We start from the raw sequence: 52,067 nt of genomic DNA on the forward strand, positions 1-52,067 counted from the left end.
AGGGTTTTTTGTCCCTCTTGATCGCTCTCTTCCAACTCCGGCCCAAGCCGGTCGCCGCTTAGGGGCCGGATTGTTCACGGTCGACCGGGCTCGATTCGCACGGAGGCCTCGATCTCTTCGGCAAGCTGAGTTTTATAGCTGTCGATCTGCTCAGGATCGATTTCCAGTTCCGCCATCCTGACAATCAGCATCAATAGGTCTCTTGCTTTTTGTACCGGCCGCGAACCATCGGCGTCCTTTCCGGCTGAGTTTCAAACTGCCCCACGATCCAGGCCTCGGAATCCTGCGCTGGACAGCACGGTTCCTGGGCAAACTGGGCATGGCTAACCCCATTTGGTCAACAAGTCGCGGCTACGCGGCCTTGAGCCGATAGCGGAAGACGGTGTGGTCGAGCAGCAGCCGGATGCGTGGTTCGGCCTCCGTCGCCACCAGCCAGCTTGCCGCGATCATCGTCGCGCCAACGACCGCCATCGAGACGAGATGCGGCAGTCCCGCGCGGACCAGGACGCCGAGCAGGGCGGCGCCGACGACGTCGTGGATCAGGTAGAGCGGATAGGTCATCAGTCCGATCCGGCGCCAGCCGCTCCAGGACAGGTCGAGCCGCAGCGACCATGCCATCAGCGCGATGCCGACAAGGAAGATCAGGATCGGCGGCGCGAACGGCATCTCTCGCCCGACCTTCAGGATATGAACGTCGACCGAACTGGCTATCTGCAGCACGCCGCCGCCCAGGAACAGGGCGCAGAAGGCAAGGCGGGCGGCTGTCACCGCCTTGAAGCGCATCAGCCACAGCATGACGCCGGTCGCGAAGAAAACGCCATGGTGCACCAGAAGCAGGTCGAGCGTGCGTGTTTCGGCGAGATCGGACAAGCCGAGCGGGTAGTAGAGGCACCAGAACAGCGTGCTGGCCAGGCCGATGGCGATGGCCACCATTTCCATCAGATGGAAGCGGCCGAGCCGCAGCAGGATCCAGACGATTCCGTAGAAGGCGATCTCGATGCCGAGCGTCCAGTAGACGCTGTCCACCCATGGCGCGTAGGGGGCGAACAGGCCGGTGCGGACGAGCCGGATGACAGCATCGGTCGGCCAACTGAGGCCGATGGTCAGAAGCACCACCGCGGTGATTGGCGCGCAGATCCACACCGCCGGCGCCAGCCGCTTCACCCTTGCCTCGAAGAACCGCAGCGGCGTCGATGTCTCGGCGCTGAAGGCGATGACGAAGCCGCTGATGACGAAGAAGATCTGGACGCCGACCCAGCCGGATTCGACCCAGGCGCCTATTGCCGGCTGCGGGGGAACGCCGCCCGTGGCGCGCGCCGAAACGCCGTCCGGATACGCCCACACCCAGAAGCCATAGTGGTAGACCATGACCATGACGGCGGCGAGAAACCGCAGGATGTCGACGCCGCCAAATGTGATCTTCTTTTGAGCCATACCGTCCCGCCGGATGGCCCCCCAGTACGGACCTTAAGGCGCGTTGCTGCGTTGCACAATAAGAGATTGGATGCAGCAAGTAAGACATTTGCTTCAGCGCCGGCGCTGCCATACGCGATTGGCAGCCGCTAAATCCCGATCCCCCGCGCCTTCAGCGCAACTGCGATCTCGTCGAGGATGACCGGGTCGTCGATCGTCGCCGGCATCGCCCATTCTTCCTTGTCGGCGATCTTTTGCATGGTGCCGCGCAGGATCTTGCCGGAGCGTGTCTTGGGCAGGCGCTTGATCGTCACCACCGTCTTGAAGGCGGCGACCGGGCCGATGCGTTCGCGCACCAAGCCGACCACCTCGTTCTCGATCAGGCCGATATCGCGCGTTACCCCCGCATTCAGCACCACGAAGCCGAGCGGGACCTGCCCTTTCATCGCGTCGGCAATGCCGATAACCGCGCATTCGGCGACATCGGGATGGGCCGAAAGCACCTCCTCCATGGCGCCGGTCGACAGCCGGTGGCCGGCGACATTGATGATGTCGTCGGTGCGGGCCATGACGTAGAGATAGCCGTCCTCGTCGACCATGCCGGCATCCGCCGTCTTGTAGAAGCCGGGGAATTCGTCGAGATAGGCTTGGCGGAACCGATCATCGGCGTTCCACAGCGTCGGCAGGCAGCCGGCCGGCAGCGGCAGCTTGACCACCACATTGCCCAGCGTGCCGCGCTTCACCTCATGGCCACCATCGTCGAGCACGCGGATGTCGTAGCCGGGCATCGGCACGCCGGGCGAGCCGTATTTCACCGGCAACAGGCCGAGGCCGGCGGGATTGATCGTCATCGGCGAGCCGGTCTCGGTCTGCCACCAATGGTCGACCACCGGCACGTTCAGCTTCTGCTCCGCCCATTTGATGGTTTCCGGGTCGGCGCGCTCGCCGGCAAGGAACAGCGTGCGGAATTTCGACAGATCGTATTTCGCAATGAATTCGCCCTTCGGGTCCTGCCCCTTGATGGCGCGAAACGCGGTCGGCGCGGTGAAAAGTGCTACGACGTCATGCTCCGCTATCACCCGCCAGTAGGTGCCGGCATCGGGTGTGCCGACAGGCTTGCCTTCGAACAGGATGCTGGTGCAGCCATGCAGCAGCGGCCCGTAGACGATGTAGGAATGGCCGACCACCCAGCCGACATCGGATGCCGCCCAGAACACCTCGCCCGGCTTGACGCCGAATTCGTTTTCCATCGTCCATTTCAGCGCGACCATATGGCCGCCATTGTCGCGTACGATGCCCTTGGGCTGACCGGTCGTGCCCGAAGTATAGATGATGTAGAGCGGATCGGTGGCAAGCACCGGCACGCAATCGACATTGGCGCCGGCCGCCCGTTCGCGGGCGACGGCATCGGCGTAGTCGATGTCGAAATGCTCCTTCAACTCGCAGCGCAACTGGTCGCGCTGCAGGATCAGGCAGGCATCCGGCTTGTGGCGGGAGATCTCGATCGCCTTGTCGAGCAGCGGCTTGTAGGCGATGACGCGGCCCGGCTCGAGGCCACAGGATGCCGAAATGATCAGCTTCGGCCTGGCGTCGTCGATGCGGGTGGCAAGCTCATGCGAGGCAAAACCGCCGAAGACCACCGAATGCACGGCGCCGATGCGGGCGCAGGCCAGCATGGCGATGGCCGCCTCGGCCACCATCGGCATGTAGATGATGACGCGGTCGCCCTTGCCGATGCCGCGGTTCTTCAGCACCGAGGTGAGTGCAACCACCTCGCGCTTGAGTTCGGCATAGGTGAACTTCTTGACGGTACCGGTGATGGCGCTGTCATGGATCAGCGCGATCTGGTCGGCGCGTCCGCCCGCGACGTGGCGGTCGATGGCGTTGTAGCATGTGTTGCAGGTGGCGCCGGTGAACCATCGGCCATAGACGCCGGCCGTGGCATCGAACACCTTGTCATAGGGCGAATACCAGTCGATGGCGCCGGCCGCGTCCGCCCAGAATTGTTCCGGGTCGCGTTTCCAGCCGTCATAAACCTCGTGATAGCGTGAAGCCATCCGGTTCCTCCCAGGAATGATTTTCTGCCCTCCAGATAGCGCGCTCTAACCTTGGCCGCAAATGCACGCCATTGTGCTGCAAATGCACGCCATTGTGCTAATGACATTGAGCTGGGCACTTGGGGGCAAGCTGCTATGAAATTGCGATACGGGATTGGCGCAGCGGTGTTTGCCGGGCGATCCTTGCTTCCGTCCTTCCTGGGTGTCGTGCTCGCGATCTCCACCGGAACCGCTCAGGCAGGCGATGCGGCGGCACGACGTATCCTCGGCTTTTCGCCCGACGGTGCTTATTTCGCCTTCGAGCAATATGGAACGCTCGACGCCGGCGCCTCGGACTCCGGCTGGTCGGAGATCGACATCATCGACACGCGCACCGATGAATTCGTCGGCGGCAAGCCGATCCTCGTCGTCGACGAGTCAGAGGAGGCGATTTTGACCCTGGAGCAGGCGAGGGCGCAGGCCGCCGCACAGGCCGCGCCCGTTCTTGCCAGATATGCCATCGCATCGCAGGGCGAGCAGACAGCTTCCGACAAGTTCACCTTTCCGGGCGAAATGGTTGCCTACAACGACATTCCCCGCCTCGAACAGGTGTCGCAGAAATGGCTTTCGCCGCTCTATGACGAAACGGGCATTTCGATCGTCCAGCTTGACGAGATCCTGGCGGCCAGCGCGAGCGATTGTTCGGCGAGTTTCGCTGCGACGCAGCAAGGCGACCAGGCACTTCAAGGTGAAAGGGCGGGCAAGGCGCTCGGCTTCCGGCTGACGCTGCAAGGGCAGGACGGCAAGCCGTTCAAGATCCTGCACGAGGACAAGTCCGTGCCGGGCTCAAGAAACTGCCCGACCTCCTACAGCCTGTCGGAATCCTATAAATTCACCCCGGCCGGCAAGCCGGCGGTGATCGTCGTGCTGGTGCAGCGTTTCAGCCAGGGTTTCGAAGGGCGCGATCGCCGCTTCCTTGCCGTGACCGGGCAGCCGCGCTGACACGACCACGGCCCAAAGTTGCCCTGTCGATGACTATTGATTGTTCTAGATCGGCAAGGCCACAAGCATGAGGCCAATGCCGCCAGCGATCAAAATAGCTGTCGCCAGCGCTTTTCTGTGACGTTCGAAGCTCGTCGGAGCCCGCTCCCAATTGTAACGCATACGCTATCTCCCCAAGACCCAGGCAGGTTTTACCTTACTCTAGGGAAGAAAAGCAACGGCCGAGCGGTCGGTTCCCTTGCTTGTCGCCTCGCGCTGGCGACTATTTCTGGGGCGATTCCGGCCGGGAACAGGCTGCGGATGCGATTTTGCGACCGGGAGGATTTGTCAAAAGGCAAACAGCGCGTGCCGCCCGCCGGCGGGGAGTTCGAGGTCGACAAGGGGACGCTCGATCAGGACATGGCGGCACTGGCCACGGAGATACGCGCTGATGGCCGACGGTCCGCTCCTGCACGCTTTGTTTCGCTGTCATCTTTGGACAGCGCAAAGGGCCGTCAGGGACTTTGCTAGCAAATTGTCGGCGTCGACAGCCGGCGCTTCCGGATCGGCGTAGCGCAGCAGCAGCTGTTCTTCGGCAGGTGTAAGGGGCGGCAGCATCAACCCGGACAATGTTGCGGATCAAAGGGAGAAGATGGTCGCAGAAAAGCATGGCGGAAGCCAGGGCTACATGCCCCAGCGTAGCGCCGCCGTGTGTACAGGCGCGTCCCAGAATGCGGTCGTCTCGTCGTCGAGTATGGTGAGTGTGATCGAGCAGCCGGCCATGTCGAGCGAGGTGACGTAGGAGCCGACCAGCGAGCGGGTCACCGTCACGCCATGCGTCTCGAAAATCGCCCGCGCGCTGTTGTACATCAGATAGAGTTCCATCAGCGGCGTGCCGCCGAAGCCGTTGACGAACAGCAGCGCCGGGCCTTTCGCCCTGTCGCCGAGATCGCCCAGGATCGCGGCACAAATCTCCTGCGCGATAGCATCGGCGCTTTTCAACGTGTCGCGCCGGCGGCCGGGCTCGCCATGGATGCCGACGCCAAATTCCATCTCACCGTCGCCGATGTCGAAAGTCGGCTTGCCCGCCGCCGGCACCGTGCAACTGGTCAGCGCCACGCCCATCGAGCGGGTGGCGGCGTTGACGCGGTCGCCCAGCGCCTTCAGTGGCGCCAGCGCCAGGCCATGCTCGGCTGCCGCGCCGACGATTTTTTCCACCACCAGCGTGCCGGCGACGCCGCGCCGGCCCGTCGTATGAGAAGAATTCTCGACGGCGACATCGTCATTGGTCACGATCTGCTGGATGCCTTCCGACATCTCGGCCGCCATGTCGAAATTCATCACGTCGCCCTCATAGTTCTTGACGATGAACAGGCAGCCGGCGCCGGTGTCGACGGCTTCCCCCGCTGCCAGCATCTGGTCCGGTGTCGGCGAGGTGAACACCTGGCCGGGGCAGGCGGCGTCCAGCATGCCGTGACCGACAAAGCCGCCATGCAGCGGCTCGTGACCGGAGCCGCCGCCGGAGATCAGCGCCACCTTGCCCGACCGCAAGGTCTTGCGGCGGATGAATTTGTGCTCGTCGCCAAGCACCAGGATGTCGGCATGGGCGGCCACGAACCCGTCAAGGCTTTCGGTCAGCACCGTGTCCACCGAATTCATGAATTTCTTCACGGCCGTCTCCTCCCGAAATAGGCCAGATAGAAACGATCAGCCACCCTTGCCGGTGATGCTGGTGATCTTCTGGATGAAGTCGTTCACCGCCCTGTCGAGCGCTGCATTCTGCTTGTCGTCGCCGAAATCCGGCACGATCAACGAAACATGCCGCGTCTTCCGCATCCCTGCGGCGACGGACATTTTGCCGGGATGCGCCTGATGGTAGGCGGCGAGAAACTGGTCACGCTCGGCCGGACTGAAATGGCAGACGGAGAAAATAGCCGGCAAATGTTTTGACGGAATCGGGATCGAATAGGTGGGGCTGGAAATCTGCGTGACGAAACTGCGATGTTTGCCGAGCGCGTCGGCGAGGCGCTGACGCATACCGGACGGGCGCTGGTCGATGACGTGCGACAGGATCGTCTTGTAGGCGCGGATCGCCTCTTCGGAACCGGGTTCGGGTGTCCTGTCGACCATGCCAGCCGCGCCTAGACCGAAATATCAGCTATGGCCGCCTTGGCCATGGCGAGTTGCGCCGGAGCGACGGAAAGGTCGCGCAGGCCGGCTTCGAGCAGTGACGGGATCGAGGCGGGATCGCCGCCGGCATCGCCGCACAGGCTGACCGGGATTTCTTCACGCAGGCCAAACGCGGAGACGGCAGCGATCAGCCGCAGCACAGCCGGATGACGGACGGAATTGAGATGTGCCACGGCGGCGTTGTCGCGGGCCGCCGCCATGACGTATTGGGTGAGATCGTTGGAGCCGATCGAGAAGAAGGCGGCTTCGGTAAAGGCTTCCGGCACGATCGCGACGGAAGGCACCTCGACCATGATGCCGAGTGGAGGCATCTTGTGTGCGACGCCGCGAGCGGCAAGTGCAGTCTGTTCTTCGGCGAACATCGCCGCTGCCTGCCGGTATTCCTCTACAATGGCGATCATCGGGAACATCACTTTCAGGCTGCCGTGCACGGCGGCGCGCAACAGCGCCCGGATCTGTACACGAAACACCTCCGGTCTTGCCAGCGACAGCCTGATGCCGCGCAGGCCGAGGAAAGGGTTGCTCTCCTCGACGGTGAAGCCCGGAACCGGCTTGTCGCCCCCGGCATCGACAGTACGGATCGTCACCGGCTTTTCGCCGGCCCACTCCAGCACCTTGCGGTAGGCGCGATATTGCGTCTCCTCATCCGGAAGCGTCTTGCCGAACAGGAATTCGGTGCGCATCAGGCCGACACCGTCGCAAGTGACGATATCGATGCTGTCGACTTCGGACGGGTCGGTGATGTTGACCTGCACGCGAACGGGCGTGCCGGCCTTGGTGACTGCCGGCCGCGCCAGGAAAGTCCCGGCTTGGTCCCGGCGTGCTGAGAACGACGACGACGATTGGCGAAAGGCAGCTATTTCAGCCTTGGAGGGCGACAGCACGATGCTGCCATGTTCGGCGTCGAGCAAGGCGATGCCGGCAAGATTGGCCGGTGAGCTGCCAAGACCCACAACCATAGGCACGCCGCGCGAACGCGCCAGCATGGCGACGTGGCTGGCGGTGCTGCCTGCCCTCAGCGCGATGCCGCCGCCGCTGCTCCAGTCGGTTTCGAGAAAACGCGTCGGTGCGATGTCTTCACCATAGAGGATGGCGCCGGCTGGCACCTTGACGTTATCATCCTCGGTCAGCGCCCGCAGCACCTGGTCCCTGATGTCGCGTATGTCGGCGGCACGTGCGCGGAAATAGTCCTGGTCGGAAGCATCGTAGCCGGCGATTTCGGTGTCGAGCGCCTGCCGCCAGGCTTGATCAGCCGGCTGGCCGGCGCAGATAGCGGCAAAGGCCGGGCTGCTCAGCGCATCATCTTCCAGCATGGCGATCTGGAATTCGAGCATGTCGGCCGCAGCGCTCTCAGCTGCCTCGATCAATGCGGTGAGACGAGCCGCCGCAATGGCGATTGCAGTCTCAAGCGCGGCCCTCTCGTCGTCGGCTGTATCTTTGCCGACATACGATACGATAGTCTGGTCGAGATCGAACAGCGGCCCTTCGGCATAGCCGGCCGAGGCCGAAATGCCTTGCAGCCTAAGCGGTTCGGACATGGTCCGTGCCTTCGTCGAAATCGCGGCGCACCAGCTCGACCAGCGCGTCAACGGCATCATCGGCGCCGTCGCCACTGGCCCTGATATGCAGCACCGTACCCTTCGGCGCCTTGGTCGCCATTACCTTAACGATGCTCTTGGCGTCGAACCATGGCCCGTTGGCGGCCAGCGCTATTTCCACCTCTGCGGCAAAAGTCTTGGCCAGCTTGGTGAACTTCACCGAAGGGCGCGCGTGCAGGCCCACCTCGTGGGTGATCACAACGGTCGCTTCGGCGGATGCGGACATGTCTTCAAGCTTCCCGTTCACGACGGCGACAATTCATGCGCCGTCGCCACCACTTCTTTCAGCGAGGCGCCGCCGGAAGATTCGGTCGCCGCCATCACCGCGCCTTCGACGATCGGAGCATTGCACACGATGATCTTTTGCGACCGTGGCTCGCCGATCATCTCCACCGCCATTTCACTGTTGGTCTCAGCGCCGCCGAGATCGACCAGGATGGCGACGCCGGCTTCCGACCAGGCCTTGTCGATAGCTCCCATGATCGCCTCGACATTGGTGCCGAGCCCCCCATGGCCGTTTCCGCCGCACCATGCAAGCGGCACTTCGTCACCCACCATCTGCCGCACCATGTCGGCCGTGCCCTCGGCAATGAGCGGCGAATGCGAGACGATGACGATACCGACATTGCTCATGCGCTTTTTCCGATGGTTTGCGCCACAGTGCGCACCAGCAGCGCGGTTGAGCGCGCGCCGGGATCCATGTGGCCGATCGAGCGGTCGCCGAGGAACGAGGCGCGGCCGCGCAAGGCCTTCATCGGCATGGTCGCATCGGCCGCAGCGTCGGCGATATTGGCGATTTCCGGCGCCGTCTTTCCCCGCAGCAATGCGTCATGCACCGGCTGCAGCACGTCGAGCATTGTCTTCTGCCCGACCTGCGATTTGCCACGCGCGGCCACCGCTTCGATGGCCTTGCCGAAAGCCGCCGTCAGATCGGCGCGATCGGGCTCCGTCGAAATCTCCTTGCCGAGCGCCATGAACAAGGTGCCGAACAGCGGACCGGAGGCGCCACCGATCGTCATCACCAGCTTGGTGCCGATCGCCTTCAGCGCCTCGGGCAGCGATTTGGCGGCAAACGCCTCGGCATCGGCCCGCACAGCCTCGAAGCCTCGCTTCATGTTCAGCCCATGGTCACCGTCGCCGATCGCCTGGTCGAGCGCCGTCAACTCTTCGGCATGCGCGCCAATCGTATCCGCTGCGGCCGCGATCAGCTCGGCAAGGTTCAACGCCGCCATGTCACCTGCGTTCCCGGTTTCCATCTTGCCGGCAGTATCGAAAGAACGCTCATTCGACAACTGAAGCATGTTTCAGGCCGCTTCATGCAGCGCGGCGGCGGCCGCGAAGACTTCAGCCATCGCATAGGCGCCGGGGTCGACCACGCCTTGCAGCTTGCTGCCGACATAGGCAGACCGACCGGCCTTCGCCCTGTCCATGGCGGCCGTAGCCTCGGCACCGAGTCGTGCCGCTGTTACCGCTTCGTCAAGACCACTGGCGGCGAGCGCTTTCAGCGCTGGTTCCAAGGCATCGACCATCGTGCGATCCCCCATCTTGGCGCCGCCATAAAACGTCATCCGTTCGAGGCCGGCAAGCAGCGCCTTGGCTAGGTTCGCGCCGCCGTCCTGAGCCTGCGCCGCCGCGGTGAAGAAGATCGACAGCAGCACGCCGCTGGAGCCGCCCATGGACGCGCTCAGAGTGTCGCCTATTGCGCCAAGGGTCGCCGCAGGTTCGGCAAGCGGCAGCGTATCAAGCCGCTCCAGCACACTGCGCGCACCGGTCGCCACCGTCGAGCCGGTGTCGCCGTCGCCTGCCTTGGCGTCCAGTCCGTTCAAGGTAGCTTCGAGCGCGATCAGCCTTTCGCAGATGGCGACGACAAGGCGCCTGGTGCGTGCATCCTGGCTGGGCTTGCGTGTCGCGCTCTGTCCGGCCGCTCTCGCCATCGGCACGACGGCAGGCTGCACAACAGGCTTCGCCGGCATCCAGGCCTGTGGTCCGACCGGCGCCAGCAAGGCTGTCTCGCGCGCTGCGTCGAGCCGGATTAGCGACAGCGAGAAGCCGTTCATGTTGAGCGCGGTCATAAGCGGGCCGGGGCCGATCGTCAGCTTGATGGTTCTGCGCAGCGGCGAGGCCAGCACCGCGTTGGCGATAACAGACATTTCGAGCGGTGGCACGGAGCCAAGATTGTTGATCAGCAAGGCGTAGGTGGCCTGGGGATCGAGCCGCACCGCAAGACGCTCACCCATGATCGCGACCAGCCTGTCGGCGCTTTGCACGGCAATCCGCTCCACACCCGGCTCGCCATGGATGCCGAGGCCGAGCTCGCCGTCATTTTCACCGAACCTGTCCTCGTGCGGCTGGCCGGGGATCGAACACGACGAAAGCGACATGCCGAGCGAAACGATGTCCTTCGCCGCCGCGCGAGCGACTGCCGCAACGGAGGCCAGGTCATGACCGGCTTCCGACAGATGGCCAGCGATCTTGTGCACGAACAAGGTGCCGGCAACGCCGCGCGGCTGGGTGATGTCAGGCAAAGCGATGTCGTCGGCGACGATCACCATCTCGACGCGAAACCCTTCGGCGCGCGCCTTCTCGGCCGCCAGGCCGAAATTGAGACGGTCGCCGGTATAGTTCTTGACGATCAGCAGGCAGCCTGCCGGACCGGTGACCGCGCGGATGGCCGCCAGCACCGCCTCGACGCTCGGTGAGGCAAAGATCTCACCCGAGACCGCCGCCGTCAGCATGCCCTTGCCGACAAAGCCGGCATGCGAGGGTTCGTGCCCGGCGCCGCCGCCAGAGACGATGCTGACTTTCGTCCTGTCCCAGTCGGCACGCAGGACGACCTTGATCTCGGGATAGCCGTCGAGACGTGCGAGATCGCCTGATCCAATGGTCCGCAACAGGCCGTCCAGCGCCTCGGTGACGATCGTTTCCCTGCGGTTGAAAAAGTGCTTCATCGAATTCGTCCCGTATTAGCAAAGTCAAAAACCGGCGCTGAGCCGCTGGCAGGCAACACCGAAAACCGTTTCACATAAGCCTTTGTCCGTCGGCGCCAAAATACAGCGGCGACCGGTAGCGGATCACCACTTTGTCGCCTTGCGCCAGATCCGTGTCGGGATCGGTCAACGTTACCAGCTTCTTCGGCCCCACCGTCACATGCAGGTGGTTCTGGTCGCCGAGATGCTCGACCCAGTCGACCACGCCGTCGGCATGGCCATTGGTTGCCTTTTCGATCGTCAGATGTTCGGTGCGCGCGCCGATCGTCTTGGTTCCGGTCGGTGCGCCGCTGTCAGGCAGCAGCCCGGTCGGCAGAAGATTGATCGCCGGCTGGCCGAGTCTTGCCGCGACATGCAGGTTAGCCGGCTCAGAGTAGATCGTCCGCGGAGAACCGATCTGCACCAGATCGCCGTCGGCAAGGATGCCGATGCGATCGGCCATGGTCATCGCCTCGATCTGGTCATGCGTGACGTAGAGCATGGTGGCGCCAAGCTCGGTCTGGATGCGCTTGAGCTCAAGCCTGAGGTCCCCGCGCAGCTTGGCGTCGAGCGACGACAGCGGCTCGTCCATCAGATAGATCGAGGGCTTGCGCACCAGTGCGCGGCCGATGGCGACGCGCTGCATTTCGCCGCCCGAAAGCTTGGTCGAACGGTTGGCGAGCTTGTGATGGATGCGCACCATCTTCGCCACCTCCTCGACCCGCCGGCGGATCTGGTCCTCCGGCATCTTTCGCGCCGGCGAGCGCAGCGGGAAGGCGAGGTTGTCGAACACCGACAGATGCGGATAGAGCGAATATTGCTGGAAGACGAAGGCGGTGTCGCGCTCGGCCGGCGACAGTGTCGTGGCGTTGTGTCCGCCGATTTCGATCGTGCCGGAATCCGGCCGTTCCAACCCGGCGATCAGCCGCAGCGTCGTCGTCTTGCCAGCCCCGGTCGGCCCGAGCAGCACGACGAATTCACCATCTGATATATGCAGGTCGAGGCCGTTGACGGCGGCATGATCGCCAAAACTCTTGGTCACGTTCCTGATGTGCACGTCAGCCATGACGGGCCCTCCGCTCAGAGGCCACATCGTGGACCGCGGTTCTCACCGCGCGGCCGGATCCTTTCTCGAACAGCGACAGCCGCGCGCTGCTCAGCGTCAGGCCGACATGATCGCCGGTGGAGAGGCGGATTTCGGCCGGCACGCGTGCCTTGATGATGCCGTCCGCCGTCTCCACCGCGACGATCTGCGTTGTGCCGAGATATTCGGTGCCGTAAATGGCGCCGCGCAACTTGGAGGCATCGTCGAAGCGGATGTGTTCGGGCCTGATACCGAGCGCCATGTCGCTAGGTGCGATATCTTCGCGCACCTCAGGCACCGCGACCTTGGCGCCCTGCACGACGATCTCCTTCGCGCCCTTGGCGAGCCCGCCGCCAAATCCCAAAAAGTTCATCGGCGGCGAGCCGATGAAGTCGGCGACGAACATGGTCGCCGGGCGGTCGTAGATTTCGCGTGGGCTTCCGAACTGTTCGATGACGCCATGGTTCATCACGGCGATCTTGTCGGCCATCGACATCGCCTCCATCTGGTCGTGGGTGACATAGACCGTGGTGGCGTGGATGCGGTTGTGCAGTTCGCGCAGTTCATGGACCATCAAATCGCGGAATTCAGTATCAAGGGTCCCCAGCGGCTCATCCATCAGGAAGCACTTTGGCCGCCGCACGATGGCGCGGCCAAGCGCCACGCGCTGACGGTCGCCGCCGGCAAGGCCGGAGACGGATTTGTTGAGCAGATGGTCGATGCGCAGCAGTTTTGCCGTCTCCTCGACCCGCGTGCGGATTTCGGCCGACGGCATGCCTTGCGCCAGGAGCGGGAAGCCGATGTTCTTGCGCACGTTCATATGCGGATAGAGCGCGAACAGCTGGAAGACGAAGGCGATGTCACGCTCGCGGGCCCGCAGCATGGTGACGTCGTCGCCGCCAAGCAGTATCTGGCCGCCCGTCGGCAGCTCAAGTCCGGCGATCATGCGCAAGGTCGTCGTCTTGCCGCAGCCCGACGGCCCGAGCATGACGAAGAACTCGCCATCCTCGACGACGAAGTTGGAATCCTGCACGGCGACGAAATCGCCGAAGGCCTTTCTCAGGTGCTGGACGCGAATTTCGGCCATGATTATTCCGGAAATTTCGAGACGACGATGAACATTACGGTGCCGGCGAGCATGGTGATGAAGGAGTAGGTGTAGAGCGACAGCGCGAAGGGCTGGAACAGCATCAGGAAGCCGATGGCGATCAACGCCGTCGCGATGTTCTCCATCAGCCCGCGCCTGGCCCAGCGAGGCCATGATGATTTCCTGGAGATGGCGGCGCGCGTCATACGTAGCCTTCCTTTTCCACGTCCAAAGGGAGAGATGGCTGCCAGGTGGTTCCCCCACTCCGTCGCTGCTTCGCAGCGCCACCTCTCCCCCCTCCGGAGGGAGAGGAAGGGAGCCTGGCTGAATTAGGTTCGCGCCCTTCCTCTACCCCGTCGATCGGGGGAGAGGTGTCGAGCGAAGCTAGACCGAGTGGGGGTCGACCTGGCGCGGCGCCAGACGATACATGTGCCCGCTTGCCATGCGCGCTATCGCTAAATGCTAAGCGTTCGCAAATGTGTCGATCCCGTAGCCGTGAACGAGGAGAAGGGAAACGGTGACACCGGCGGTCTCTTATTCCCACATCAATCATTTGCGCACCGCGCCGAAGGTGATGCCGCGCAGCAATTGCTTGCGAAGCAGGATGGTGAAGACCAGGATCGGCACCAGGAAGATCGTTGTCCCGGCCGCCACCGCCGGCCAGTCCTGGCCGCCTTCGCCGATGATGGTCGGGATGAAGGGCGGCGCGGTCTGCGCCGTGCCGGAGGTCAGGAGCGCTGCGAAGGCATATTCGTTCCAGGCGAAGATCAGGCAGAAGATCGCGGTGGCGGCGATGCCGGTCGTCGCCTGCGGCAGCACGGTGCGCCAGAAGGCCTGCAGCCGCGTATAGCCGTCGATCATCGCCGCTTCCTCATATTCGCGCGGGATCTCGTCGATGAAGCCTTTCAGCAGCCACACCGCCAGCGACACGTTGACCGCCGTGTAGAGCAGGATCATGCCGAGTGCCGTGTCGGACAGGCCAAGCTCGCGGTACATCAGGTATATCGGAATGGCGACGGCGATCGGCGGCATGAAGCGCGTCGACAGGATAAAGAACAGAAGATCGTCGGCCAGCGGCACCTTGAAGCGCGAGAAGCCGTAGGCCGACAGCGTGCCGAGAAACACCGCGCAGAAGGTCGAACCGAAGGCGATGATCAGCGAATTGACGAAACGCGGCAGGAAGTTGGACGGACCGGCGATCACCATGTTGCGCTTGCGCGTGGTCTCGTCGCAGAAGCCCGTCGCCGGGCCCAGCGAGTTGATGTATTCCGGCGTCTGCCGGGTCCGCGTCGTGAACAGGTTGCAGTAGCCTTCGAGGCTCGGCTGGAACAGGATCTTGGGCGGATAGGCGATCGAATCCGGTGGCGTCTTGAAACTGGTGGCGAAGATCCACAGCAGCGGCACGATCGAGATCAGCGCATAGGCAATGATGATCGCGCCGGCGATGCGCTTCGAGTTGGCCGAGGGTGCGACGACCGAATGGGCTGTGGTCAGGCTCATCTCTGCTTCACCTTGTTGAGCGCCTTGACGTAGATGTTAGCCAGCCCGAACACTGCGACGAACAGGATGATGGCGAAGGCCGAGGAATAGCCGGTGCGCCAGCTTTCGAAGGCTTGCCGCTTCAGCGTGATCGAGGCGACCTCGGTGGTCGAGCCCGGCCCACCGCCGGTCAACAGGTTGACCATGTCGAACATCTTGAAGTTCTCGATGCCGCGAAACAGCACCGCCAGCATGATGAAGGGCAGCGCCATCGGCAGCGTGATCGACCAGAACTGCCGCCAGTTCGAGGCGCGGTCGACCTCGGCGGCCTCGTAGATGTATTCGGGGATCGAGCGCAACCCGGCGAGGCAGATCAGCATCACGTAGGGCGTCCACATCCAGGTGTCGACGATGATGATCGACCACGGCGCCAGCGACACGTTGGAGAGCATCTGGATATCCGTCGGCGGGATCCACGTGACGAACGAGATGGCATAGGCGAACAGGCCGATCTGCGGCTCGTAGAGGAAGCGCCAGAAATTGCCGACCACCGCCGGCGACAGCATCATCGGCACCAGGATCAGCGTCGTCCAGAAGGCATGGCCGCGGAATTTCCGGTCGATCAGCCAGGCCAGCGTGAAGCCGATCAGCGTCTGCAGCAGGATGGTCCAGAACACGAAATGCGCCGTCGTCTGCATGGCGATCCAGATATCCTTATCGCCGAGGATACGCTGGTAGTTGGCAAAGCCGAGGTTCTTCACCACTTCGTTCGGCCGGTTGGCGCGGTAGTTGGTGAACGACAGATAGATCGCCCAGAACAGCGGGAAGATGTTGATGGCCAGCAGCAACAGGATCGTCGGCGAGATGAACAGCCAGGCGAGGCCCTTGTCGCTGATGCCCCGGACCTTGCGGGCCAACGGCTCCGGGGTCGCCCGGGCAACGTTATCCGCGGTCCGATTGAGCATGGTGAGTCCTGCTTCGGTCACTTGGTCGTCTCTGTCATGGAATTTATCGGAACTGCGTCCCGTGCCAAGGGCGGCACGGGACCAAGAGCATGATGCCGAAAAGTGTGCAGCGGTTTTCGGACGACATCATGCTCTCTCTTTTTATCCCTGGAGGCGGATGATTTCTGGTCGATTCGACCTAAAAATCATCCGCCTCTGGGCCTAGCTCGGGAGGAGCCGGTTACATCTTGCCATCGTCCTCGAAGACCTGCGTCCAGTCCTTGACCAGGCCGTCCAGTGCGTCCTTTGCCGATCCCTGGCCGGCGACGACATAGTCGTGGAAGCGCTTCTGCGAGGCCTGCAGCAGCGGTGCGTAGCTCGGCTCGGCCCAGAAGTCCTTCACGATGGCCATCGAGTCGAGGAAGGTCTGCGCGTAGGGCTGGCTCGCCGGGAAGGCCGGATCCTTGACCACCGCGTTGAGGCAGGAATAACCGCCGAGCGACCACCACTTGGACTGCACGTCCTTGTTGGCGAACCACTTGATGTATTTCAGTGCCGCTTCCTGCTTGTCGGAATAGGACACCACCGAAATGCCCTGGCCGCCGAGCTGGGCGAACTGCTCGCCGTCGGAACCCTTCGGATTGACGAAGTAGCCGATCTTGTCGCCGCCTACATTCTCATCCTTCTGCAGGCCCGGCCATGTGAAGGCGAAGTTCATATGCATCGCCACCTGGCCGGATTTGAAGGCATCGACGCCTTCGCCCATGTAGCTGTTCGAGGCGCCAGGCGGAGTGCAGCAATCATAGAGTGCCTTGTAGAACTCCAGGCCCTTCACCGACTTGTCGGAGTTGACGAAGCCTTCCATTTCGTAAGGCTTCTTCGGGTTCTCGTACTGGAAGCCGTAGCTGTAGAGCACGTCCATGGCGCCCATGGTGATGCCTTCCGAGCCGCGCTCGGTGTAGATCGAAGCGCCATAGACGGTCTTGCCGTCGATCTCGCGCTTCTGGAAGAATTCGGCGACCTGCTTCAACTGGTCGAAGGTGGCCGGCGGGCCGAGATCCCAGCCGTACTTCTCCTTGAATTCCTTCTGCAGTTCCGGCTTGGAGAACCAGTCCTTGCGATAGGTCCAGCCGACGACGTCGCCCATGGCCGGCAGCGCCCAGTAGTTCGGCGTGTTCTTCGGCCATTCCGAATAGCCGACGACAGTTGCCGGCACAAAGTCGTCCATGCTGATCTTCTCCTTGTCGAAGAAGTCGTTCAGCTTGACGTAGTGGCCGTTCTCGGCGGCGCCGCCGATCCACTGGCTGTCGCCGATGATCAGGTCGCACAGCTTGCCATGCGAATTCAGCTCGTTGAGGAACCGGTCGGCATAGTTGGTCCACGGCACGAATTCGAATTTCATGCCGATGCCGGTTTCCTTGGTAAAATCTTTGGACAGTTCGACAAGCGCGTTTGCCGGGTCCCAGGCGGCCCAGCACAGCGTCAGGTCTTCAGCGTGCGCGACGTTCAAGACGGCTGTCGACGCTGTAATCGCCGAGGTCAGTCCCAACGCCAGTTTCAAGCTCGATTTCATGCCTTCCTCCCATTTGCGAAACGCGCCCGGATGACGGTTTCAAGAGCCTTCAACCCCTCTCCTCAGGGGCCTAAACATGGCGGCGCAACAGCACCGCAGATGTTTAGTAATTTGTTTAGTGATGCAATTTTTACTAAACAAGGCAAGCGAATTCGTTGCTGCGTCGCAGCATGCCGGGGGCGGTGTCTGAAAACGTTGGAAAAAGTGCTGCTCGCTCGTCGGGCGTTCGTAGCCGTGCAGCCAACGCCGACGCATTATTCGCAGATCGCCTGGGCGGTGATCCTTGGCGCATTGTTCTTCCAGGAATACCCGACGGGCTGACGCTGGTCGGCCTGGCGGTCGTCGGTGGAGCCGGCCTGCTGACCATGGTGCGCGAGGAAGCGCGGCTGGGTACCGTGCGCTGGAACCCGTTTTCGCGCACCCGGCTTTAAGCCGGCACCGGTTGCACGGCGACCGTCAGCGCTGATATGCGGACGCGATGACGACAAAGCCCTTGCCCGAGCTTCCTGTTTCCGCCGTGCTGCCGGCGCTGGGCGAAGCGCTCCGCGATGGCAACAACGCCGTGCTGGTGGCGCCGCCCGGCGCCGGCAAGACGACACTGGTGCCGCTGGCGCTGCTCGACGCATCCTGGCTGGGCACTGGTAAGATCGTGTTGCTCGAACCGCGCCGGCTCGCCGCGCGCGCCGCCGCCCGCCGCATGGCCGAATTGCTTGATGAGGAGCCCGGCGCCACCGTCGGCTACGCAATGCGCATGGAGAACCGCACTTCGGCAAAGACCAGGATATTGGTCGTCACCGAAGGCGTGCTCGCGCGGATGATCCTCGACGATCCTGAACTGCCCGGCGTATCGACTGTCATTTTCGACGAATTCCACGAGCGTTCGCTCGATGGCGATTTCGGTCTTGCGCTGGCGCTCGACGTGCAGGGCGCGCTGCGCCCGGATCTGCGCGTACTGGTGATGTCGGCGACGCTCGACGGCGCGCGCGTCGCGAAACTGCTGTCGGGCGCGCCGGTGATCGAGAGCGAGGGCCGCGCCTTTCCTGTCGACATCCGCTATGACGAGCGCCCCGCTGGCACCACCATCGAGGACGCCATGGCCAAGGCGATCCGCTCGGTGCTTGCCGACGAAAGCGGCAGCGTGCTTGGCTTCCTGCCCGGCCAGCGCGAGATCGAGCGCACCGCCGAGCGGCTGGCCGGAAAGGTCGGCACGGACACCGACATCGTGCCGCTCTACGGTATGCTCGACGGCAAGGCGCAGGACGCGGCGATCAAACCGGCGCCTTCAGGCCGTCGCAAGGTGGTGCTGGCCACCTCGATCGCCGAAACCTCGATCACCATCGACGGCGTGCGGGTCGTCATCGATTCCGGCCTGTCGCGGCTGCCGCGCTACGAGCCGGCCAGTGGCCTCACCCGGCTGGAGACCGTGCGCGTCAGCAAGGCTTCCGCCGACCAGCGCGCCGGCCGTGCCGGTCGCACGCAAGCTGGCGTCGCCATCCGGCTGTGGCGGGCCGAGCAGACGGCTGCGCTCCCGGCCTTCACGCCACCCGAGATCTTGGAGGCCGACCTGTCCGGCCTGCTGCTCGATTGCGCCGCTTTCGGCGTCGCCGATCCGACAGGGCTAGCCTTTCTCGATCCGCCGCCGACGCCAGCGCTCAATGAGGCAAGGGCGCTGCTGCACGCACTGGATGCCATAGGCGAGGCAGGCCGTCTGACGGAAGCGGGCACGGCGATGCGCAGGCTCGCTCTGCCGGTGCGGCTGGCGCATATGGTCGCCGAGGCAGCCAGCAGCGGCCACGCCTTCGAGGCGGCCATGCTCGCCGTGCTGCTGACTGAACGTGGGCTTGGCGGCGACGGCGCCGATCTGGAGCGGCAGCTGATGCGGTTTCGCTCGGAACGAACGCCGCGTGCCACCGCCGCGCGGCAGCTCGCCCAGCGGTTGGCGAGACAGGCCTCACCCTCCCCCTTGAGGGGAGGGTCGGCGAGCGAGCAGAGCGCAGCGACGCGAGGGAGACGGGGTGGGGTCGCCGATGGCGTGCCCGAAACGACCCCACCCCGATCCGCTACGCGGATCGACCCTCCCCTCAAGGGGGAGGGTGCCGGCGCCCTCTTGATCCATGCCTGGCCGGATCGCGTCGCCAAGGCGCGCGGTGAGCGCGGCCGTTTCGTGCTGGCCAATGGTTCGGGCGCCATGCTCGATGCCGCCGACCCGCTGGCGGGAGAGCCGTTTCTGGTCGTCGCCGACCTGCAGGGCAAGGCACAGAATGCGCGTATCACGGCGGCAGCTTCCATCAGCGAGGACGATGTCCGCGCCGCGCTCGCGGACAAGATCGAAACACGCAGGCAAACGAGCTTCGACCGCGACAAGCGCGCGGTGCGCGTGCGCGAGACCGTTCGCCTTGGCGCCATCACGCTTGCCGAGCGCATGCTGCCGCCGCCAACCGGCACTGATGCCGATCGCGCCATAACGGATGCGGTGCGCGAGCACGGGCTGTCGCTGCTGAGCTGGAGCAAGGAGGCGCAAACGCTGCGCCAGCGACTTGGCTGGCTGCGTCGCGGCCTTGGCGCGCCCTGGCCCGATATGGCGGATGCCGCCCTCATCGAGCGCCTCGACGACTGGCTGCTGCCGTTCCTGTCCGGCGCGGCATCGTTTGCCGCCATCGATGTCGGCACTGTCTCGGCCGGATTGGCCACACTCGTGCCGCACGATCTGCAGCGTAGGATCGACACGCTGGCACCAACCCATTTCGATGCCCCGTCGGGCAGCCATGTGCCGATCCGCTATGACGGCGAATGGCCGGTGCTGGCGGTTCGCGTGCAGGAGCTGTTCGGCCTCGACCGCCATCCCGCCATTGCCAATGGCACCGTGCCGCTGACACTCGAACTCCTGTCGCCGGCACACCGGCCGATCCAGACGACGCGCGACCTGCCCGGCTTCTGGCGCGGCTCCTGGGCCGATGTGCGCGCCGACATGCGCGGCCGTTATCCCAAGCATGTCTGGCCGGAAAATCCGCTGATCGCCGCTGCCACCGCCCGGGCAAAACCCAGAGGCACCTAGCGCTTGCCGTTCAGCGGCTGTAATCCATGGCCATGATTAACATTTTGCGTTCGCCCGATTTCCAGCAGAGCCAGAGACTGCGCCTCAACACGCTGATCCGGCTGCGCTGGCTTGCCATCGTCGGTCAGAGCGTTGCGGTTCTCGTCGTTGCCTATGGGCTGAAGTTTCCGTTGCCGGTCAGCCTCTGCTTCGCCCTGATCGCCTGTTCGGCCTGGATGAATCTGTTTCTCGCCTTCCGTTTTCCGGCGGCGCACCGGCTCACCCCGCTTGCGGCCTTCGGCATCCTCATCTTCGACAGCCTGCAGCTTGCCGGCCTGCTCTACATGACCGGCGGCCTCACCAACCCGTTTTCGCTGCTGATGACCGTGCCGGTCGTCATTTCGGCGACCTCGCTGCCCCTGCGCCTGACCGCCATCCTCGGTGGGCTGGTGATGTCGGCGGCGACCTTGCTGGTCTTTGTCCATCTGCCGCTGCCCTGGCATGAGGACGCACCGCTGGAGATGCCCTTCATCTATGTCGCCGGCATGTGGATGGCGGTGCTGTCCTCGATCGCCTTCACCGCCATATACGCTTTCCGGGTGGCGGCCGAAGCGCGGCTTCTGGCCAATGCGCTCGCCGCCACCGAGCTGGTGCTGCAGCGCGAGCAGCATCTTTCGGCGCTCGACGGGCTGGCCGCCGCTGCCGCGCACGAGCTTGGCACACCGCTCGCCACCATCGCGCTTGTCGCCAAGGAGATGGAAAAGGCACTCGGCAAGGATGCGAAATACGGGGAAGACGTGAAGCTGCTTCGCTCGCAGAGCGAGCGCTGCCGCGAAATCCTCAAGCGCCTGACCAGTCTGTCGTCCGAGGGCGAGGCGCATCTTTCGCGGCTGCCTTTGACCTCGCTGGTCGAGGAGGTCACCGCCCCGCACCGCGATTTCGGCATCTCGATCAAGCTTCGGCCTGGCGAGCGCATCGGGCCCGAGCCGGTCGGGCGCCGCAATCCGGGCGTCATTTACGGCCTCGGCAATCTGGTCGAGAATGCCGTCGATTTCGCCCGCAAGAGCGTCACCGTAGGCTGGAGCTGGAACGAAGCCACCGTCACCTTCTCGATCATCGATGACGGACCGGGCTTTCCGGCCGAGATCATCGACCGTATCGGCGAGCCCTATATGTCGACGCGCCAGGGCAATGAAGCCGGCGGCGGCCTGGGGCTCGGCCTGTTCATTGCCAAGACGCTGCTCGAACGCTCGGGCGCGACGCTCGATTTCCGCAATTCGAGCGGCCTGGGCGAGGGCGCCGTGGTACAGATATCGTGGCCGCGTGGTGTGTTCCTCAATCCGGAAATCACTTCGGCCAGCATGTTCGACACCGCCTGAGAGCCTTGAAGGAGCTCTAAAAATTGGACAATGAGGCTCAGGAACTATATCTGCGTAAAATTAAGGCAGCAGGAATTTTGAGACTATGACAGGCGACGAAAATATTGGCGCAATGGTTGAAGGCGAGGACACCTCGCTGCTCATCGTCGATGACGACAAGCCGTTCCTCACGCGGCTGGCCCGCGCCATGGAAACCAGGGGCTTCGTGGTCGAGACGGCCGAGAGTGTCGAGGAGGCAGTTGCCAAAGCGCGCGCCAATCCGCCCGCCTACGCCGTGGTCGACATGCGGCTTGGCGACGGCAACGGCCTCGACGTGGTCGCGGCCATCCGCGAAAAGCGTCAGGATTCCCGCACCATCATCCTGACGGGGTACGGCAACATCGCCACCGCGGTGACCGCGGTGAAGCTCGGCGCCGTCGATTATCTCTCCAAGCCCGCCGACGCCGACGATATTTTCGCGGCGCTCACCCGCACCGCCGGCGAACGCGCGGCACCCCCCGAAAACCCGATGTCGGCCGACCGCGTGCGCTGGGAGCATATCCAGCGCGTCTATGAAATGTGCGAGCGCAATGTCTCCGAGACCGCGCGCCGGCTCAACATGCATCGCCGCACCTTGCAGCGGATACTGGCCAAGCGCGCACCGCGCTGAGAGACTGCTTGGAAACTCTACTCTGGCGGCCATCTGATGGCGTTTTCTGCGCTTCCGTTGCTCACGGACCAAATGTCCGCTGCGCTACGGTTCTCGAAACCACCACCATATGACTCGCCAGAGCGAATTTCGAAACAGTCTCTAGGGGCGCGGAACACAGTCCGATGCTTGCTCCACTGCCGGAGTTTGAGCATCATCGTGAGTGACGTGGCTTAACGGAGGCGACATGCAGGATCTGAAGCAGCGGCCGGTTTCCGTCTTCCGCGAATTTCTCGATAGTGAAGCGGCCGGCGGTATCATGCTGATGGTGGCGGCGGCACTGGCCCTGATCGTCGCCAATTCGCCGCTCTCCGAAACCTACTTTTCCGCGCTCCACGCCTATCTAGGCCCGCTCAGCGTCTCGCATTGGGTCAATGACGGGCTGATGGCGGTGTTCTTCCTGCTCGTCGGGCTGGAGATCAAGCGCGAGATGCTGGACGGCCAGCTTTCCACCTGGCCCCGGCGCGTGCTGCCCGGCGTCGCCGCCGCCGGCGGCATGGTGGTTCCGGCGCTCGTCTATGTCGCCATCAACCGCAACAATACGGCGGCACTGTCCGGCTGGGCGATCCCGACCGCCACCGACATCGCTTTCGCGCTCGGCGTGCTGTCGCTGCTCGGCAGCCGCGTGCCGGCCTCGCTGAAGGTGTTCCTCACCGCACTTGCCATCATCGACGATCTCGGCGCCGTCATCATCATCGCCATCTTCTACACCAGCGGCCTGTCGCTGGCATATCTGGGGTCGGCCTTCGCTGTCATCGCCGCGCTTGTCGTGCTCAACCGCATGCGGGTGATGACGCTTGTGCCCTACCTGGTGCTCGGCGCCATCCTGTGGGTGCTGGTGCTGAAATCGGGTGTCCATGCCACGCTTGCCGGCGTCGCGCTGGCGCTGACCATTCCGCTCGAACGCTCCGCCGGGATCGGCCACGACCTCGACCATTCGCCGCTGCACCGGCTCGAGCACGGCCTGCACAGAATAGTGCCCTTTGTCGTCATTCCGATCTTCGGCTTTGCCAATGCCGGCGTTTCGCTCGCCGGCCTGAGTTTTGGCGCGCTGATCGAGCCGTTGACGCTGGGTGTCGCCGCCGGTCTGGTGGTCGGCAAGCTGGTGGGCGTGTTCGGCTCCTCGGCACTGGCCATCCGGTTCGGCCTCGCCGACCTGCCGGCCAATGCCGGCTGGACGCACATGATCGGCATCTCGCTGCTGTGCGGCATCGGCTTCACCATGAGCCTGTTCATCGGCCTGCTCGCCTTCGCCAGTGACGTGGCGTTGCAGGATGCGGTCAAGGTCGGCATCCTCGCCGGCTCCTTTGTCGCCGCCATCCTGGGTGCCGCCATGCTTTTGCTGGCGCCGGCAGTTGGTGGGGTGGACGGGGGCGAAGAGTAAGGCAAAACCTACTCGCTCTCACCCTCGAGCGTCGGCACCGACACACCGGCGAGTTCGGCCGCCAGCAGCCGTGAAGCGCCGGCCCGCGCGATCCGCAGCATCAGCGCCTTGCGCGTTGCCGCCGCCATGCGGTGCTCGGGTGCATCGCGCAGGATCTCGGCGCCATAGCCATCGGAGAGGATGAAGCCGCACTCGTCCGGAAAGATCTCCGAGGGCACACCGGGATGGGTGGCGAAGAAGAAGCGGTCGGAATGCAACCGGTAGTCGGGCCATTTGCGGTCGACCCTGAAATCCTCGATCGAGGACTTGATCTCGATGATCCAGATGTCGCCTTGCCGGGTCAGCGCGACGAGGTCGGCACGGCGGCCGGTGGCCAGCGACAGCTCGGGCAGCACATGCGCGCCCATCTCCATGAGCAGCCGCTGCACGCCGCGCCGCACCAGCATGGCACGTTCGGACTGGCGGCCGTCGATGAGTGGGTTGATTTGAATGGGGGAGATGATCGGCATGGCGGCACCATGCCAGATTTTGTTCACGGTTTGAACCCCGCTCGGGGAGGCGATTATGTACTTTGCAAACAGGCACCATTGAGAGTAGCCTCCCTTCCGGGTTTTCAGGGGAAAGGGCAAATAAATGTCAGAGCATTTGCAGGGTAGAATCATCGCGCTTGAGCTTCTTATGCGAGCGCATGTGGTAAGGCTGGCGCTCAATGAGAGAGACCCACTTGGCCATATTCAGTTCATGAAAGACGCGATGTTGAAGGATTTCCACACATACGCGCCCAAAGACCCATACAGCCAGAGTGTAATGAACGAAGCCAAGAACGCGCTAGTCCATCACTTCGATCAGGCTGCTGTGCGATTGAAGAAGGACGGCTGATAATCACCGTCTCGCCATGAGCTTTTCTAAAGGCTTCTAGCATCGGTATTTCTCCGTCCTTGGGAGGGGCAAATGTTGACGCTCTTGGGATTTCCAATCGCGTTCATTTTGGGGTTATCGGGGTTTGCGTGGTGGACCGTCATTTTTCCGACTGTCCTTGCAATCATCGGCGCGGCAAGAAGTGACCCGGCTCGCGCCCAGCGAACACAGTTCGGCAACCCGTTGATTTTTGCGTGGGCAGTTTTGCCGTTTCTCGGCCTTTGGTGGATAGGGTCGCTGTTTTAGATCAGCGACCTTTCTTGGCCTTAACGGCAGGTTTCTTCGTTGGCTTCGGCGCTGGCGGCATATGCGCCAGCTTGCCCATTACGGCGTCTGCTTTTGAGCGATCCCCATCCGCACCATGTTCGCGCGCAACGCGGATGAACTCTGCGGATTGATCAGACTGCTTCGTCTTGGGCTTCATCGAACTTCATACCTATTTGGTCAGCGGCGGCTTCCCGCTTCAACCTACGCGTTTCCCGTTTTGGGGCCGTCTCGGCGATTTGAAGCTGCATCTTAACGAGCTTCGCGTCCTCTGTCGAAATCTCGCGTAGCTCGCCCTTGCCTTCATCCGGCCATGTGGTCGGGACCACAAAGAAGCCCGGACTTGCTGTCCGAACATGTGCCAGGATCGTCGGCCACCAATGCAGCAACAAAGCTGCCTTGCGGCAGAACTGCCAGTTGTCCCACTTCGGCGCGAAGAAGACGACAACCATGCCTGCATCCACTAGGGCCAATCGCTCATGCGGGACTGTGGACATTTTCACGTCCCCGGACACGATAATTCGCCCGCCAGACGATGCGTACCGCCTAACCCAAGGCACGTCGCTCTTGCGTCGATAGTCCGGGTCTTCAGGCTTTGGCGTATAGTCTTTCGCGCTCTTGATCTCTACGCCCTGCACTAGGTGCTTTAGGCTGCGCTCTTTATGGAAAAGCGTGAAGACCCGCACCATGGCGGCTGGCATATTTTCATCAAAGGCGACCTTCAAGCCGCCTGCCGCAAGTCAGTTTCGAAGCTCACAGCCTCGCTGACTTGCTTTTCAGATATCTCGAATTGGTCCGCCACCACGCTAACGCTTCCCTCGACCTTCACGGCGTGGGCTAACCTCTCTGTCGGTATATGGCTTTCCTGTAAGATTGGCCGGCCAAAAGAGAAGCGCGGATGCACAATGACATTCGGGGCAGTTCCCTTTCGAGGATACCAAGCCACCATGTTTCCTTCCGGGTCGAACACTACGTCTTCTTTCAAAGACGGCATGAGCAAACTGGGTATCTCGAAGTTCTTGGTTTTCAGATCCTCATAAACCAGTTCGATGCCATGCTTTCTGGTGATCGCCGCAACAATCCTCCTGCCATCCGTTTGAAACACGATGCGCGTGGCGAAAGGGTGCGGATGAGCGAGGGTAGCTTTCGCCTCTTGCAGGATGGAACGAATTTCATTCAGGCGAACTCCACTGTTGGCAAACCTCGCCACGAAACGAAGCTCCATCAAGTTTGTGAAGTTGACCGCGACCTTTCCATTCACCAGCCCAAGCTGGTTGTCGATTACCGGCTGCTGGCGTCCCTTCTTGCCGTTCACCCAAATCCGCACGTCTGCCTGCGGTGCCTCGACTAGCTCTGCAGTTTCAGGAACGGTGAATATTCCGCCGCCTAGCAGGTCAGGCTTATGAGGGTCCAGCTTCACGAGACGCCTACCGACGAGTCCCGGTATTTAAGACGCTTTCCAACGATGCCTGCCATAGCGTTCACCGTCCGATTATTGTCATCAATGCCAAGCGCGATGCGGTTGTTGTAGCGAAAATCGAACTCTGCCAGATAGCGGTGAAGATGCTGCTCACCACAATGCTGGTAGATACCCTTCATGCCGCGCTTGAAGATGCTGTAGTAGCCTTCCACGGTGTTGGTGTGGACGGTCTTTTCGCCTTCGTAGCGGACATACTCGTCCTTGGAATGCGTGACGACATCGTGAGAAGCGAAATCCTGTGCGGCGCGGCGATAGATGCCGCTTTCGTCGGTCATTAGCGCGCTCTCGCGAGCGATGTTGGCGCGAACGATTGGCATCACGTTGCCCATGCGGGCGGTGTCGACGTGGAAGGAACGCGCGCGGCCGCCACGCTCGACAAGCGTAACGACGGAATTCTTATGAGCGCCACCGCCACGCTTCACCGGAGCGCCTTTCAGGCGACCGATGTACGTTTCGTCAACTTCGACATGCTTGCCTTCGCCGCCCATTGGGGAAAGAACCCCATCGCGCATAGCCTCGCGTAAGCGATGGAACATGAACCACGCGGTCTTGTACTGGACCTGCAAAGTCCGATGCAGTTGGTGAGCGCTGATGCCCTTCTTGCTGGACGCCAGAAGGTGCGCCGCCTGCCACCACTTGTGCAGCGGAACGTGGCTGCTTTCGAACACGGTGCCGACCTTCACGGTGAACTGCTTCTTGCATTCCAAGCAGCGGCGAAGGCCAGTGCGAGCGGTTGCGCCAGTCACGCGGGTAATGCGCGTCTGTTCGCAATTGCCGCACTTCGGGCACACCGGACCTTCCGGCCAAACAATCGCTTCCAGCCGCTCGAAAGCAGCTTCTTCGTTGTGGAAGTGGGGTTCGGAAAGGACGCTCATGACACTGATTTCCTAGAGTGAAATCAGTGTATCACAGCCGCCGTGTTTGTAAAGTACATAATCGCCCTCGGGGAAATATCCGATTGACAAATGAAGCGTAGTAGGAATATAATCCTTGACGATTGATTGCCAAGAGAGGATGCAACGTCATGGCCCTACGGGAAGTGCTGATGATGAGCCTGCATTGGATCGCATCACTGATTGATGCTCTCTTCCCATTTGCATGGGACGGTCGAAAAGCCCCCGAAGTCCTGGGACGAGCCGGGTTCAGTCCACTTATGCCACCAGCGTGGCTGCGACCGGCTATATCATCCGGGATCGTGGGGCCGGTCGTCGCCATGGCGTGCATGCGCCAATTCTTGCAGGTTGGCTCGCATGTCCCGCAATAGCCGCTTCATGAAGACGCGGCACCAGCATGGCGCCATCCGACTGGCGGACGTCGCTTCTTGTGCTCTCGCTTGCCCGACACGTAGGAAAGAGATCAATCTAAAGAGAGAATGGGTTGTACAAAAGGAATAAGATTGTGCTGCAGATCATGCCCAATAGCATAGCAGTCTCAGCACCCCACCATGGGCGTGATGGTTTAGGAATTTTATAGGGCGTCGCGTCGAATTCGGCCATCTTTTGCCGAAATCTATACCAACTGCGGAGCGCCTCGAAAACCACAACGCCAGTTACCCAAAGCAACAAGATAACTATGACGTTAGAAAGAGCTGTGTATTGACCCCTCGATGTGGAATTTTGTGGAATTTGTGTATTAAGCCAAATAGAACCGCCAACAATCAAGGTAAAACTTTGGATATACAGCTTCAAAGCGTCCCGAGTATATTCTAGCTTTTTGTCTACTACGTTAGATATATATTCGTATTGAGTGTCTTCATCGACTGCCATTCTAATGGCTCCCTTAGGTTTGTTATATTGTAAAATTTAGATATTGTTACCGTCGGCGCAGCTCATCGATGATTCGATTATAACTCCGTTTGAGGTGTGTAGAAAGGTCTCGCTTCGATTTTATCAACACGAACATCTAGTAGTGTTAGCGTGATTTATGCTAACGAATTGTCGAGCGTGAAGAAATGAGTTCTACGACGGTCTACTCGACAATCAAGGATTGTTGGCGCCTGCCTCGAAACCGTCTTTCCCGACCAAACCGTCCCGGCTATGTCATCCAAAATCGGGCAGTTTGGCCTCGCATCGCCCGGGGCAGGATGCCGTTCACGGTTTGAACCTGTTTTATGCGGGCGATTATCCGGTTGGCAGACCCCGGCCCAAATCAATGGGCGCTCGTTTTGGACAGCAGGTTTAAAATCAATACACCAGCCATGATCAGGCCCATGCCGACGAAGCCTGCCAGGTCGGGCTTTTGCCCATAGACAATCCAAGCGACCAGCGCGACCAGAACGATGCCGCCGCCCGCCCATACCGCGTAGGCGACGCCGACCGGTATCCGATCCAGTACCTGGGATAGGAAGAAGAATGCCGCCGCGTAACCGAGCAGCACCAGTATCGACGGGCCAAGCCTGGTGAAGCCCTCGGAGGCTTTCATCGCGCTCGTTGCGATGACCTCACCGACAATAGCCAAGGCAAGAATGGCATAGGCAGGCATAGGTGGAACCTCCATTGATGGGAGGCATCTAATGATCAGAACTCTACAACGGCGTCACGTTCACTTTCCCGTGATGAATGCTACCCCGCAGCGGGTGGTGAGCAGCCTCATCGACCGGAGGCCACTCTTTAAATTAGCTAGCGCGCATATAAGGAAAAAGTGGTATTTTAGGAGGCAGCCGGAGCTCCCCCATTACACCCCGCTCCGGTCAGGCCCGGTAGCGGTCCACCCAAAGGAAAGGCTGCCGGGCCGCCGCCTTCTATCTACCGCGGGGCAAAGTGGGGCCAGAGCCTGAGGTTCACACAAAATCTGACAGTCCGGAGATGTCCATGGGACGTGCCTCAGTTGGCCGACATGTAAGCCGCGCCGACCCAGCCCACCAAAGGTAGCTCCGGTCATCACTATGACAACTCACCCTCGCGCCTCAAATGGATATTTCGTCGCCAAAATGGCCGACGCGGATGCCGGTGAGACAACATTGCCTAAGTCGCGTCGGCCATCTGCGGCAGATTTGGATTGCCGCTCGTCAAGTCTAGCGCGGCTCAAAAGGTGGGCAATGCGCCTCGCGGCTTGGTTAAGAACGTACAATCGAGTCTCCGTGTGCCTTTTTGCAACCAACCCATGGCCCGCTCGTTGACCATTGCCGGGTTGATCCCCTGGCACTCCAGAGACTGCCCGCCGCCCTACAGCGGCGGGCCTTTTTTGCCTGATTGGAAGTCTAGCCTACAGCAACAGCGAAGGCCTCGGCGGATGCCGAGAGCCTTCGCGTTTGCCGGATTTCGTCAGAAGCGGATCCAGAAGGATCGGCGGAAACATCTGCGGCGCCAATAACCGTGACGCCAATAGCGACGGCAAACCCGTCTCCAATGGCGACGGCGGCCGCGACGGTGCCACCTGCGATGCCGCACGAACTCGATGCCGTCCTGGGCGTCAGAACTGTCCTGATCGAGGATATCGTCGGACGGTCTGTCGAGTTCATCGAGAATGCCGGGTCCCGTATTCGGGATGCCGGCCAACGCAGTGGCAGGACGCGCAAGTGCGACCACGGTCGCGGCCCCTGCCATTCCAAGCATTCCAGTCAGAAACAATCGCCGATCCATGCCAACCTCCGTCCTTGATCATTGCGACAAGGATGAAATAGTGCGGTCGATTGACGCGCCCAGATATGGAAGGAAATTGTGCCGATCGAACTGTCGCTGGGTTACGCAGCCCCCGCCATGTCATCAAGGATCGGGCAATCCGGCCTTTCGTCGCCATGGCAGGCGTGAATCAGCTTTTGCAGGGTCGAGCGCATCGACTGCAGTTCGCGCACCTTCTCCTCGATCGCCGTGACATGGGCGGCGGCGATCTCGCGCACGTCGTGGCTGGCGCGGCTGCGGTCCTGGTAAAGCGCCATCAACTGGCGGCAATCGTCGATGGAAAAGCCGAGATTGCGCGCACGGCGCAAAAAGGTCAGCCGGTGGATGTCGTCTCCGGAATAGTCGCGGTAGCCGTTGGCGGCGCGCGCCGGGGCGATCAGGCCGATCTCTTCATAGTAGCGGATGGTCTTGGCCGGCAGGCCGGAGCGGTGGGCGGCGTCACCGACATTCATGACGATTCTCCTCGATTCCTGACGAAGCCGTTGGCTCGGTCATTGAATTTCCTCCACAATCCTGTGAGGGCTGTTGCCGAAATGCCATAGTGATGTGCTTACCAGCACGTCAACTCCGGCATATAGGCATCGCGCGCTTGGCAAGCAAAGCAAATGCCAGCATGAATGATGGTGAGAAAGCGGCCGACTCGTGCCGCCGAAGTTGGGGCGGGGCACCGGATCACCTGATGCGCATGAAGTCGTTTGCAATCGTCGCCGCACTGGCGCTTTCCACTGCTATCGCCGGTTGCAGCACCATCGGCTCGCAGCTGTTCTCCAACAGCTATGGCGCGGTCACCGACGCCGGTTACCAGCTGCCGCGCATCCCGATCGAGAAAGTGCCGATGAAGTACCATCGGCAGGAAGTGAACTACGATAGCCCGGAAAAGCCGGGCACCATCATCGTCGATACGCAGAACAAGTTCCTCTACTTCATCGAAGGTGACGGAAGGGCCATTCGCTACGGCATCGGCGTCGGCCGTGAAGGCTTCGAATGGCACGGCACCGCCCATATCGCGCTCAAGCGCGAATGGCCGACCTGGACGCCGCCGCGGCAGATGATCCAGCGCCAGCCCGAATTGGAAAAGTTTGCCGGCGGCATGGAGCCGGGCCTGAAGAACCCGCTCGGTGCGCGCGCCATGTACCTGTTCAACAAGGGCGGTGATTCGGGCTATCGCCTGCATGGCAGCCCAGAATGGAATTCGATCGGCAAAGCAATGTCGTCGGGCTGCATCCGCCTGATGAACCAGGACATTATCGACCTCTATGACCGCGCCTCAGTCGGCGCCAAGGTCATTGTTCTTTAGATCATGACCCCGAGAAACCGGTATCGGTTCTCGGAAAAATCATGATCAGGTAGAGGCAGCTTTCGTACGCGGACCGTCTAGGCAACAACGGACGTCCCAAACAGAAAACCGGGCAATTTGGCCCGGTTTTTTGTTTTTTGCTTGCTGTAGTTTCGACGCAATAGGCGTCAGGAGACCTGCTCGACCTGCTGCACCTCCGGCACGAAGTGGCGCAGAAGGTTCTGGATGCCGTGCTTCAGCGTCGCCGTCGATGACGGGCAGCCGGCGCAGGCGCCTTTCATGTGCAGGAACACCGTGCCGTTCTCGAAGCCGCGGAAGGTGATGTCGCCGCCATCCTGGGCGACCGCCGGGCGCACCCGCGTATCGAGCAATTCCTTGATGGTGATGACCAGTTCCTCGTCGGCCTTGTCGTAGAACTCACCGGTCAGGCTGGTCTCGGCGGCAGGGCCGGCCTTGGCCATGACAGGCGCGCCGGACATGAAATGCTCCATGATGGCGCCGAGGATCGCCGGCTTCAGATGCTGCCAGTCGGGACCATCCTTGGTCACGGTGATGAAGTCATAGCCGAAGAAAACACCGGTGACGCCGGGAATCTCGAACAGCCGGCCCGCCAGCGGTGAGGCAATTGCAGCACTGTCGGCATCGCGGAAATCGGCGGTGCCTTCCAGAAGCACTTCCTTGCCGGGCAGGAATTTCAGCGTCGCCGGGTTTGGCGTCGATTCGGTCTGGATGAACATGGCCATCTCCGTGCCCGTTTCGGGCAGCTAGTTTGGAATAATTCTAAATAGGCTTAATCGGCTGGACATTCAAGCGAAACACATCGCCGGAATGGCTGGCTGGCGGAATGTTTTTGCGCGCCCTGGGACGCGCTCGAAGGTCTGTTGAGATGCAGGTCAGGCTGGCCTCACCTGAATATCAGCACCACCTCAGGCGAGGCTGTCGATCTCCTCATCCGACAGATTCTGTGGCACGACGGTCACCGGGATCGGGAAGGCGGCACCTTTGCCGGCGACAGCGCCGACCAGCGGCCCCGGGCCTTCCTTGCCAGCACCGGCGGCCAGCACCAGGATGGCGATGTCCTGGTCTTCCTCGATCAATTTGTGGATCTCTTCCGTCGGCTTGCCTTCGCGCACCACCATCTCCGGCTCGATGCCAAGCTTCTGGCGGACCTTGCTGGCATAGCTGTCGAGTGCCGCGCGCGCCGTGGCGGTCGCCTCCTCGCGCATGATCTTCTCGACGCCCAGCCAGTGCTGGAAATCGTCCGGCTCGATGACATAGAGCAGCACCAGCGTGCCGCTAGTGCTCTGCGCCCGCTTCGAGGCGTAGGCGACGGCGCGCTCACACTCGGGCGTGTCGTCGATGATCGCCAGGAACTTGCGGCGATGGCCGGCTTCGCGGCTGAGGCGTTTGGAGACCATATTCTACCTGTTCGATGGTTTCGGTCGCAATCTGCCACTGCCGTCGCCCGGCGGCAAGCCGCCGGCCTTGGACCAGTATGGTGCAGTGCGCTAACGGTGGGGTCAGCCCTGCAGAAGCCCGATGATGTCGCGGACCGTCTTCATCGTCGCTTCGGCCAGCACGCCGGCGCGCTCGCCGCCATCCTTGAGCACCGCGTCGACATAGGTGCGATCATCGGAAATGCGGCGCATCTCGCTGGCGATCGGCGCCAGTTTTTCCACAGCAAGATCGGCTAGCGCCGGCTTGAACACCGAAAACTGCTGGCCGGCGAATTCCTTCAGCACATCCGCCTTCGACATCTCGGCGAGGCCAGCATAAATGCCGACCAGGTTTTCCGCCTCGGGTCGCGCGGCCAGGCCGTCCAGCTCGCTCGGCAACGCTTCCGGGTCGGTCTTGGCCTTGCGGATCTTCTTCGAAATGGCGTCGGCGTCGTCGGTCAGGTTGATGCGCGACAGGTCCGACGGGTCCGACTTCGACATTTTCTTGGAACCGTCGCGCAGCGACATGATGCGCGCCGCCGGCCCGCCGATGACCGGCTCGGTCAGCGGGAAATAGCCGTTCACGGTCTCTTCGCCGACCTGCATCTCGACGCCGACGCCTAGACCGGCGATGCGGTCGGAGAAGTCGTTGTTGAACTTCTGCGCGATGTCGCGGGTCAGTTCCAGATGCTGCTTCTGGTCCTCGCCCACCGGCACATGGGTGGCGCGATAGAGCAGAATGTCGGCAGCCATCAGGGAGGGATAGGCAAGCAGGCCGAGCGACGCGTTCTCGCGGTCCTTGCCGGCCTTATCCTTGAACTGCGTCATGCGGTTCATCCAGCCGATGCGCGCCACGCAATTGAAGATCCATGCGAGCTCCGCATGCTGCATGACCCGCGACTGGTTGAAGACGATGTGCTTCTTCGGGTCGATGCCCGAGGCCAGGAACGCCGCGGTGATCGACCGCGTCTGGTCGGCGAGGTCTTCATAAACGAGTTGTGCTGTCAGCGAATGCAGGTCGACGACGCAATAGATGCAATCGGATGTTTCCTGCAGGGCGACGAATTTTTTGATGGCGCCGAGATAGTTGCCGAGATGCAGATTGCCGGTCGGCTGGACGCCGGAAAAGACAAGTGGCTTGAAGGCGGTCATGATTGTCCTCATGGCTTGTGGAGGGCCGTTTCGCGCGCGGCGAAAGTCTTGCGACGGCGCGCTTATGGACGAAGGCGTGGAGCGGATCAAGAGGCGGTTTGGGATGTCAAAGTGGCTATGATCATGTTGACATAGTTATGTAGGCTACTACATATTCTCTGCTACATTTCTGGTAAGGCAGGGCTGCGAGATGACGATCAACATCAACAACAAGGAGGCGGACAGCCTGACGCGCGCCTTCGCCAAGGTCGAGGGTGTCGGCATCACCGAGGCGATCGTGATCGCCATGCGTGAAGCGCTTGAGCGCCGACGCAACCGCGAGACGCCGCTGGAGACGGCGGCTCGGTTACGGACCGAGTTCGGGATTGAGCTAAGCGAGCAGGCCCGCAGGCCATTGCCGCGCTCGGTTTACGACGAACTGTCCGGCGAAGACTGATGTTTGTCGACGCGGCCGCTATCGTCGCGATGCTGAGCCATGAGGCCGAAGCCCAGCGCTGCGCGCAGGCGGTCATGGAAGCGTCGGCTCCATTCACGTCGGCGATCGCCGTTTGGGAAGCAGCAATGGCGCTTTCGCGATCGGAAAAGCTGGCCATACCGGTCGACCTAAGCCTGAAGATAGTCAGCCGTTTTCTCGAAGAGCGGGCAATTGCCTTGCGGGAGCTTCCGCCAGCCTCCGATGCAGCATCTCTGTCAGTCGAGGCCGCGTCGCGGTTTCGCAATAACGCCATTCGCCTGAACCTAGCCGACTGTTTTCACTACGCTTGCGCGCGCTACTATGGCGTTCCGATGCTTTCGACGGCGGACGAATTCCGGCTCACGGATCTGGAGACTGTTCCTTGACAGGCGGCGTGCCCTTCCGCCCGACATTGCGCCGGATCATACCGAAATCGGCCCCACCGGTTGCAAATGCGGTGACGAAGTAGAGCAGCGCCCCACCGGCAACCAGCGCCAGAAGCGTCGTCGCCTTGACGACCAGCGGCGACCCCGGGCCGAGCCTTACGGCGAACCAGTGCTCGGCAAAATAGAGCGCCGCCCCCATCACCACCGCCGACAGCACCAGCCTTGGAATGCGCTTAATCAGCGGTACGTCGCGGCCCCAATGGCCGCGCCGGATCAAGACGCCGAGCAGCATCACCGCGTTGACCCAGCCGGCGACGGCCGAGGCTACCGCAATGCCGGGAGCGCCCATCCGTGGAAACAGCGTCAGCGCCGTCGTCACGTTCACCGCCACCGAGATGGCGGCAAAGATCATCGGCGTGCGCGTGTCCTCGCGGGCGAAATATCCTGGAGTAAATGCCTTGATCAGCACGAAGGCCGGCAGGCCGAGGCCGAAGATGGCCAGGATCGCCGCCACCGTCGGCGTCGAGCCGTTGGCGGCAAACGCGCCACGCTCGTAGACCAGCCGCACGATCGGTTCCGACATCACCCAGAGTGCGGCTGCTGCCGGCAAGGTCAGGAACAGCGTGAATTCGACCGAGCGGTTCTGCAGATTGGCCGCCTCGATCGGATTGCCCGACTTCAGCGCCCGCGACAGTTCAGGCAATAGCACGATCGCGACCGCCACCCCGACCACGCCGAGCGGCAGCTGGTAGATGCGGTCGGCATAGGCAAGCGAAGAGACAGCGCTGTTCTGTGCCGAGGCGATCGCCGTGCCGATCAGCTGGTTGATCTGGGTGATGCCGCCGGTGATCGCCGCCGGCAGCGCCAGGATCAGCAGCCGCTTGACAGCGGGCGTCATTTTCGGACGGCGGAAGCCGATAGAGATGCCGGCATGGCGCACCGCCACCCAGACGATCGCCAGTTGCACCAATCCGGCGGCAAGCACGCCCCAGGACAGCCCATAGCCGACGGTGAGTGCGTCCGAGCCCTTGTACCAGGCATAGGCGAGCACGCCGATCAGGATGACGTTGAGGAACACCGGCGCAACGGCGGCGGCGAAGTAGCGGCGCAGCGAATTCAGCATGCCCGCCATCATGGCGCCCAGCGACATGCAGATCAGGTAGGGGAACATGATCGTCGCCAGCGTCACCGTGGTGTCGAATTTCCCCGGTGTGCTGGCAAAACCCGGCGCCACCAGATAGCGCACGATCAGCGGCATCGACAGTTCCATGACGATCGTCAGCGCCAGCAGCGCCGTGAACAGCGCGCCGAACACTTCCTCGGAAAAGCGCTTGGCGCCATCGGTGCCGTGGGTCTCGATCTCCTTGGCGAACAGCGGCACGAAGGCGGCGTTGAAGGCGCCCTCTGCAAACAGCCGGCGAAACGTGTTGGGAAACTGGAAGGCGGCGTTGAAGGCGTCGGCGACCGGTCCGGTGCCGAGTGCTGCGGCCATCAGCATCTCACGGCCGAAGCCGAGCGCGCGGCTCATCAGCGTGCCGGAAGCGACCGTTGCGAATTTCTTGACGAGGCTCATGCGTTTGGAGACTGCCTACAGGATAAGGACAAAGTGATGGTGGCGGTCACTCGGCGGCCGCCACCCTGGCTTTGCCGCCGCGTTCGGGCACGATGCCTTCGAGCGTTGCCATCAGCCGGTTGCGAATGGTGGCGATGCGGGCCGGGCTGTCGATCTTCTGGCCGGTGAGATCGGTGACATAGAAGGTGTCGATGACCTTTTCGCCGAAGGTGGTGATGTGGGCCGATGCGATGTCGAGCGACAGGTCGGAAAGCGTTCCGGTGATCTCCGACAGCAAACCCGGCCGGTCCAGGCCTTCGACCTCGACGACCGAAAAACGGTTCGACAGTGTGTTGCGGATTTCGGCGCGCGGCGGGATCTTGAACACCTTGGCGCCGCGCCGTGGCTTGGTGCGCTTCTCGATCATCTCCGGCAGCCAGCTCTTACCGGACAGCACGTCCTCGATCAACCGGCCGACACGCTCGGCCCGCCGGCGCTCGTCCTCGTCGCGGTCGAATTCTCGCGAGATCAGGATGGTGTCCAGGGCGCGGCCGTCCGACGTCGTGAAGATCTGCGCGTCGACGATGTTGCCGCCGGCTCCGGCGCAGGCCCCGGCGATGACCGAGAGCAGGCGGGGATGGTCCTGCGCCAGCACGGTGATTTCGGTCACTGCCTCGAACTGGTGGGTCTTGACCATGGTGGCAAGCTTCTTGCCCGCCACATCAGCCTCGCGGATGAATTCGGCATGGCGCAGCTGGTCGGCGAGATCGACGGTCAAAAGGTAGTTCTCGTAATGTTGGCCGACATAGCGCTTACGGACCTTGTCCGGCCAACTGGCAAGTGCTTCGGCGAGAAGCTCGCGCGCCGCCGCCGTGCGCTGGGCGCGCGACACTTCCGAAAACCCGCCCGTCAGCAGCAATTCGGTCTCGTAGTAGAGCGTGCGCAGCAACTGGCCCTTCCAGCCGTTCCAGACACCGGGTCCGACGCCCCTGATGTCGCAGACGGTGAGGATCAAAAGCAGCTTCAGCCGCTCGACCGACTGTACGATCGCGGCGAAATCCTCGATGGTCTTGCGGTCGTTGAGGTCGCGGGTCTGCGCCGTCATCGACATCACCAGGTGGTTCTCGACCAGCCAGGCAACGGTTTCGGTATCGGCCGGGGACAGCCCCATATGCGGGCAGATGCGCCGGGCGATCCTGGCGCCCGCTTCCGAATGGTCTTCGGGCCTGCCCTTGGCGATGTCGTGAAGAAGCACGGCGACATAGAGCGCCTCGCGGCTCTTCTTCAGTCCCGGCATCAGCGTATGCGAGAGGGGATGGACCTTTTCGCCGTCGCCGCGTTCGATCTCGGCCAGCACGCCGATGCAGCGGATCAGGTGCTCGTCCACCGTATAATGGTGGTACATCGAGAACTGCATCATGGCGACGATCTTGCCGAAATCCGGGATCAGTCTGCCGAGCAGCCCGGCCTCGTTCATGCGCCGCAGATTGAGTTCGGCATTGCGGTCCGAGGTCAGGATGTCGAGGAACAGCCGGTTGGCCTCCTCGTCACGCCGCAGCGATTTGTTGACCAGGCCGAGCGAGCGGGTCAGCAGCTTCAGCGCATCGGGGTGGAACTCCAGGCCGTGCTTGTCGGCGAACCAGAACAATCTCAAAAGATTGACCGGATCGCGTTCGAACACCTGGTCGTCGGCGATGTTGATGCGGTGGTTGTCGACGATGAAGTCCGACGTGCCGGCCAGCTTGCGCTTGCGGCGCGAGAAGGTGAGGAAGATACGGTTGAAGCCCGGCACGTGCTTGGCCTGCTCTTCTTCGAGCGCGGCGCAGAAGATGCGGGTCAGGTCGCCGACATCCTTGGCGACGAGGAAATAGTGCTTCATGAAGCGCTCGACCGCCGACAGGCCGGGGTGAGTGGTATAGCCGAGCCGTTCGGCGATCTCGCGCTGGATGTCGAAATGCAGCCGTTCCTCGGCCTTGCCGGTGAGAAAATGCATGTGGCAGCGTATCGCCCACAGAAAATCCTCGGCCTTCTGGAACTCCCGGTATTCGCCCTCGGTGAAGACGCCCTTGTCGACCAGTTCCTCGCCGGTGCGCACCCGGTAGAAATATTTACCGATCCAGAACAGCGTCTGCAGGTCGCGCAGGCCGCCCTTGCCGTCCTTGACGTTGGGCTCCACGAGATAGCGGCTTTCACCGGCCTTCGCATGGCGATCGTCGCGTTCGGCAAGCTTGGCCTGGACATATTCGGGGCCCGTCGTGCGCACCACCTCATGGTCGAAGCGCAGCATCAGCTCGTCATAGAGTTTTTCCTCGCCCCACAGGAAACGCGCTTCGAGGATCGAAGTGCGGATGGTGACGTCGGTGCGCGACAGGCGCAGGCATTCGTCGATGTTGCGGGTGGCGTGGCCAACCTTCAGCCCGAGATCCCACAGCATGTAGAGCATGTACTCGACGGTCTGTTCGCCCCACGGCGTCTGCTTGTAGGGCAGCAGGAACAACAGATCGATGTCGGACCCAGGCGCCAGCGTGCCGCGGCCATAGCCGCCGACGGCGACGACGGCCATGCGCTCCGCCGAAGACGGGTTCTTGACCCGGTAGACATGGGTGACGGCGAAATCGTAAAGCGCCCGGATAATCTCGTCCATGAGATGCGACAGCCGCGCCGCGCAGGCGCTGCCGCCGCCGTCGTCCCTGAGCATCCGTTCGGCAATGGCGCGCCCCTCTGCCAGCCGCCCCTTGAGCAGCTGGAGCACACCGCTTCGCGCTGCCTGTCCGGAACCGTCGCCTGCCGTGGCCGCGGTCAGCGCGGTCATCTCGCCGCGCATGGCTTCGCCATCGATCAGTTCGTCGAGCTTCAGGGAGATTCTTGCCATATGTCCAGGTCGGCCTTGCCTTTTCGGCGGCGTCTATAGCGCGTTTTCGCGGCGCTGGGTATGGGGCGAGAGGACGAGCTCTCCGCGGTGGTCGAATGGGATGATTTTTTCTTCTTTCGAACAGGATCGATGCATTTGGATTGGAAGAAGCTGCGGCTTCCTAGCACGCGCGACGCCGTGAGATGAAGAAATTTAACCCCTTGACCTTCCAGTTACTGGAAGCCCTATCTCCGCGTCATACGCCGACCCATTGAGGCATTTTTCGCATGACGCTTTCCGATCACGATCATCACATACATGGCAGCTGCTGCTCGACAAACGGCGCAGCGCCTGCCGCGAAGGCCGTCGTCCGCGACCCGGTCTGCGGCATGACCGTCGACCTGGCCGCCGGCAAACCGACCGCCGAGCATGATGGCCATCTCTACCATTTCTGCAGTCAAGGCTGCCGCACGAAATTCGTCGCCGAGCCGGAAAAATTCCTGACGGCCACCGATCCGGTGTGCGGCATGAGCGTCGTCCGCGCGACAGCCAGGCACTTCGCCCGCCACGAAGGTCAGGGCTTCTATTTCTGCTCGGCCGCTTGCCAGGCGAAGTTCGAGGCTGAGCCGCAAAAATATCTCGGCGACAGGCCGGCGCCCCAGGAGATGCCCAAGGGCACGCAATACACCTGCCCGATGCATCCTGAAATCGTCCGCGACAAGCCCGGTTCCTGCCCCATCTGTGGCATGGCCCTGGAGCCGATGGGCGTGCCGACAGGCGATGAAGGGCCAAATCCCGAGCTTGTCGATTTCACCAGGCGGTTCTGGGTCAGTGCCGCGCTGTCGGTTCCCTTGCTGATCGTCGCCATGGCCCCGATGCTCGGACTGACGTTTTCGTCCCTTATCGACGAGCGGACGATGGTCTGGCTGGAGCTGGCATTGGCCAGTCCTGTCGTGCTGTGGGCGGCGCTGCCTTTCTTCCATCGCGGCTGGGAGTCGCTCGTCAACCGCAGCCCCAACATGTGGACGCTGATCTCGCTCGGCGTCGGTGCCGCCTATATCTACAGCGTCGTCGCCACGCTGTTTCCGGACATTTTTCCGCATCAGTTCCGCGGCCATGGCGGTGCCGTGCCGGTCTATTTCGAAGCTGCCGCCGTCATCGTCGCACTGGTTTTCCTTGGCCAGGTGCTGGAGCTGCGCGCCCGTGAAAAGACCGGATCGGCAATCCGCGCCTTGCTCGATCTCGCGCCGAAGACTGCGCGGCTGATCGCCGCCGACGGTTCCGAAAGCGATGTGTCGCTCGACGCGGTCAAGGCCGGCGATCGCCTGCGCATCCGCCCCGGCGACGCGGTGCCGGTCGACGGCATCGTGTTGGAAGGCCGTTCCTCGATAGACGAATCGATGATTACCGGTGAGCCGCTGCCGGTCGAAAAGACTGAAGGCGATGCCCTGACCGGCGGCACGCTCAATAAGAACGGTTCGCTGATCATGCGCGCCGAGCGGATCGGCTCCGAGACGACCCTGGCGCGCATCGTCGAGCTCGTCGCCAAGGCGCAACGCTCGCGCGCCCCGATTCAAGGGTTGGCCGATCGCGTTTCTTTCTACTTTGTCCCGGCGGTCGTCCTTGTCGCGATTGCTGCTTTCATCGCCTGGGCTGTGTTTGGACCCGAGCCCAGCCTGATCTTTGCCATCGTCTCGGCGGTGTCGGTGCTGATCATCGCTTGTCCCTGTGCGCTCGGCCTCGCCACGCCGATGTCGATCATGACCGCCACCGGGCGCGGGGCGCACGCCGGCGTGCTGATCAAGGAAGCCGCAGCACTCGAACGCTTCGCCTCCGTCGACACGCTGATCGTCGACAAGACGGGTACGTTGACCGAAGGCCGGCCGAAACTGACCGATGTCGTTGCAGCCAAAGGCTTTTCCGAGGACGAATTGCTGGCACTTGCCGCAGGCCTGGAGAAGGGCTCGGAGCATCCACTGGCCGAAGCCATCGTCGAAGGCGCCGCCATGCGCGGCGTGACCGTCGCCGATGCCAGCGGCTTCGAGGCGGTCACGGGCAAGGGCGTTTCCGGCACCGTGTCGGGAAAAAAGGTCGCGCTCGGCAATGCCGCCATGATGGCCGATCTCGGTATCGACATCGCATCCATCTCGGCCCAGGCCGAGACGCTGCAGACAGAAGGCAAGACGGCGATGTTCGTTGCCGTCGGCAAGAAACTGGCCGGCATCGTCGTTGTCGCCGACCCGGTCAAGGCGACCACCGCCGAGGCGATCAGGGCGCTGCATGACAGTGGTTTGAGGATCATCATGGCGACCGGCGACAATGAACGCACGGCCAACGCGATCGCCAGAAGACTCGGCATCGATGAGGTTCGCGCCGGCCTGTTGCCGGAACAGAAGGCAGCCCTCGTCGAGGAACTGCGCAGAAAAGGCGCGGGCGTTGCCATGGCCGGCGACGGCGTCAACGACGCGCCCGCGCTTGCCGCCGCCGATGTCGGCATCGCCATGGGCACAGGCGCCGATGTCGCGGTCGAAAGCGCCGGCATCACACTGGTCAAGGGCGACCTCAACAGCATCGTCCGCGCCCGCACACTGGCCCAGGCAACGATCCGCAACATCCGCCAGAACCTGTTCTTCGCCTTCCTCTACAACGTGCTTGGCGTGCCGGTCGCCGCCGGCGTGCTCTATCCGCTCACCGGCACGCTTTTGTCGCCGATGCTGGCGGCGGCGGCGATGAGCCTGTCCTCGGTGTCGGTGATATCAAACGCTCTGCGGCTGAGAACATTGAAACTCTGATCAAAGCCCCCAAATACGAAACCCACCCAACAGGAGACCATGAATGACCTTGGCTAAAAAACTCGTGCTTTTGCTGATGGCGGCCGGAATGCTGCTTGCCGTCTTCCTCGAAAGCGTCCCGGCGCAGAGCGAAGAGATGAAACACGACATGGGCGCCATGGCGACGGACGCGACCAGTCCTTCGACCGAAGGCTACAAAGCGGCGATGGACAAGATGCATGCCGACATGATGGCGTCAGAGTACACCGGCAATGCCGACGTCGATTTCGTCAAGGGCATGATCCCGCACCATCAGGGTGCCATCGACATGGCAAAGGTCGAGCTTGCCAATGGCAAGGACCCGGAAATCCGCAAGCTCGCCGAAGGCGTCATCGCCGCGCAGGAAGCCGAGATCAAGCAGTTGCAGGATTGGCTCGCCGCCCATCCGGTGAAGTAAGCTTCAGGCAATCGCCAAGGCGGCGAGAAGTCCTCTGGATTTCTCGCCCAGCCTGTGATGCGATCGGGCCCCCAATTGGAGGCCCGCCATGCCATCGACCATCAGAACCACCACGCTGCCCTCGGGTGAAGCCGTTCAGGTGCTTGGTCAGGGGACATGGAAGATGGGCGAGGCTATCGGCCGCCGTACCGATGAGGTGAATGCTCTCAAGCTCGGCCTCGACCTCGGCATCACGCTGATCGACACCGCTGAAATGTATGCCAGCGGCGGCGCCGAGGAGGTGGTGGCCGAGGCTATTGCCGGGCGCCGCGACGAGACCTTCCTGGTCTCGAAAGTTCTACCATCAAACGCTTCGCGCGCGGGCGTGCAGCGCGCCTGCGAGAACAGCCTGAAACGCCTGCGCACCGACCGCATCGATCTCTATTTGCTGCATTGGCCCGGCAGCGTGCCGCTGACGGAAACGGTCGCGGCCTTCGAGACCCTGAAAAAGGCCGGCAAGATCCGCCACTGGGGCGTCAGCAATTTCGACGCCGACGAGATGGAAGAGCTGGTCGGCTTGCCCGACGGCGGTAACGTCCAGACCAACCAGGTGCTCTACAATCTGGTCCGGCGTGGCCTCGAATTCGATCTGGCGCCCTGGAGCCGACAGCGCGGCATTCCCTTGATGGCCTATTCGCCGGTCGAGCAGGGCGCGTTGGCGCGCAACGCCAGGCTCGACGCCGTTGCCGCCCGCCACAATGCGACCCCGGCGCAAATCGCTTTGGCCTGGGTGATGCATCAGGAGGGCGTCATCGCCATTCCCAAGGCAAGCAGCCAGGAACATGTCCGCCAGAATGTCGCGGCGCTGGACATAATGCTTACAGCGAAAGACCTCGCCGATCTCGACCGCGCCTTCCCGCCGCCGACACGCAAGCGCGGCCTGGAGATGATCTAGGCATAACCGTCGCGCAGAGACGTGACCTTGATGTCTCCGATCTTGTGGACCGTGTGACGCGGCGCGGCTGAGATTCGTTCCAACGCTTGCTCTCTTCTTTCCACCGCAAATTCCGGATTGAGTTTTTCACTTCAGGCGGCTGACTTATCGAATCTCGGTTTTCAGCTTTTCAAAGGCGTCCCGGACATATCCTGCCAGCGGATGCCTGGCGTTTTGCTGCTGCCATGTTTCGACAGCCAGGCGCAGCGCGACGATTGCCACCAAGGAGACCAGTCGCAGACTGTCGCGCGCCTGGTCTGGCCGCAACTCGCGTAAACCGTCGAAAATGGCTTGCTCGAACTGCAGGTAGCCGGTGTGCCTGCGCGAGCGCAGCGTCTTGCTTTCCCGCATGACCTTTGCTGTCGCCATCATTTCCGATCCCAGCAAGCTGCCGACAAGATTGAGCAATGCGCCGCGGGCGATGTCGATCGCCGCTCCGGTGGGCGGCTCGGCGAGGATCGACGCTTTGACCATGCTTGCGTAGTTGCCCAGATTCGCAAACAGAACCTCGTCCTTGCTCTCGAAATAGTGGAAGAACGTCCGGCGCGAGATGCCTGCGGCCGCGGCTATCTCGTCAAGCGTGGTCGCGTCATAGCCATTGGCCAGGAAAGCCTTCAGGCCGGCTTCGGCGATGCGGTTGGCCGTTTCTCGCCGCTTCCGCTCGCGCAGGCCCTCTGGTTTTGGCGCATCGGTCATGGAGCGTTCCTGTCATGAACGTTCCTCAAATGCGACAAGAAATTTGGTGCACGTTCAAGCCTCGTCGTCACGCCTTGCCATAATAGCGCCATCAATTTATTGCACTGAGTGCAAATATTGACGCTCCCCAACACGCCCGCAAGGCGAACCCAGACAGAGGCATCCATGGCAGCTTGCTTGCGTTTCCGTCGCGAGGCTCACATCAGTCATGGCCCGGTCGATCCGAGAGCGTGCCGCGCGGACCACCGCATAACACGGCCGTTTGTGCTGGTCTTGAGCATGCTCGCGGTCGGCTGCGCGTCCGCGCCCCTGGATCAGGTAGGCTCACTGCAATCCTATGACGAGTTGAAACCGTCGGACGGTTTGTTAGCCCGCTCACTAATGCGGGTGAGCAGGGACGACGTGCTTGCAGCAAAAACCGTTCGAATCATTCCAACGGGCTTTTCGCAGCCCGCCGCCGGAAAATCGACACTGACACCGGCCCAGCGCGGCCTGATCGCGAATGCCGTCGACAGGACCGTCTGCTCCGGCCTGAGCCGGCGCTTTCAACTGGTCGCCCTGACCGAGCCGGCCGACCTGACGGTCCACGCGATGGTAACGCGTGTGGCGCCGACGAATGCGTTGGCGGCAGGCGTTTCGAAAGTCGCGTCCACGGCGGTTTCCGTCGCGCTGCCCGGCATGCACATTCCGGTTCCGCGCCTGCCGATCGGATTGGGCAGCCTGTCGCTTGAAGCCGAAGCGATTGGTGACAACGGCAAGCAGGCGGCAGCCATGATCTGGGGACGTGGCGCGAACGCCCTGCTGGATTCCGGCCGGGTCGCCCGAGAGGGCGATGCCTACAACCTGGCGGCGAAGTTCGGGGACGATTTTAGCAAGCTCCTGGTCACCGGCAAGACGCCGTTCGGCAAACTGCCGTCACTCCCCACCAGGGCGGAGCTGCGCGCCATGTTCGGCGGCGAACCCAAATACCCGGCCTGTAAGGCATTCGGCAAATCGCTCGGCCTGGTCGGCTTCCTCGGCGATCGGATGGGATTGCCGCCGGCCTGGATCGACAAGGGAGCCGCGGTGCGCAACGACTGAGGCGGTCACGCAAGTGCAGAAAAAGTCCCCAATGCCGCTTTCCGCGAAGGCTTTTCAACAGGGCAGAAGGATGCGCTTCCTTTGGCTGGTTGCCCCGGTCGTCCTGGCGCCGGCCCTGTTTGCGGAGAGTGGGTGGCCGCAAGGCAGCACCTGTCGCGAAATGCTGGAATTTCTGGGCACCGTACTGATCCTCATCTGTATCGGCGGTCGCTGCTGGGCATCGCTGTATGTTGGCGGACGCAAGAACCGGGAACTCGTTACGACCGGGCCCTATGCCTATACGCGCAACCCCCTCTATTTCTTCTCGGCCCTTGGACTGGCTGGCGTCGGGCTGACATTCGGGTCGTTGATCGTTTCGGCGTTTCTCTTTGCCTTCACCTATCTGGTCTTTTCCTATGTCGCGACGCGCGAAGCGATCGCGCTGGACACGATCTTTGGCGAGGCCTATCGGTGCTATTGTCGAAGCGTGCCGGCCTTCTTTCCTCGTCTGCGGCGCGATTACGACGACGTCTTGGACCCGTCGCCCGTCACGTTCGACTCGGTGGCGCTGAGGCGGACCGCCATCGACAGCTCTTACTTCCTTGTGGCGATACTGGCGGTCGAATTGCTCGGCTGGCTCCAGTCGGCAGGAGTGGTGACGCCGATGTTCCGATTGTTCTGATTACCGGCCCGCCAGCCCCTTCAGCCGGTAAAGTGCTTCCAGCGCCTCCCTTGGCGTCATCTCGTCAGGATTGATCTCGCCCAGCGCCGCGCCCAGCGCGTCGTTCTTCGCCGGCTTGGGCGCTTCCCGCTTCACCGCCACCGAAAACAGCGGCAGGTCGTCCACCAGCCGGTTGGTCTTGCCTGAGACCTCGCCTTCTTCGAGCTGGTGCAGCACTTCCTTGGCCCTGTCGACCACCGCCTCCGGCAGGCCGGCCAGCCGCGCTACCTGCACGCCGTAGGAGCGGTCGGCCGCACCCTTGCCGACCTCGTGCAGGAAGACGACGTCGTTTTCCCATTCCTTGACCCGCATGGTGACGTTGTGCAATCGCGCCAGCTTGCCGGCGAGCGACGTCATCTCGTGGAAATGGGTGGCGAAGATTGCCCGGCAGCGGTTTTTCTCGTGCAGGTATTCGACCGCCGCCCAAGCGATCGACAGGCCGTCGAAGGTGGCGGTGCCGCGGCCGATCTCGTCGAGGATCACCAGTGCGCGCTCGCCGGCCTGGTTCAGGATCGCCGCCGTCTCGACCATCTCGACCATGAAGGTCGAGCGGCCGCGCGCCAAATCGTCCGAGGCGCCGACACGCGAGAACAGCCGGTCGACGACGCCGATATGGGCCGATGCCGCTGGCACGAACGAGCCGGTCTGGGCCAGGATGGCGATCAGTGCGTTCTGCCGCAGGAACGTCGACTTGCCGCCCATGTTCGGGCCGGTCAGAAGCCAGATCGCGCCGTTCCTGGCGCTGCCTTCTGGCGACAGGTCGCAATCATTGGCGACGAACGGGCCGTCGCCGGAGCGGCGCAAAGCCTGCTCGACCACCGGATGCCGCCCGCCAGCAATCTCGAAGGCAAGGCTGGAATCCACCACCGGCCGGCACCAGGCTTCGCTTTCCGACAAAAGCGCGAGCGCCGCCGACACGTCGAGCACGGCCAGCGCATCGGCCCCAGTGCGGATCTTTTCTGCCTCGCCGACCGCTTCCGCCGTCAGCGTTTCGAAGGCGGCCAACTCGATGCTGAGCGCCCGGTCAGCGGCATTGGCGATCTTGGTCTCGAGTTCGGCAAGTTCGGTCGTGGTGAAACGCATGGCGTTGGCCATGGTCTGGCGGTGGATGAAACGCGCCTTGGCGCCGTCGCTGCCGGTCATGATCGCATGGTGGTTGACGGTCACCTCGATGTAGTAGCCGAGCACATTGTTGTGCCGGATCTTCAGCGAGCGGATGCCGGTCTCGTCGATCAGCGAGCGCTCCAGCCCGGCGATCACCTTTCGCGACTCATCGCGCAGCGCCCGCATCTCGTCGAGTTCGGCGTGATAGCCGCCGCGAACGAAGCCGCCGTCGCGCTTGAGCAGCGGCAGTTCCTCGCCAAGCGCCTGCGTCAAATGCTGGGCCAGCGCCTGAGGCAGCGCATGGATGGCGGCGAGTGCGGCCGCGAGTTCCAGGGGCAGGGCGGTCGCGGCAAAGATTTCGGCGATCGCGCCTGCCGCCTCGAAACCGGCGCGCAGCGCGCCGAGATCGCGCGGGCCGCCGCGGTTGAGCGCCAGCCTGGACAGCGCGCGCGGCATGTCGGCGACGCTCTTCAGGCTCGACCGTACCGCCTGGCACAGCCGCGTCTCGGACCGGAAGAACGATACCGAATCCAGTCTGGCGCCGATCGCGGCCGGGTCGGTCAGAGGCGCCATCAGCCTGTCGGCAAGCAGCCTTGCACCGCCGCCCGTCACCGTGCGATCGATCGCCTTGAACAGCGACCCCTCGCGGCTGCCCGACAGCGTGCGCAGCAGTTCGAGGTTGCCGCGCGTCGCCGGATCGATGAACAGGGTCGAACCCTGCTCCTCGCGCTCGGGCCGCGACAGCGGTGGCCGCTCGGCCTTCTGCGTCTTCTCGACATAGGCGATGGCGCCTGAGATCGCCGACAGCTCGGCGCGCGAAAAGGCACCGAAGCTGTCCGGCGTCGCCACGTCGAAGAAGCGAGCGATGCGCCCGGTGGCCGAGGCCGAATCGAACAGCGACGGCGGCTGAGGGCTGGCGACCCGGCCGAGCACGTCGAACACCGGCTTCAGCTCCGGATCATGGAACACCGGCTCGGCGACGATCAGCTCGCGCGGATCGACACGGAAGATGTCGGCCAGCAGCCGGTCGGCGGTTGTGTCGGTGACGCGGAAGGCGCCAGTCGAGATGTCGATCCAGGCCAGCGCAAAGGCATGATCGCTACCGCCACCCTTCACCCGCCCCAGCGCCATCAGAAAACTCGATTCCGAGGGCGCCAGCAATTTGTCCTCGGTGATGGTGCCCGGCGTCACCAGCCGCACCACGTCGCGGCGCACCACCGATTTGCCGCCGCGTTTCTTCGCCTCGGCCGGATCCTCGATCTGCTCGCAGACGGCAACGCGAAAACCCTGGCCGATCAGCTTCTGCAGATAGTCGTCGGCCGCATGCACCGGCACGCCGCACATCGGAATGTCGAGCCCTTGGTACTTGCCGCGCTTGGTCAGCACGATGCCCAGCGCCCGGCTCGCCTTCTCGGCATCGTCGAAGAACAGCTCGTAGAAATCGCCCATGCGATAGAACAGCAGCGAGTCCGGGTTCGCCGCCTTGATCTCGATGAACTGCTCTATCATCGGCGTGGCGCCGGCGTGGGCGGTGGGCACCGGTGTCATCGCAGCGGGGGCGTCCGGCTCGTTCGGGCTGTGCATGTTCATGCGCTGCACGCTAGCAGATGTGATCGCGCGGTTTAATGCCGGGGCTTCGAAAAGCAGGGGACGACCGGGCTACCGGGTGTTCGCAATTTCCTGGACGATCCGCGATTCCCAAGCGCTGGCGGTTTACACGCGGCGGCGCGTGGTCTTAATTCGAATCGAAACAAAGCACCCGCCTCAACGAGGTGCTGCACCGGCGAGGAAATCAAGAACATCATGGCCAGGAAAACCGAGAACAACGGTCCGTCCGTCAGCGCGCAGGAAGCGCTCGAATTCCACGCCATGGGCCGCCCCGGCAAGCTGGAAGTCGTCGCCACCAAGCCGATGGCAACGCAACGCGATCTGAGTCTCGCCTATTCGCCTGGTGTCGCGGTTCCGGTTCTGGCCATCGCCGAGGACCCCAGCCGCGCCTTCGACTACACGACACGCGGCAACATGGTCGCCGTCATCTCCAACGGCACCGCGATCCTTGGCCTCGGCAATCTCGGCGCGTTGGCTTCCAAGCCGGTGATGGAAGGCAAGGCAGTGCTGTTCAAGCGCTTCGCCGATGTCGATTCCATCGATCTCGAGGTCGATACCGAGGACGCCGAGGAGTTCATCAACTGCGTGCGGTTCCTCGGCCCGTCCTTCGGCGGCATCAATCTCGAGGACATCAAGGCGCCTGAGTGTTTCATCATCGAGCAGCGGCTGCGCGAATTGATGGACATCCCGGTCTTCCATGACGACCAGCACGGCACCGCCATCATCTCGTCCGCCGGCCTGATCAACGCGCTGGAGGTCACCGGCCGCGACATGAAGACGACGAAGATGGTCTGCAACGGCGCCGGTGCCGCCGGCATCGCTTGCATCGAATTGATGAAGGCGATGGGCTTCACGCCCGAAAACATCATTCTGTGCGACACCAAGGGCGTGGTCTTTCAAGGCCGTACCGAAGGCATGAACCAGTGGAAATCGGCGCATGCGGTCAAGACCGAGGCGCGTAGCCTCGCCGAGGCGCTCGACGGCGCCGATGTCTTCCTTGGTCTTTCCGCCAAGGGTGCGCTGACCACCGCAATGTTGAAGTCTATGGCCAAGAACCCGATCATTTTCGCCATGGCCAATCCCGACCCGGAGATCACGCCGGAGGAAGTGGCCGAGATCCGCACCGACGCCATCATGGCAACCGGGCGTTCTGACTATCCTAACCAGGTCAACAACGTGCTCGGCTTCCCCTACATCTTCCGCGGTGCGCTGGATGTCAGGGCCACCACCATCAATGACGACATGAAGATCGCCGCCGCCCAGGCGCTGGCAGCACTTGCGCGCCAGGACGTGCCCGACGACGTCGCCGCCGCCTATCAGGGCAATCGGCCGAAATTCGGGCCCAACTACATCATTCCGGTGCCATTCGACCCTCGCCTGATCTCGGCCATCCCGATCGCGGTGGCCAAGGCGGCGATGGATAGCGGCGTCGCCCGCAAGCCCATCCTTGACCTTGACCGCTACGCGCAGGAACTGTCCGCCCGCCGCGACCCGATCGCCTCGACCCTGCAGCGCATCTACGACCGCGTACGCCGCCAGCCCAAGCGCATCGTCTTTGCCGAGGGCGAGGAGGAGCAGGTCATGCGCGCCGCGGTCTCCTATGTGAACCAGCGGCTCGGCACCGCCATCCTGCTCGGCCGCGACGACGTCATCAAGGAAAACGCCAGGCACGCCGGCATCGACCTCAACAAGCAAGGCATCGAGATCATCAACGCCCGGCTGTCGCGCCGCAACGGCATCTACACCGATTATCTCTACGAGCGCATGCAGCGCAAAGGCTTCCTGTTCCGCGACTGCCAGCGGCTGATCAACAACGACCGCAACCACTTCGCCGCCTGCATGGTGGCGCTAGGCGACGCCGACGGCATCGTCACCGGCGTCACCCGCAACTATTCCACCGCGCTTGACGACATTCGCCGCGTCATCGACGCCAAGCCCGGCCACCGCGTCATCGGCGTCTCGATCGTGCTCGCGCGGGGTAAAACGGTCCTCGTCGCCGACACCGCCGTGCACGACATGCCGAACGCCGAGCAGATCGCCGACATCGCCGAGGAGGCCGCAGGCTTTGCGCGCCGCATGGGCTACGAGCCGAGGCTCGCCATGCTCGCCTACTCGACCTTCGGCCATCCGCAGGGCGAGCGCTCTGAACGCGTCCAGGAAGCGGTGCGCATCCTCGACAAGCGCCGCGTCGATTTCGAATATGACGGCGAAATGGCCGCCGACGTCGCCCTCAACGCCCGCGCCATGGCGCAATATCCGTTCATCCGGCTCACCGGTCCGGCCAATGTGCTGATCATGCCGGCGTTCCACTCGGCCTCGATCTCGACCAAGATGCTGCAGGAACTCGGTGGCTCAACGGTGATCGGCCCGCTGCTCGTCGGGCTGAACAAGCCGGTGCAGATCGTGTCGCTGAACGCCAAGGACAGCGACATCGTCAACATGGCGGCGATCGCGGCTTATACGGCGGGGGCTTGAGGAGGCGGTCAAAAATCTAGTATTCGGCTATCGTTAACCAGAGGGGATCTTTGCTAGATTTCAATTCGTCTAAGATAGCTTGCATTCTAGGGGCATGGGATCGTACCGGTGCATATACGTTTCCCTCGTCTCCTTTGAAACTAGTCAAAAGACCCTCTGTGATCATGGTGCTTAAGATTTTCCTAGAAAGATTTTTTGTTCCGATCATTCCCAAGCCCCGAAGCAGGGCCTCTTCTTTACGGCCGCTCCCCTTTTGGAAAAAGGTCTTACGAATTATTGTGATTAGAATTTCATGCGATGGTTGAAGGCCAATCTTCCGTATACGAGAGATGCTCTCAACAGAATCAAACTGCTCTGCGTCTAAGGACGAAATCCATTTAGGTAGTCCTGCAGCGGATGCAATGCCGCTCACCTTTGGAGTCGCGCAGTTCGATAAGACTACGTTAGTCGCTTTCTTTGCTGGAAGCGCAAGCTCACCTATGTATGAGTTTGTAATGGCTAAGTTTCTGAGTTCGCGTTCGAAAAGAGGAAAGTAGAGGAAGTCGCCGTGGTCAATTTTGAGGCCGCCAAAATCCATTGCTGATCCATCTGTTTCGCGGCTAAGTGAAGATACTAAATCGCTCGCTAGAACCATATTCCCCAGCTGTGCAAATCGCTCTGCCAAAGAAAGCCTCATCTTGGCGGTGGAGGTGTTATCCAAAGCCAGAACGCGCTGGCCTAGATCGTCTAAAGCATTGTGCCATTTTGCTGCGGAGACCATGCCTATGTCCGTCTCCGTGCCGATGCAGATCCGGGCAACGTCCTTGGCTCTAAGTCCGTCCAAAATATAAACGTCGACAAACTGTCGATCATTTGTCTCAGCACTGACGCGCCCTAGGTGTGAGCTTTCAGAGGGTTGTCCATTCGGACCGGACCGAGGAGACTGGAGTTACCAAGCTGCAGCACTCACCGGAGGGT

At 62.4% G+C, this 52,067-nt stretch carries 47 protein-coding genes and 1 pseudogene; 17 read left to right on the forward strand and 31 right to left on the reverse strand.

Annotation, left to right across the window (positions count from 1 at the left end):
- Window positions 1-83: 83 nt before the first annotated feature.
- The 3 genes and pseudogenes from NKI73_RS27425 to NKI73_RS27435 all read right to left on the reverse strand — a co-directional run.
- Window positions 84-191, reverse strand: a pseudogene (locus NKI73_RS27425) (antibiotic biosynthesis monooxygenase); the annotation flags it as partial.
- A gap of 160 nt (window positions 192-351) precedes the next feature.
- Window positions 352-1,434: an acyltransferase family protein gene (locus NKI73_RS27430; RefSeq protein WP_352634320.1), complete on the reverse strand. Its 1,083-nt coding sequence runs from the start codon at window positions 1,432-1,434 to the stop codon at window positions 352-354.
- Between the two features lie 128 nt (window positions 1,435-1,562).
- The gene (locus NKI73_RS27435) at window positions 1,563-3,470 is read right to left on the reverse strand and encodes a propionyl-CoA synthetase (RefSeq protein ID WP_352634322.1); all 1,908 of its coding nucleotides are present in this window, start codon (window positions 3,468-3,470) and stop codon (window positions 1,563-1,565) included.
- A gap of 135 nt (window positions 3,471-3,605) precedes the next feature.
- On the opposite strand from NKI73_RS27435, the gene NKI73_RS27440 reads away from it, so the two are divergent.
- Window positions 3,606-4,451, forward strand: a complete 846-nt coding sequence (locus tag NKI73_RS27440) for a DUF2259 domain-containing protein (protein WP_352634323.1) — start codon at window positions 3,606-3,608, stop codon at window positions 4,449-4,451.
- 663 nt (window positions 4,452-5,114) lie between these two features.
- On the opposite strand, the gene dhaK is transcribed toward NKI73_RS27440, so the two are convergent.
- The 13 genes from dhaK to NKI73_RS27505 all read right to left on the reverse strand — a co-directional run bounded on the left by dhaK (window position 5,115) and on the right by NKI73_RS27505 (window position 17,351).
- A complete protein-coding gene (gene dhaK, locus NKI73_RS27445; RefSeq protein ID WP_352634325.1) occupies window positions 5,115-6,101 on the reverse strand; it encodes a dihydroxyacetone kinase subunit DhaK in 987 nt (328 codons plus the stop codon).
- 36 nt (window positions 6,102-6,137) lie between these two features.
- Window positions 6,138-6,560 carry a hypothetical protein gene (locus tag NKI73_RS27450; RefSeq protein WP_352634327.1) on the reverse strand — a complete coding sequence of 141 codons (423 nt, stop codon included), beginning with the start codon at window positions 6,558-6,560 and terminating at the stop codon, window positions 6,138-6,140.
- 11 nt (window positions 6,561-6,571) lie between these two features.
- Window positions 6,572-8,158, reverse strand: coding sequence for a phosphoenolpyruvate--protein phosphotransferase (gene ptsP / locus NKI73_RS27455; protein ID WP_352634329.1), 1,587 nt, complete (start codon window positions 8,156-8,158; stop codon window positions 6,572-6,574).
- Window positions 8,142-8,444 (reverse strand): HPr family phosphocarrier protein, encoded by a 303-nt coding sequence (locus NKI73_RS27460; RefSeq protein WP_352634330.1) that lies wholly within the window; start codon window positions 8,442-8,444, stop codon window positions 8,142-8,144. The genes ptsP and NKI73_RS27460 overlap by 17 nt, the downstream gene beginning before the upstream one ends.
- 17 nt (window positions 8,445-8,461) lie before the next feature.
- Window positions 8,462-8,851, reverse strand: coding sequence for a dihydroxyacetone kinase phosphoryl donor subunit DhaM (gene dhaM, locus NKI73_RS27465; RefSeq protein ID WP_352634332.1), 390 nt, complete (start codon window positions 8,849-8,851; stop codon window positions 8,462-8,464).
- Window positions 8,848-9,450, reverse strand: coding sequence for a dihydroxyacetone kinase subunit DhaL (dhaL, locus tag NKI73_RS27470; RefSeq protein WP_352634394.1), 603 nt, complete (start codon window positions 9,448-9,450; stop codon window positions 8,848-8,850). Before dhaL ends, dhaM begins: the two co-directional genes overlap by 4 nt.
- Window positions 9,451-9,522: 72 nt before the next feature.
- Window positions 9,523-11,166: a dihydroxyacetone kinase subunit DhaK gene (locus NKI73_RS27475; protein ID WP_352634334.1), complete on the reverse strand. Its 1,644-nt coding sequence runs from the start codon at window positions 11,164-11,166 to the stop codon at window positions 9,523-9,525.
- Window positions 11,167-11,236: 70 nt separating this feature from the next.
- The gene (locus tag NKI73_RS27480; RefSeq protein ID WP_352634336.1) at window positions 11,237-12,250 is read right to left on the reverse strand and encodes an ABC transporter ATP-binding protein; all 1,014 of its coding nucleotides are present in this window, start codon (window positions 12,248-12,250) and stop codon (window positions 11,237-11,239) included.
- Entirely contained in the window at window positions 12,243-13,355 is a 1,113-nt protein-coding gene (locus NKI73_RS27485; RefSeq protein ID WP_352634338.1) for an ABC transporter ATP-binding protein, read from the reverse strand. Before NKI73_RS27485 ends, NKI73_RS27480 begins: the two co-directional genes overlap by 8 nt.
- A 2-nt stretch (window positions 13,356-13,357) precedes the next feature.
- The gene (locus NKI73_RS27490; RefSeq protein WP_352634340.1) at window positions 13,358-13,561 is read right to left on the reverse strand and encodes a hypothetical protein; all 204 of its coding nucleotides are present in this window, start codon (window positions 13,559-13,561) and stop codon (window positions 13,358-13,360) included.
- 343 nt (window positions 13,562-13,904) lie between these two features.
- A complete protein-coding gene (locus tag NKI73_RS27495; RefSeq protein ID WP_352634341.1) occupies window positions 13,905-14,855 on the reverse strand; it encodes a carbohydrate ABC transporter permease in 951 nt (316 codons plus the stop codon).
- The gene (locus tag NKI73_RS27500) at window positions 14,852-15,799 is read right to left on the reverse strand and encodes a carbohydrate ABC transporter permease (RefSeq protein ID WP_502905673.1); all 948 of its coding nucleotides are present in this window, start codon (window positions 15,797-15,799) and stop codon (window positions 14,852-14,854) included. The genes NKI73_RS27495 and NKI73_RS27500 overlap by 4 nt, the downstream gene beginning before the upstream one ends.
- A 220-nt stretch (window positions 15,800-16,019) precedes the next feature.
- Complete coding sequence (locus tag NKI73_RS27505; RefSeq protein ID WP_352634343.1) at window positions 16,020-17,351, reverse strand: ABC transporter substrate-binding protein; 1,332 nt, start codon at window positions 17,349-17,351, stop codon at window positions 16,020-16,022.
- A gap of 155 nt (window positions 17,352-17,506) precedes the next feature.
- Here NKI73_RS27505 and NKI73_RS27510 point away from each other — a divergent pair, with 155 nt between their 5' ends.
- The 5 genes from NKI73_RS27510 to nhaA all read left to right on the forward strand — a co-directional run bounded on the left by NKI73_RS27510 (window position 17,507) and on the right by nhaA (window position 23,836).
- Window positions 17,507-17,782 carry a hypothetical protein gene (locus NKI73_RS27510; RefSeq protein WP_352634344.1) on the forward strand — a complete coding sequence of 92 codons (276 nt, stop codon included), beginning with the start codon at window positions 17,507-17,509 and terminating at the stop codon, window positions 17,780-17,782.
- Window positions 17,783-17,829: 47 nt separating this feature from the next.
- Window positions 17,830-20,406 carry an ATP-dependent helicase HrpB gene (gene hrpB, locus NKI73_RS27515; RefSeq protein ID WP_352634346.1) on the forward strand — a complete coding sequence of 859 codons (2,577 nt, stop codon included), beginning with the start codon at window positions 17,830-17,832 and terminating at the stop codon, window positions 20,404-20,406.
- Between the two features lie 26 nt (window positions 20,407-20,432).
- Window positions 20,433-21,764: an ActS/PrrB/RegB family redox-sensitive histidine kinase gene (locus NKI73_RS27520; RefSeq protein ID WP_352634347.1), complete on the forward strand. Its 1,332-nt coding sequence runs from the start codon at window positions 20,433-20,435 to the stop codon at window positions 21,762-21,764.
- A gap of 85 nt (window positions 21,765-21,849) precedes the next feature.
- Window positions 21,850-22,413, forward strand: a complete 564-nt coding sequence (locus NKI73_RS27525) for an ActR/PrrA/RegA family redox response regulator transcription factor (RefSeq protein WP_183445738.1) — start codon at window positions 21,850-21,852, stop codon at window positions 22,411-22,413.
- Window positions 22,414-22,639: 226 nt separating this feature from the next.
- Complete coding sequence (gene nhaA / locus NKI73_RS27530; RefSeq protein WP_352634348.1) at window positions 22,640-23,836, forward strand: Na+/H+ antiporter NhaA; 1,197 nt, start codon at window positions 22,640-22,642, stop codon at window positions 23,834-23,836.
- Window positions 23,837-23,844: 8 nt separating this feature from the next.
- Here nhaA and NKI73_RS27535 read toward each other — a convergent pair whose 3' ends face one another.
- Window positions 23,845-24,345, reverse strand: a complete 501-nt coding sequence (locus NKI73_RS27535) for an MmcB family DNA repair protein (RefSeq protein WP_352634396.1) — start codon at window positions 24,343-24,345, stop codon at window positions 23,845-23,847.
- 124 nt (window positions 24,346-24,469) lie between these two features.
- Between NKI73_RS27535 and NKI73_RS27540 the strand changes: the two genes are divergently transcribed.
- Window positions 24,470-24,715: a hypothetical protein gene (locus NKI73_RS27540; protein WP_352634350.1), complete on the forward strand. Its 246-nt coding sequence runs from the start codon at window positions 24,470-24,472 to the stop codon at window positions 24,713-24,715.
- 72 nt (window positions 24,716-24,787) lie between these two features.
- On the forward strand, window positions 24,788-25,000 hold the full coding sequence (locus tag NKI73_RS27545; protein WP_352634351.1) for a hypothetical protein: 213 nt from the start codon (window positions 24,788-24,790) through the stop codon (window positions 24,998-25,000).
- Window positions 25,001-25,152: 152 nt separating this feature from the next.
- Here the strand turns inward: NKI73_RS27545 and NKI73_RS27550 are convergent, their stop codons facing one another.
- The 6 genes from NKI73_RS27550 to cueR form a co-directional block, all read right to left on the reverse strand.
- On the reverse strand, window positions 25,153-25,743 hold the full coding sequence (locus NKI73_RS27550; protein WP_352634354.1) for a PIN-like domain-containing protein: 591 nt from the start codon (window positions 25,741-25,743) through the stop codon (window positions 25,153-25,155).
- On the reverse strand, window positions 25,740-26,438 hold the full coding sequence (locus tag NKI73_RS27555; protein ID WP_352634356.1) for a hypothetical protein: 699 nt from the start codon (window positions 26,436-26,438) through the stop codon (window positions 25,740-25,742). The genes NKI73_RS27550 and NKI73_RS27555 overlap by 4 nt, the downstream gene beginning before the upstream one ends.
- Window positions 26,435-27,373 carry an IS1595 family transposase gene (locus NKI73_RS27560; protein WP_352634357.1) on the reverse strand — a complete coding sequence of 313 codons (939 nt, stop codon included), beginning with the start codon at window positions 27,371-27,373 and terminating at the stop codon, window positions 26,435-26,437. The genes NKI73_RS27555 and NKI73_RS27560 overlap by 4 nt, the downstream gene beginning before the upstream one ends.
- 486 nt (window positions 27,374-27,859) lie before the next feature.
- Window positions 27,860-28,264: a hypothetical protein gene (locus NKI73_RS27565; protein ID WP_352634359.1), complete on the reverse strand. Its 405-nt coding sequence runs from the start codon at window positions 28,262-28,264 to the stop codon at window positions 27,860-27,862.
- Between the two features lie 382 nt (window positions 28,265-28,646).
- A complete protein-coding gene (locus tag NKI73_RS27570; RefSeq protein WP_352634361.1) occupies window positions 28,647-28,979 on the reverse strand; it encodes an SMR family transporter in 333 nt (110 codons plus the stop codon).
- Between the two features lie 1,201 nt (window positions 28,980-30,180).
- The gene (gene cueR, locus NKI73_RS27575; RefSeq protein WP_352634362.1) at window positions 30,181-30,570 is read right to left on the reverse strand and encodes a Cu(I)-responsive transcriptional regulator; all 390 of its coding nucleotides are present in this window, start codon (window positions 30,568-30,570) and stop codon (window positions 30,181-30,183) included.
- Between the two features lie 227 nt (window positions 30,571-30,797).
- Here cueR and NKI73_RS27580 point away from each other — a divergent pair, with 227 nt between their 5' ends.
- Complete coding sequence (locus NKI73_RS27580; RefSeq protein WP_352634364.1) at window positions 30,798-31,415, forward strand: L,D-transpeptidase; 618 nt, start codon at window positions 30,798-30,800, stop codon at window positions 31,413-31,415.
- Window positions 31,416-31,582: 167 nt separating this feature from the next.
- Here NKI73_RS27580 and NKI73_RS27585 read toward each other — a convergent pair whose 3' ends face one another.
- From NKI73_RS27585 to trpS, 3 genes are all read right to left on the reverse strand, one after another.
- On the reverse strand, window positions 31,583-32,152 hold the full coding sequence (locus NKI73_RS27585) for a NifU family protein (RefSeq protein ID WP_352634366.1): 570 nt from the start codon (window positions 32,150-32,152) through the stop codon (window positions 31,583-31,585).
- A 189-nt stretch (window positions 32,153-32,341) separates the two neighbouring features.
- Entirely contained in the window at window positions 32,342-32,833 is a 492-nt protein-coding gene (locus NKI73_RS27590) for a universal stress protein (protein ID WP_352634367.1), read from the reverse strand.
- Between the two features lie 102 nt (window positions 32,834-32,935).
- A complete protein-coding gene (gene trpS / locus NKI73_RS27595) occupies window positions 32,936-34,003 on the reverse strand; it encodes a tryptophan--tRNA ligase (RefSeq protein ID WP_352634369.1) in 1,068 nt (355 codons plus the stop codon).
- 190 nt (window positions 34,004-34,193) lie between these two features.
- Between trpS and NKI73_RS27600 the strand changes: the two genes are divergently transcribed.
- On the forward strand, window positions 34,194-34,439 hold the full coding sequence (locus NKI73_RS27600; protein WP_352634371.1) for a type II toxin-antitoxin system VapB family antitoxin: 246 nt from the start codon (window positions 34,194-34,196) through the stop codon (window positions 34,437-34,439).
- Window positions 34,439-34,843 carry a type II toxin-antitoxin system VapC family toxin gene (locus NKI73_RS27605; RefSeq protein WP_352634373.1) on the forward strand — a complete coding sequence of 135 codons (405 nt, stop codon included), beginning with the start codon at window positions 34,439-34,441 and terminating at the stop codon, window positions 34,841-34,843. Before NKI73_RS27600 ends, NKI73_RS27605 begins: the two co-directional genes overlap by 1 nt.
- Here NKI73_RS27605 and murJ read toward each other — a convergent pair.
- Together murJ and NKI73_RS27615 are read right to left on the reverse strand one after the other, a co-directional pair.
- Window positions 34,818-36,416 (reverse strand): murein biosynthesis integral membrane protein MurJ, encoded by a 1,599-nt coding sequence (gene murJ / locus NKI73_RS27610; RefSeq protein ID WP_352634375.1) that lies wholly within the window; start codon window positions 36,414-36,416, stop codon window positions 34,818-34,820. The genes NKI73_RS27605 and murJ overlap by 26 nt on opposite strands.
- Window positions 36,417-36,462: 46 nt before the next feature.
- The gene (locus NKI73_RS27615) at window positions 36,463-39,267 is read right to left on the reverse strand and encodes a [protein-PII] uridylyltransferase (protein WP_352634377.1); all 2,805 of its coding nucleotides are present in this window, start codon (window positions 39,265-39,267) and stop codon (window positions 36,463-36,465) included.
- A 266-nt stretch (window positions 39,268-39,533) separates the two neighbouring features.
- On the opposite strand from NKI73_RS27615, the gene NKI73_RS27620 reads away from it, so the two are divergent.
- The 3 genes from NKI73_RS27620 (at window position 39,534) to NKI73_RS27630 (ending at window position 43,408) form a co-directional block, all read left to right on the forward strand.
- A complete protein-coding gene (locus NKI73_RS27620; RefSeq protein WP_352634379.1) occupies window positions 39,534-42,038 on the forward strand; it encodes a heavy metal translocating P-type ATPase in 2,505 nt (834 codons plus the stop codon).
- 43 nt (window positions 42,039-42,081) lie between these two features.
- The gene (gene copM / locus NKI73_RS27625) at window positions 42,082-42,474 is read left to right on the forward strand and encodes a CopM family metallochaperone (protein WP_352634381.1); all 393 of its coding nucleotides are present in this window, start codon (window positions 42,082-42,084) and stop codon (window positions 42,472-42,474) included.
- Between the two features lie 88 nt (window positions 42,475-42,562).
- A complete protein-coding gene (locus NKI73_RS27630; RefSeq protein WP_352634383.1) occupies window positions 42,563-43,408 on the forward strand; it encodes an aldo/keto reductase in 846 nt (281 codons plus the stop codon).
- A 144-nt stretch (window positions 43,409-43,552) separates the two neighbouring features.
- On the opposite strand, the gene NKI73_RS27635 is transcribed toward NKI73_RS27630, so the two are convergent.
- Complete coding sequence (locus tag NKI73_RS27635) at window positions 43,553-44,143, reverse strand: TetR/AcrR family transcriptional regulator (RefSeq protein ID WP_352634385.1); 591 nt, start codon at window positions 44,141-44,143, stop codon at window positions 43,553-43,555.
- Window positions 44,144-44,422: 279 nt separating this feature from the next.
- On the opposite strand from NKI73_RS27635, the gene NKI73_RS27640 reads away from it, so the two are divergent.
- Together NKI73_RS27640 and NKI73_RS27645 are read left to right on the forward strand one after the other, a co-directional pair.
- Window positions 44,423-45,223, forward strand: coding sequence for a DUF3313 domain-containing protein (locus tag NKI73_RS27640; protein ID WP_352634397.1), 801 nt, complete (start codon window positions 44,423-44,425; stop codon window positions 45,221-45,223).
- Between the two features lie 70 nt (window positions 45,224-45,293).
- Window positions 45,294-45,884 (forward strand): methyltransferase family protein, encoded by a 591-nt coding sequence (locus tag NKI73_RS27645; protein WP_352634387.1) that lies wholly within the window; start codon window positions 45,294-45,296, stop codon window positions 45,882-45,884.
- On the opposite strand, the gene mutS is transcribed toward NKI73_RS27645, so the two are convergent.
- The gene (mutS, locus tag NKI73_RS27650; RefSeq protein ID WP_352634388.1) at window positions 45,885-48,617 is read right to left on the reverse strand and encodes a DNA mismatch repair protein MutS; all 2,733 of its coding nucleotides are present in this window, start codon (window positions 48,615-48,617) and stop codon (window positions 45,885-45,887) included.
- A gap of 213 nt (window positions 48,618-48,830) precedes the next feature.
- Here mutS and NKI73_RS27655 point away from each other — a divergent pair, with 213 nt between their 5' ends.
- The gene (locus NKI73_RS27655; protein ID WP_352634390.1) at window positions 48,831-51,110 is read left to right on the forward strand and encodes an NADP-dependent malic enzyme; all 2,280 of its coding nucleotides are present in this window, start codon (window positions 48,831-48,833) and stop codon (window positions 51,108-51,110) included.
- 16 nt (window positions 51,111-51,126) lie between these two features.
- Here NKI73_RS27655 and NKI73_RS27660 read toward each other — a convergent pair whose 3' ends face one another.
- A complete protein-coding gene (locus NKI73_RS27660) occupies window positions 51,127-51,870 on the reverse strand; it encodes a hypothetical protein (protein ID WP_352634392.1) in 744 nt (247 codons plus the stop codon).
- Window positions 51,871-52,067 lie beyond the last annotated feature (197 nt).

The sequence above is a fragment of the Mesorhizobium sp. M0496 genome (assembly GCF_040321205.1).
Classification (GTDB): domain Bacteria; phylum Pseudomonadota; class Alphaproteobacteria; order Rhizobiales; family Rhizobiaceae; genus Mesorhizobium.

Bases quoted from the DNA above. Each gene is read 5' to 3' on its own strand.
- NKI73_RS27430 (WP_352634320.1), bottom strand. From the start codon at position 1,434: ATGGCTCAAAAGAAGATCACATTTGGCGGCGTCGACATCCTGCGGTTT.
- NKI73_RS27435 (WP_352634322.1), bottom strand. From the start codon at position 3,470: ATGGCTTCACGCTATCACGAGGTTTATGACGGCTGGAAACGCGACCCG.
- NKI73_RS27440 (WP_352634323.1), top strand. From the start codon at position 3,606: ATGAAATTGCGATACGGGATTGGCGCAGCGGTGTTTGCCGGGCGATCC.
- NKI73_RS27450 (WP_352634327.1), bottom strand. From the start codon at position 6,560: ATGGTCGACAGGACACCCGAACCCGGTTCCGAAGAGGCGATCCGCGCC.
- ptsP (WP_352634329.1), bottom strand. From the start codon at position 8,158: ATGTCCGAACCGCTTAGGCTGCAAGGCATTTCGGCCTCGGCCGGCTAT.
- NKI73_RS27460 (WP_352634330.1), bottom strand. From the start codon at position 8,444: ATGTCCGCATCCGCCGAAGCGACCGTTGTGATCACCCACGAGGTGGGC.
- dhaM (WP_352634332.1), bottom strand. From the start codon at position 8,851: ATGAGCAATGTCGGTATCGTCATCGTCTCGCATTCGCCGCTCATTGCC.
- dhaL (WP_352634394.1), bottom strand. From the start codon at position 9,450: ATGGCGGCGTTGAACCTTGCCGAGCTGATCGCGGCCGCAGCGGATACG.
- NKI73_RS27475 (WP_352634334.1), bottom strand. From the start codon at position 11,166: ATGAAGCACTTTTTCAACCGCAGGGAAACGATCGTCACCGAGGCGCTG.
- NKI73_RS27480 (WP_352634336.1), bottom strand. From the start codon at position 12,250: ATGGCTGACGTGCACATCAGGAACGTGACCAAGAGTTTTGGCGATCAT.
- NKI73_RS27485 (WP_352634338.1), bottom strand. From the start codon at position 13,355: ATGGCCGAAATTCGCGTCCAGCACCTGAGAAAGGCCTTCGGCGATTTC.
- NKI73_RS27490 (WP_352634340.1), bottom strand. From the start codon at position 13,561: ATGACGCGCGCCGCCATCTCCAGGAAATCATCATGGCCTCGCTGGGCC.
- NKI73_RS27495 (WP_352634341.1), bottom strand. From the start codon at position 14,855: ATGAGCCTGACCACAGCCCATTCGGTCGTCGCACCCTCGGCCAACTCG.
- NKI73_RS27500 (WP_502905673.1), bottom strand. From the start codon at position 15,799: ATGCTCAATCGGACCGCGGATAACGTTGCCCGGGCGACCCCGGAGCCG.
- NKI73_RS27505 (WP_352634343.1), bottom strand. From the start codon at position 17,351: ATGAAATCGAGCTTGAAACTGGCGTTGGGACTGACCTCGGCGATTACA.
- hrpB (WP_352634346.1), top strand. From the start codon at position 17,830: ATGACGACAAAGCCCTTGCCCGAGCTTCCTGTTTCCGCCGTGCTGCCG.
- NKI73_RS27520 (WP_352634347.1), top strand. From the start codon at position 20,433: ATGGCCATGATTAACATTTTGCGTTCGCCCGATTTCCAGCAGAGCCAG.
- NKI73_RS27525 (WP_183445738.1), top strand. From the start codon at position 21,850: ATGACAGGCGACGAAAATATTGGCGCAATGGTTGAAGGCGAGGACACC.
- nhaA (WP_352634348.1), top strand. From the start codon at position 22,640: ATGCAGGATCTGAAGCAGCGGCCGGTTTCCGTCTTCCGCGAATTTCTC.
- NKI73_RS27535 (WP_352634396.1), bottom strand. From the start codon at position 24,345: ATGCCGATCATCTCCCCCATTCAAATCAACCCACTCATCGACGGCCGC.
- NKI73_RS27540 (WP_352634350.1), top strand. From the start codon at position 24,470: ATGTCAGAGCATTTGCAGGGTAGAATCATCGCGCTTGAGCTTCTTATG.
- NKI73_RS27545 (WP_352634351.1), top strand. From the start codon at position 24,788: ATGTTGACGCTCTTGGGATTTCCAATCGCGTTCATTTTGGGGTTATCG.
- NKI73_RS27560 (WP_352634357.1), bottom strand. From the start codon at position 27,373: ATGAGCGTCCTTTCCGAACCCCACTTCCACAACGAAGAAGCTGCTTTC.
- NKI73_RS27565 (WP_352634359.1), bottom strand. From the start codon at position 28,264: ATGGCAGTCGATGAAGACACTCAATACGAATATATATCTAACGTAGTA.
- NKI73_RS27570 (WP_352634361.1), bottom strand. From the start codon at position 28,979: ATGCCTGCCTATGCCATTCTTGCCTTGGCTATTGTCGGTGAGGTCATC.
- cueR (WP_352634362.1), bottom strand. From the start codon at position 30,570: ATGAATGTCGGTGACGCCGCCCACCGCTCCGGCCTGCCGGCCAAGACC.
- NKI73_RS27580 (WP_352634364.1), top strand. From the start codon at position 30,798: ATGCGCATGAAGTCGTTTGCAATCGTCGCCGCACTGGCGCTTTCCACT.
- NKI73_RS27585 (WP_352634366.1), bottom strand. From the start codon at position 32,152: ATGTTCATCCAGACCGAATCGACGCCAAACCCGGCGACGCTGAAATTC.
- NKI73_RS27590 (WP_352634367.1), bottom strand. From the start codon at position 32,833: ATGGTCTCCAAACGCCTCAGCCGCGAAGCCGGCCATCGCCGCAAGTTC.
- trpS (WP_352634369.1), bottom strand. From the start codon at position 34,003: ATGACCGCCTTCAAGCCACTTGTCTTTTCCGGCGTCCAGCCGACCGGC.
- NKI73_RS27600 (WP_352634371.1), top strand. From the start codon at position 34,194: ATGACGATCAACATCAACAACAAGGAGGCGGACAGCCTGACGCGCGCC.
- NKI73_RS27605 (WP_352634373.1), top strand. From the start codon at position 34,439: ATGTTTGTCGACGCGGCCGCTATCGTCGCGATGCTGAGCCATGAGGCC.
- murJ (WP_352634375.1), bottom strand. From the start codon at position 36,416: ATGAGCCTCGTCAAGAAATTCGCAACGGTCGCTTCCGGCACGCTGATG.
- NKI73_RS27615 (WP_352634377.1), bottom strand. From the start codon at position 39,267: ATGGCAAGAATCTCCCTGAAGCTCGACGAACTGATCGATGGCGAAGCC.
- NKI73_RS27620 (WP_352634379.1), top strand. From the start codon at position 39,534: ATGACGCTTTCCGATCACGATCATCACATACATGGCAGCTGCTGCTCG.
- copM (WP_352634381.1), top strand. From the start codon at position 42,082: ATGACCTTGGCTAAAAAACTCGTGCTTTTGCTGATGGCGGCCGGAATG.
- NKI73_RS27630 (WP_352634383.1), top strand. From the start codon at position 42,563: ATGCCATCGACCATCAGAACCACCACGCTGCCCTCGGGTGAAGCCGTT.
- NKI73_RS27635 (WP_352634385.1), bottom strand. From the start codon at position 44,143: ATGACCGATGCGCCAAAACCAGAGGGCCTGCGCGAGCGGAAGCGGCGA.
- NKI73_RS27640 (WP_352634397.1), top strand. From the start codon at position 44,423: ATGCTCGCGGTCGGCTGCGCGTCCGCGCCCCTGGATCAGGTAGGCTCA.
- NKI73_RS27645 (WP_352634387.1), top strand. From the start codon at position 45,294: ATGCGCTTCCTTTGGCTGGTTGCCCCGGTCGTCCTGGCGCCGGCCCTG.
- mutS (WP_352634388.1), bottom strand. From the start codon at position 48,617: ATGAACATGCACAGCCCGAACGAGCCGGACGCCCCCGCTGCGATGACA.
- NKI73_RS27655 (WP_352634390.1), top strand. From the start codon at position 48,831: ATGGCCAGGAAAACCGAGAACAACGGTCCGTCCGTCAGCGCGCAGGAA.
- NKI73_RS27660 (WP_352634392.1), bottom strand. From the start codon at position 51,870: ATGGTCTCCGCAGCAAAATGGCACAATGCTTTAGACGATCTAGGCCAG.